The sequence below is a fragment of the Rhodococcus sp. NPDC077669 genome, from assembly GCF_040686915.1.
Lineage (GTDB): Bacteria > Actinomycetota > Actinomycetes > Mycobacteriales > Mycobacteriaceae > Rhodococcoides > Rhodococcoides fascians.
The window spans coordinates 1-57,671 of record NZ_JBFBMD010000020.1 but is presented as its reverse complement, the minus strand read 5'-3'; the positions used below and the strand labels follow the sequence as shown (position 1 = coordinate 57,671).

Here is a 57,671-nt window from a genome sequence, read left to right as displayed (position 1 = left end):
GAGAGCGGGGGCAGTGGGCTCGGCCTGTCCATAGTCGCAGCCCTGGTCGCCGCCCACAACGGGACCGTGGACGTGCGAAGTACTCCAGGCGCGGGTGCCACGTTCCGGGTCGAACTATCCAGGGCTGCAGACTGATCCGCTCACCCGGCCATGGACCGATCCTTCTTGCGTTCGGCGATCTTGGTGTACGCGGCAGCAGCGAGGGGCGCGGCCACGAGCATCGACACCAGCCGGATCACCTGAACGCAGGCGACGAACGTGACGTCAGATCCCGTCGTCGCGGACACGGCGAGCACTGCGGCCAGTCCGCCGGGCGTCGTCGCGAGATAACCGGTCAACATGCTGACTCCGGTGACGGCGGACAGTGCCCAGCCCAGGAGTGCGCAGATCAGACCGATCGTGAGTACGAGCAGCGCGGCCCACGGGAAGATGCGTCCGATGGCCCGCAGGCTGGCGACGGTGAAGGCAAGTCCTGCTTGCCATCCGATGACGATGAACGCCAGCGGCAGCAGTACTTCCGGGACGGAGATGTCTACGGGCCAGCCGAGTAGCTCGCAGGCTCCGGCGACGATCAGCGGTCCGAGCGTGGCGGGGGCGGGGAGTCGGATCGTCTTCGCGAGCAGGATTCCGACGACGACGGCACCGATCAGAAAGGCCGTGCCGATGTACCACGGTGTCGTCGACGCCTCGTCGCTACCGGACGTGCCACCGGTGTCGGTGTGAAAAGCGAAGGTGACGATCAACGGCATCGTGACGACCACCAACGCCACGCGTAGATACTGGACCACGGCGACGATGCGCTCGTCGCCGCCGAGCTCGCGGGCGACCGACACCAGACCTGTTGCGCCACCGGCAATCAGAGACAGTGCTCCGGTCACCGGATCGACGTCGCGGTGCAGTGCCAGCAGGGCGCCGCAGCCGGCACTGACGATCAGGGTCGCCAACCCGACGGTGACCGCGGGAAGCCAGTTCTCTCCCAGCGCAGCGAGAGTGTCGGTGTCGAGCATGAGTCCGATCGTCACCGCCAGCGTGCCCTGCGCTGCCATGGACGCGGGACGGGGGACCGCGGCCGGACCCAACCCGGTCAATGCGAACACCACGGCGACGACGAGTGCGGCGAACAGCGACGGCGCGGTGAGGCCCAGACTCGCGAAAAGGGCCCAGCCCCCGACGGATACGGCCGCGAGGCCGATCCATCGGAGGCTGTGCCGCACTACGGTCGTCACCTTGCCGGCAACGATCACGCTCCGGACTTGACCAGTAGAACCGGAACCGGAATTTCGAGCAGCAGGCGCTGAATCGTCTGTCCCATCAGGAACTTGCCGACTGCCGAGCGGTGCCGGGAGCCGACGACGAGGATCTCGGACTTCTGCTCCTCCACCAGAGTCAGCAGAGTGTTCACGGCGTCGGGATCGGGGCGACCCACCGCCACGGTCCAGGCCACGGCCTCGGCGTTGTCGATGTCGGCCAAGGCGGTCTCTACTGAGGTGGAGACCGCAGCGGTTTCGCCTGCCTCGGCGGACGGCTCGGCCGATCCCGACAGTGCGTGCAGGACGACCAGATCGGTCTCTCTGATCCGAGCTTCTCGAACGGCGGCCGCGAGTGCTGCGCGGCCCTCGGGTGAGTTGTTGTGCAGTACGCCAACAGTCATGACGGTGTCTCTTTCAGGAAGGTGGGGGTGAGGGATCAGCCGAACGGAATCTGACCGAGGACGATGCCGACCGCCAGCATTGCGAGGGAGACGACCACCGCTCGCCACAACACCTTCTTGTGGTGATCGGCCAGCGAGACTCCGGCCAGGGTCACCAGGAGCAGGATGGCCGGAACCAGCGGGCTCTGCAGGTGGACGGGCTGACCGGTGATCGAGGCACGGGCCATCTCGACCGGGTCGATGCCGTACTTCTCGGCGGTCTCGGTGAGCACCGGCAGGATGCCGAAGTAGAACGCGTCGTTGGTCATGAAGAACGTCAGCGGGATGCTCAGGATGCCGGTGATGACGGCCAGGTACGGGCCCATTCCCGGCGGGATGACGTTGAGCAGCCACTCGGCCATGGCCTCGACCATGCCGGTGCCCTGGAAGACGCCCGTCAGGATTGCTGCGGCGAGCACCATGGCGACGACGGAGACGATGGAGGACGAGTGCCGAGCGATCGCGTCGCCCTGCTCCTTGACCTTCGGGAAGTTGACCGTCAGCGCGATCGAGGCAGCGATCATGAACAGCACCGGGATGGGAAGAATGTCCATGACCAGGATGACGAGGAGAACGACCGTCAGAGCAGCGTTGAACCAGAGCAACTTCGGGCGCAGCGTGTCGCGATTGGGGTCGAGACCGTCGAAGAATTGACCCGATTCGCCGGAGCCGTCCGATCCGCCGGTTCCCGCTCCGCCGGTTCCCTTGCCGCCCTTGCGGATGCTTCCGCCGCCGCCCGAGGAAACAAGTTCGGGTTCGTAGATCAGCTTGCCGATGCGTCGACGCTCCATGATGCCGAGGTGAACGGCGAAGAGCAGCACGATGATCAGGCCGACGATCATCGACGGAACCATCGGAACGAACACGTCGGACGGGGAGATTCCCAGAGCGGATGCAGCGCGAACCGTCGGGCCGCCCCACGGGATGATGTTCATCGTGCCGTTGGCGAGTCCGGCGACGACCGTCAGAATGACCGGGCTGACACCGAGTTTCAGGTAGAGCGGCAGCAGTGCGGACGTGACGATGATGAAGGTGGTCGAGCCGTCGCCGTCGAGCGAGACGACCATGGCCAGAATGGCCGTTCCGACAACAAGTTTCATCGGGTCGTTGCGTACGACACGCAGGATGCCGCGCACCAGTGGGTCGAACAGTCCGACGTCGATCATGATTCCGAAGAAGATGATGGCGAAGAACAGCAGGGCCGCGGTGGGGGCCAGGGACTTGATGCCGTCGGTGATCATGTCACCGATGCCGAGTCCCGCGCCGGCCAGCAGACCGAAGATGACGGGGACGAGGGTGAGTGCGACGACGGGCGTGGCTCTCTTGGTCAAGATCAAGAACATGAAGGCGGCTACCATGAGGAAGCCGAGTATCACCAACATCGTGCACTCCTTCTCGAAATGTGTGAGGTGGGTCCGGTTGGACTACGTGTTGTGACTGAAGTTACGTAACCGGCATCACATGTTCGCCGTTGTGCGCACTACCCGCGCAAGCAACGTAAAGAGTCTTTTGCGCATTGTGCTCGAGCAGCTCTCGCTCTAGCCTTGGCTGGTGCGATTGAGGACTCAAGTGCTGCTGCTGCAGGCCGCGTTGGTTGCGGTGGCGCTGGCAGTGGCGTTCGGAGTATTCGCGATCAGCAGTGGCGAACAGGCCAGCGAGGAGTACGGCGAGCGGGCACTCGCGGTCGCGCGGACCGTGGCCTCCGACCCCGAGGTGCGTTCGCTCGTGGGGCAGTTCTCGGCCGCGGACACCGCGGGCACCGATGCTGCGCCGGCCGGAGTGCTGGCAGGCGGTGCGCTGCAACGGACGGGCGAAAGCGCCCGGGAGCGCACCGATGCTCTGTTCGTCGTCATCACCGACGACCGGGGACTGCGCCTGGCACATCCGGATCCGACCGTCCTGGGACAACGGGTGAGCACCGATCCGTCCGGGGCGTTGGCCGGCAACGAGGTCGTCGAATCCCAACGCGGCACACTGGGCGACTCCGTCCGTGCCAAAGTGCCCATCCTGGCTCTCGGCTCGGCGAACGTCGTGATCGGCGAAGTGAGCGTCGGAATCTCCACGACGGCAGTGCGAACCGAGCTGGTGAAGGATCTGATCAACGGCGCACTGGTCACCGGCGCAGTGCTGCTGTTGGGTGTGCTGGGCTCGATCCTGCTGGCGCGCAGGTGGAAGCGGCTGACCCTGGGCCTCGAACCCGAGGAACTCGCCGAGCTCGTGCGCGAGCAGGAGGCGGTGCTGCACGGCATCGGCGAAGGCGTGGTGGCCGTCGATCCGGACGGCATCGTCACCGTCGTCAACGACGAGGCGCGCACCTTGCTCTCGATCGAGGGGAAGCCGGGAATGCGCGTGGAGGACATCGGTCTGACGCCCAGATTGCTCGAGGTCATCGAGATCCCTACGGGCGAGCCGGTACTCGCGGCCGTCGACGAGGTCGTCGTCATCGCGGCTGCGCGAAAGGTGCTGCGTGACAATCGAGATCTGGGAACGGTACTCACCGTGCGAGATCGAACGGACGTGGAGGCACTGACGCGTCAACTCGACGCGGTGCAGTCGATGTCCGCGGTGCTGCGCGCCCAGCGACACGAGTTCGCGAACCGGATGCATCTGGTCAGTGGGCTGCTGCACGAGGGCCACCCCGATCGGGCGTCGGAGTACATCGACGAGATTCTCGGTGTCGGACCGAGATCGGAGGCGGTCGAGGGCATCGATGCGGTCTCCGACGCCTACCTACGTTCCTTCCTCACGGCCAAGGCGGCACACGCGCGCGAGAGTGGCGTGCGACTGGTGTTGGGGGAGAACACCTGGGTCGGTGGAGAACTGGTCGGACCGGTGGATGTCACTACCGTGCTGGGCAACCTGATCGACAACGCGATCGATGCGGCACGGCTCGGTGCACGTCGACCTGCCGAAGTGGAAGTGGAATTGGTGCAGGAGGATTCGACCCTGCATATCGTCGTCGTCGATTCGGGCGACGGCGTTGCGTTGGCGCCCGAGCAGGTGTTCGTCGAGGGAGTCTCGACCAAATCGACGGCGGACACGCCGGGTGGCCGAGGCGTGGGACTGGCACTGAGCCGACAGATCGCGCGAACCCGTGGCGGAGAGGTGACGTTGGCCGATGCCGGCGGGCAGATCACGGCCGACAACGATCGCGGGGGCGCAGTGTTCATCGCCTCGATTCCCGACGCACTACTGATCGAAGAGGTGACGCAATGAAAGTTCTCGTCGTCGACGACGACTTCCGGGTCGCAGATCTGCATGCCGCACTGGTGAATTCGCTCGACCAGTACGAAGTGGCCGCAGTGGCGACGAGTATCGCCCAGGCGCGCGAGCTGCTGACGACACAGTCGTTCGACCTGGCACTGGTGGACGTGTATCTGCCGGACGGGTCCGGTATCGACCTGGTGAGAGAACTACCGTGTGACGCGGTGGTGCTCTCCGCTGCTGCGGATCAGGCCACGGTGCGCTCGGCGATGACTGCGGGCGCATGGACGTATCTGATCAAGCCGTTTCCACGCTCGGCGCTGGTCGATCGCCTCACCGGGTACCTCGGCTACCGCGGCGCGCTCGATCGTTCGGACGAACTGACTCAGGCGGACATCGACGGTGGGCTCGACGCCCTCCGCCCGCGCGCTGCGGCTCCGTTACCGGCCTCGCAGTCGGTCACCCGCGACCTGGTGCTCGACGCGGTGCGCGGAACGGCGGAGCCGATGTCGGCCGGAGAAGTTGCTGCGGCCATCGGCATTTCGCGAGCGACGGCCCAGCGGTATCTGGCCATCCTGGTGTCCAAGGGGCGGTTGCGAATGCAGCTGCGGTACGGATCGACCGGGCGTCCCGAGCAGGAGTACTCGCTACCGCCGGGTGCGTGACATCGCCACGACCGCAGCTCCGACGAGCGAAATGGCCGCGGTGATCAGGGCTGCAGTGTTCCAGCCCGTGACCAGAGCGGACGCGGGATGATCGCCGGCAGGCACGGCGACCACAGCAACCACGGTGACCCCGATCGCAGACCCGACGTAGCGCGCGGTGTTGTTGGCCCCGCTGCCCATTCCGCCGCGTCCGGGCGGGACGCTGGCCACAGCCTCGCGTCCCAGCGCGGCGTTGAGGACGCCACTGGCGACGCCTGCCACGAGCAGCCCCGGCAGCAGCCGTGGCCAGGAGGCGTCCGCGGCGAGGCCCGTCAACATCACCATGCCCACTGCCACTCCGATCAGGCCGGCGGCGAGCTGGGTGCGGCCGCTGACGGCGGCCGGGATGCGCCGAGCCAGCAGGGCGGTGACGACCGAGGTCGCAGACCACGCGAACAGCAGAATCGCTGCCCCGAGCGCATCGATGCCGAGCGCGGTGCCCACGAACCCGGCCAGGTACGACATCAGAGCGATGATCCCGCCGCCCGTGGCCAGGGCGGCGACCGTGGCGGCGAGAAACGGTGGATGCCGAAACAACATGAGATCGAGCATCGGGCTCGCACTGCGCAATTCGAGCGCGACGAAGGCCAGCAGCAGTAGCGCGGCGAGAACGAACAACACGATAGGAGTCACGGCGGTCCACCCCTGCCGCCCCTCGACCAGCGCGGCCAGTAGTGCGCCGATGCCCGTGGCCAACAGCACCGCGCCGACCGGATCGAGGCCGCGCGGGGCGTCGGACATGGATTCTTCGACGCGCAGCTGCGCGACGACGGCGAGCACGAGAGTGGCGATCGCGAGGACCACGTACGCCTCACGCCAGCTGGCCCACCGGTCGAGGAGCGCGGCGAGTAGCGGTCCGAGCGCGATACCGGCCCCGACGCTGGCACCCCAGACTCCGCTGGCCTTGGCGCGCACCGGCCCCGCGGGGTGAGTGTGCGCGATGATGCCGAGGCTCGACGCGACGACCGCCGCGCCGCCGAGGCCTTGCAGGATGCGGGCCAGCACGAAGATGAGGGTGTTGGGAGAGACGGCGCAGACGATTGCGCCGACGGCCAGAACGACTGCTCCCAGTACGAAGGTGCGGCGACGGCCGAAGTCGTCTGCGACGGTCCCGGTGGTGAGCAACGCGGCGGCGAGACCGATGCTCATCGAGCTCAGAATCCAGGTCCGTCCCGCTGCGTCCGACATCAGGTCCAGCGCGGTGCTGTTGATCGTCGCGAGCGGAGCGGTGAACGCCATCAGCGTCAACAAGGTGCCCGATGCGGCGACGGCCAGTGCGCGGGTGCCGTTCGTGGTGCCGGCGGGCGTGGGTGCAGTGTCGGTCATCGTCGTCTCTCTGGTCTGGTGATCGAACTGTAAACGGCCAACTTGGTTCGGTCAACAGACTGTACGATCGGCGCATGGCACTCGGAACCGACTACGCCCGCCAGGACTGCCCCTTGGCCCGCGCGCTCGAACTCGTCGGCGAGCGCTGGACCATGCTCATCGTGCGCGACAGCTTCTTCGGGGTCCGACGCTTCGGCGACTTCCAGGTCCACCTCGACATTTCCAAGGCAGTTCTGGCTCAACGGCTCGGCACCCTGGTCGACGCCGGATTACTCGACCGGCAAGCCCGAGCCCTTGGCGGCGGCCACGACGACTACGTCCCGACGCATGCCCTCGAAGGACTGTGGCCGGCCGTCTACGCCCTGAGCTATTGGGGCGAGGAACAGAACCCGAAGCCCACAGGCACACGTCGCCGGTTTCTACATGCGACCTGCGGGACAGATCTGGGACCGCTCGGACTGTGCCCCGAGTGTGGCGTCGCACCCGGCCCACGCGACATCGATACCGACATCGGACCGGGTTACGACCCGGACAACCGATCCGACGCGGTATCGACGCAGCTACGAACGCGTCGACGGCTGCTGACGCCCCTGCGCTGAGCAAGCCGCATCAGTTAGGGACGTGAGCCTCGTGCCCGAGGTGGCGTAGCGCTGCTCGAAGCTTGTCGGCAGCCTCGTCCTGTGACTCCGCGGACGGGTTCGGATCCGCACCGGAGATGTCGAAATTGCCCATGTCGTACGCCGGAAACACGTGCAGATGCAGGTGCGGCACCTCGAGACCGGCGATCAACAGCCCGGCCCTGGGCGCGTCGAACGCCGTCCTGACAGCCTGACCGATGATCTGCGCGACGGCAGTGATCTTGGCGAACACGGCACCGTCGACGTCCTGCCACTGATCGATCTCCGCACGCGGAACCACCAACGTGTGTCCCTGAGTAACGGGGGCAATCGTCAGAAACGCCACGACGTCGTCGTCTTGCCAGACGAACCGTCCGGGAATCTCACCTGCGATGATCTTGCTGAAAATAGAAGCCATGGGGACAGAATGCCTTATTGGGGCGTCTCCCAGGTGATTGCCAGGTTCGTCGCAGCGTGGGTCCAGCTGCACACACGAGTGTTGCCTCATGACAACGAACTACCTCGCCCGAGCAGCAGGCCACCGGCCCGGCTCGAACGCAACGGCCACGCTCGAGGTGGTCATCCCGGTGTACAACGAAGAGGAGGATCTCGAGCAGTGCATTCGTCGACTGCACGAGCATCTCGAGGAAAGGATCCCGTTTCGGTCGCGGATCACCATCGCCGACAACGCAAGTACCGACGGCACCCTCGCGGTGGCGCATCGGCTCGCCGACGAGATCGACGGAGTTCGGGTTCATCATCTCGACGAGAAGGGACGCGGGCGGGCGCTCAAAGCGGTGTGGCTCGTGTCCGACGCCGACGTCGTTGCCTACATGGATGTCGATCTGTCCACCGACCTCAACGCCCTCATGCCGCTCGTCGCTCCATTGCTGTCGGGTCACTCGGACCTCGCCATCGGTTCTCGGCTGAACCGGTCGTCCCGGGTCGTTCGCGGAGTGAAACGTGAATTGATCTCGCGCAGTTACAATCTCATCCTGCGCACCTCGCTGCGCGCCCGCTTCTCCGACGCTCAGTGCGGGTTCAAGGCGATGCGCACCGATGTTGCTCGACAACTGCTTCCACTCGTCGAAGACACCGGATGGTTCTTCGACACCGAACTGCTCGTCATCGCCGAGAAGGTCGGCCTACGGATTCACGAGGTGCCGGTCGATTGGGTCGACGACCCCGACAGCAGCGTCCACCTCCTCGATACCGCCGTCAAGGATCTGCAGGGATGCTGGCGCGTCGGTCGTGCCCTTGCGACCGGAATGCTCCCTGTCGCCGAACTGCGTCGAAGCCTGGGACGGGAGCCGCTCGTGGCCGGTGTACCGCACGGAATGATCGGCCAGCTGGTGCGATTCGGCATCATCGGTGTCGCGAGCACCGTGGCCTACGCACTGCTGTATCTGGTGCTGCATCCCATGATCGGGGCACAGGCCGCGAACTTCGCCGGACTGCTCATCACCGCGATACTGAACACAGCGGCCAACCGTGCCTTCACTTTCGGCGTCCGAGGGCCCGCGAGCGCGGGCAAGCACCAGCTGCAGGGTCTGGCGATCTTCGGCTTCGCGCTGCTGATGACGAGCGGCTCGCTAGCGATACTGCACGCCTGGTCTCCGGACGTGTCGCGGCACATCGAACTGGCCGTTCTCGTCGTCGCCAATCTCGTTGCCACCGTGTGCCGATTCGTCGCACTGCGGTGGGTCTTCCGTAGTTCGGAGTCCGATCTTTTAGGAGAGAACCGATGACCACGACGATCGAACGGCCGTCCGCGGCCGCGCCGACCGAGCCGGCGACCTCCCGGCGGTGGGAACTTCTCGGGTTGATCGCTCTGCTGATCGGCACCGGCGTGGCATACATCTGGGGACTCGGTGCCTCGGGTTGGGCCAACTCCTTCTATTCCGCAGCGATACAGGCAGGTTCGGTGTCGTGGAAGGCCTTCTTCTTCGGATCCTCCGATGCCGCCAACTCGATCACCGTCGACAAGCCGCCGATGTCGCTGTGGTTGATGTCGTTGTCGGTGCGGGTGTTCGGGCTCAACACCTGGGCGATGCTGGTGCCGCAGGCGCTGCTCGGAGTCGCTTCCGTTGCGTTGCTGCGAGCCGTCGTCGTCCGCCGATTCGGTGCGGCCGCCGGGTTGCTCGCCGGACTGGTGCTGGCGCTGACTCCCGTTGCCGCACTGATGTTTCGGTTCAACAACCCCGACGCGTTGCTGGTGCTGCTGATGATCGCCGCCGTCTGGGCCATGTTGCGAGGCGTCGAATCGGGAAAGATCAAGTGGCTGTTGATCACCGGTATGTTCGTCGGATTCGGCTTTCTCACCAAGCAGCTCCAGGTGATGCTCGTCGTACCGCCGCTGGCCTTGACGTACCTGATCGCCGGGCAGCCCAAACTCGGCACTCGAGTGCTGCAACTGTTCGCCGCGCTCGGAGCCATGATCGTCTCGGCCGGTTGGTGGTTGCTGATCGTCGAGTTCTGGCCGGCATCCTCGCGGCCGTGGGTCGGTGGCTCGCAGAACAATTCGATTCTGGAACTGACTCTCGGCTACAACGGGTTGGGTCGACTCAGCGGCAACGAGACCGGCAGCGTCACCCCGGGCGGTGTCGGTGGCGGCGGCGGGTCGATGTGGGGCGAGACCGGCATCCTCCGCATGTTCGACGCCTCCCAGGGCGGCCAGATCGCCTGGCTCATACCTGCCGCATTGTTGCTGCTGGTGACGGGACTGGTGTTGCGAGGCAAAGCCCCTCGCACCGATGCGCAACGCGCGTCGTTGATCGTCTGGGGCGCATGGCTGCTCGTCACCGGTCTGACGTTCAGCTTCATGGCCGGCATCTTCCACTCGTATTACACGGTCGCACTCTCGCCTGCCGTCGCTGCGCTCGTGGGTATCGGCAGTGTGATGCTGTGGCGCGAACGACAGCGGTTGTGGGTCCGGATCGCGATGGCGCTCGCGGTGGCGTCGACCGTCGCACTGGCGTGGGTGCTGCTCGGCCGTAGCGCGAGCTTCGTGCCGTGGCTGAAGTGGGCGATCCTGGTCGTCGGTGTGGTGGCGGTGGTGGCTCTGCTGATTCCGGCCCTCACTCGCGGCAGGCTCGCCGCGGTCGCGATTCTCGCGGTGATGTTCGCCGGACTGGCCGGGCCGACGGCGTACGCGGTGGACACGATCGGCACCCCGCACACCGGATCGATCGTGTCCGCCGGGCCGAGCACCGGTATGCGCGGATTCGGCGGCATGGGTGAGGGCCAGCGCGGGCAGGGTGGTCTGCCGGGTGGAATGCAGCTGCCTCCCGGTGCACAGATGCCGGCCGGAATGCAGCCACCGGCGGGACTCCCGGGTCAGGCCGGCCAGCTGCCGGGCGGAGCCGAGATGGGCATGGGCGGCGGTATGGGTGGACTGCTCGAAGGCAGCACCCCGACCGCCGAGGTCACCGCAATGCTCGAACAGGACGCAGGTTCGTACACCTGGGTGGCGGCGGCCATCGGTGCCAACACCGCGGCGGGTTATCAACTGGCCACCGAGGATCCCGTCATGCCCGTGGGCGGCTTCAACGGAACCGACCCGTCGCCGACGCTGGCCGAGTTCCAGCAGTACGTGGCCGACGGCCGAATCCACTACTTCATCGGAGGCGGCGGTATGGGTGGCAGGGAGTCGGGTTCCTCGGCCGAAATCTCGGCATGGGTGACCGAGAACTTCACCGCGACCACCGTCGACAACGTCACGCTGTACGACCTGACACAGTAATCTCGCCATCCCCGACGGGCCCCGCATCACGACAGGTGCGGGGCCCGTCGGCGTCGAGCAGATAGTCTGATGCACTGTGCGCGTACTCGTCATAGGTTCCGGTGCTCGTGAGCACGCCCTTCTACTTGCGTTGAAGGCCGACCCGTCGGTCGACAAACTGTTCGTCGCTCCCGGCAATGCGGGCACAGCCACGCTCGCCGAACAGCACGCCGTCGACGTGGCATCCGGTGAGGCGGTGACAGCACTGGCCACGAAGCTCGAGGTGGATCTCGTCGTCATCGGGCCCGAAGTGCCCCTGGTTCTCGGAGTGGCCGATTCTCTGCGCGAGGCCGGCATCGCCACGTTCGGCCCGTCGGCCGACGCCGCACGCATCGAAGGATCCAAGGCGTTCGCCAAAGACGTCATGGCAAAGGCCGGCGTGCGAACCGCACACAGCGAAATAGTCGACTCGCCCGCACTGCTCGATGCCGCCCTCGACCGATTCGGCCCCAACTGGGTCGTCAAGGACGACGGACTCGCCGCAGGCAAAGGCGTCGTCGTCACCACCGACCGCCTCGTCGCTCGCGACCACGCCGCCGAACTCCTCGAAAACGGTCACCCGGTACTGCTCGAGTCGTTCCTCGACGGCCCCGAGGTGTCCCTGTTCTGCCTCGTCGACGGCGAGACCGTGGTTCCGCTGCTGCCCGCGCAGGACCACAAACGCGTCGGCGACGGAGATACCGGCCCCAACACCGGGGGCATGGGCGCGTACACCCCACTCCCATGGTTGCCCGAAGGTGCCGTCGACGAGATCGTCCGTGACGTGGTGAAACCCGTTGCCGCCGAGCTGGTGAAGCGTGGAGTGCCGTTCTCGGGTCTGCTGTACGCCGGTCTCGCGATGGGTGCCGACGGCCCGGCCGTCGTCGAATTCAACTGTCGCTTCGGCGATCCCGAGACACAGGCGGTGCTGGCCTTGCTGGAGTCGCCGCTCGGCGAGGCGCTGAATGCGACGGCCACCGGCACGCTGGCATCACTGCCGCCTCTGCGCTGGAAGGACGGCGCGGCGGTCACCGTCGTCATCGCCGCCGAGAACTACCCCGGTCGCCCCCGCACCGGTGACGAGATCCTCGGCTCCGAGGGCGAAGGCGTCCTGCATGCCGGCACCGCTGTGAAGGACGGCGCCGTCGTCTCCGCGGGTGGACGCGTGCTGAGCGTCGTCGGCACAGGATTCGACCTCACCGCCGCCCGAGATGACGCCTACTCCCGGATCGCCGGAATCCGATTGCCGGGCAGCCACTTCCGCACCGACATCGGCCTCGCTGCCGTGGAGGGTCGCATCTCGCTGTAGGTGACCTCAGCGCCCACTATTCGTGCTGAAACACCTTTTCCCGATTTTGGGAGCGAATTGTGGGCGCTCAGGTCAGTGCCTTCCGGCGTCGACGCACCGTATCGATGATCTGGTCCACCACGTAAGCGAGGTTGCTCATCACCATCGCTGCCGAATAACGCAGAACCAACCAACCGTCGAGTTGCAGAGAGTTCTGCCGAACTCGATCGCTGGTGAACACCTTGGACTCTACGTGGAACTCACGGCCGTCTATCTCCACGATCACCCGTGACCTCCGGTCCATCAGGTCGGCAAAGTACCGGCCCACCTCGGCGTTGATTTCCAAGTGGTAGCCCCGCGCCGTGAGTGCGCGCGCCACTATTCGCTCCGGCTCGGACAAGGTGCGTGGACAACACACGCGTAGTTGTTTTCTCACCGCTGCAATCCCGGCCATCCCCGCAGACTCCTCACACTGCAGCGCAACCGCCCGCCAGCTGACCTTGTGCGTGAGTGCGGCGTCGAAGAATTGCTCCAGTGCAGTCGTGGGCAACATGGCTGCAACGTCGATGATGCACTGTTCGATCGTGACAACGGGAAGCAGATCGACGTAGCTGGACTCGATCAGGGTTCGGCGGTATTGGCGAACCCACGGCGGGCCTGCCCGTTTTGTAGAGCGAGCGATCGTGAGGTGAACCTGCTCCGGTTCGTGGTCGAGCAGGGTCCACCACCACGCAGCCGTCAGGTGACTGAGCACGGCTTTCGGTTGCCACAACGTGACCGCGGCGCACCGGTCGCGGAAATCGGGCTCGCCGGTGCAGTAGATGCCAGGCAGTATCCGCGTCAACTTTCCGGTCTTGGTGCGGTAGGTGATAGCTCCTCTGGTCATTCCCGAATCGAGTAGTTGTTGTTGCGTGTACACCGTCATTCGCACAGCCTTGCGTCGAAATAGTCGTCGCGGGAGAGAGATTCGCGAATTGTGGATAGCCTTGATTCCTGTGGATAACTGACCTCAGGTCACACTTTGCGAGGGCTCCGACGGTATGCCGTGTGGTAGTGCGAATAGTGGGCGATGAGGTCAGTAGTGTCGATGGAATGCACAGTGAATCGCAGCGATCGAAGGTCGAGCCGTTCCACGTGATGGATGTGTTCGCCGCGGCGGCCGAGCGGGCGCGTACTCACGGTGATGTGCTGTCGCTTGCCGCAGGTCAGCCGTCGACCAGGGCACCCGAGCCGGTGTTGCGCGCCACCCGAGACGCTCTGGATTCGCATCTGCTCGGGTACACCGAGACGCTGGGCATTCTGCCGCTACGGCAAGCGATCGCGGAGTATCACAGCACGCGGTACGGCATCACCGTCGAGGCCGACGACGTGGTGATCACCACCGGGTCGTCGGGCGCATTCACGTTGCTGTTCCTCGCTGCGTTCGACGCGGGGGATACCGTCGTCATGGCCAGGCCCGGGTACCCGGCATATCGAAACACGTTGGCGGCGTTGGGCTGTCGCGTCGTCGAACTGGATTGTGTGGAGGAGACACGGTTCCAGCCCACCGTCGCGATGCTCGACGAACTACCGGAGCCGCCTGCCGGGCTCATCGTCGCCAGTCCGGCCAATCCCACCGGCACGATCATCGACCCCGACGAGCTGGCCGCCATCGCACGCTGGTGCGACGAGCACGGAACCTTGTTGGTCTCCGACGAGATCTATCACGGCATCTCCTACGGCGACGCGCACACGTCGAGCGCCTGGGAGGCGTCGAAGGAATCCGTGGCCATCGGGTCGGTGTCCAAGTACTTCTCGATGACGGGGTGGCGCATGGGCTGGATGCTGCTGCCGGCTCGATTGCGCAGGGCCGTCGAAAGATTGGCGTCGAACATGACGGTCTGCCCGCCGGCGATCTCGCAGGTGGCGGCTATTGCGGCGTTCACCGAAGAGTCGCGCCGCGAGCTGGATTCGCATGTCGAGCGGTACGCCGTCAACCGCAGGATCCTGCTCGACGGTTTGCCCGCGTTGGGTATCACCGATCTGGCTCCGGCCGACGGTGCCTTCTACGTCTACGCGGATATCGCGCATCTCACCGACGACTCGCGGAGTTGGTGCGCCCGAGTGCTGGCCGAGACCGGGGTCGCGTTGGCACCCGGCGTCGACTTCGACACCGTCCGTGGGAACCACACGGTGCGATTCTCGTTCGCGGGCACGACCGCCGATGTCGAAGAAGCCTTGGAGCGACTACGTCGCATGTGAGTGTTTCCTCGTAGCAGGCTACGAGGCAGGAGTGGAGCCTGCGGAACGACAGGAAAGCGCTGCGCTCACATGGGGCGCAGCCGCTCCAGCACCTCGGAGATATCGGCTGCATCGACGTCACGGTGGGTGACGAAGCGCACCTTGCCCGCGACGGTGACGGCAGCGATGCCCAGATCGGCCAGCTCGGTCACTGTCCGTACAGGATCGGCGACGGCGGCGAGCACGATGTTCGTCTGGGGTTCTGCGACCTCCCAGCCCCGTTCACGAAGGCCGCGTGCCAGCGTCGAGGCATTTGCGTGATCCTTGGCGAGATCGCCGATTCGATCCAGGGCGACGAGCCCCGCCGCAGCGAGCACGCCACCCTGACGCACGCCGCCGCCCAACATCTTTCGCACACGCCGGGCCTCATGGATTCGCGCCGCATCGGAGACGAGCATCGAGCCGACGGGTGCGCCGAGCCCCTTGCTCAGGCATACCTGCACCGTGTCTGCGCCGGTGGTCAACGACGCGATCGGAACATCGAGTGCCACAGCGGCATTCCACAGCCGAGCCCCGTCGAGGTGAATTCTCAATCCCGAGTCACGTCCGGCCGCAACGAGTTCCGCCCACTCGTCCGGTCTCAACACGGCACCGCCGGCGAAATTGTGTGTGTTCTCGAGCGAGAGCAATGTGGTCCGCAGGGCGAAGTACGGCCCGACGCCGCCGGCTGCCGCACGCACCGTCGACGCAAGGGGGCGTCCGGGGCCACCGTCGTGGGGAAGTGCCTCGGGCATTCCGCCCGCCAACCAGGCTGCGGTGCCGAGCTCGGAGCCCAGGACGTGCGCGTGCTCCGGGGCCAGGAATCGATCGCCGCGCTGCAGATGGAGCATTAGCGCGATGATGTTGCCCATCGAACCGGACGGCACCCACAGCGCCGCCTCGAAGCCGAGCAGATCCGCCACTCTTTCCTCGAGCGCCGCCATCGTCGGATCGTGGTCGAGGACGTCGTCACCCACTTCGGCGTCGGCCATTGCTTGTCGCATGATCGAATCTGGTCGGGTGATGGTGTCGGAGCGAAGGTCGATAGGTCGATGAGCCACGAACACTGACAATTCCATAGCGCGAAAGCAGTCCGACGAACGGCTGCGAGCTGGCACGATGACTGGAATGTCCGCAGGTCCGACCGAGTCGCAGCACAAGGTGTCGGGTGCGACTCCGAAGGGAGTGCGCCGCCGCCACGCTCTGGCGTCGGCGGCTGCAGACCTGCTGGTCGAGGGTGGATTCGACGCGGTTCGGCACCGGTCGGTGGCCGCTCGCGCCGGACTGCCGTTGGCGTCGACCACCTACTATTTCGAGTCGCTCGGCGACTTGGTGGCCGCGGCGGTCGACGTCGTCGGGACCCGCGAGATCGACGTCATGCGCGGACGTATCGACGACGAGGGCAAGTGCTCAAAGAAGATGGAGTCGACGGTCGATCTCATCGTCGACCTGCTGATCGGGCCGCAGGGCGGTCACGAGCAACTGGTCGCCAGATACGAGCGGTTCATCGCGTCGGCTCGGCATCCGGAACTTCGTGAGGTGCAGCTGAGGCTGCGTGCCCAGATCGACGACCTGCTGACCGATGTGCTGCGGCGATCGGGGCGAACCGTGCAGGAAGAGCAGCTACGACGACTCGTGGCAGTGGTCGACGGTGCAGTGGTGGGCGCGCTCAGCGAGGTGGATCCCGATCCGCGCGAAATGGCGCGGAGCATGCTGTTGGCGGTCATCGACATCGTGGCACCGGCGGAACAGGTGTCGGCCGATTGACTCAGGCCCCCTCAGGCCGGCGTGTTCAACCCGAAGTCGTTCTCGCCCGAGTCTGCGTCTCGGATCGGCGGCACCTCGCACACACCGTCCTCGCAGACGGGGCCGCGGTCGTCGCCGACCATCTCCAAGTCGCCGACCATCTCCAACGGGCCGCTCATGCGCCGGCCGCGGCCTTCTGCAGGACTTCGGCGAACACCGACGGTTCCTGTGCGCCCGACACACCGAGGCGACCGTCGATCACGAAGAACGGCACACCACTGATTCCGTAGGCGATGGCCTGCTCCTTGTCCGCGCGCACGGCGGGCAGGTATTCCTCGGACTTCAGCGCCTCGACCACCTCGTCACGATCGAGGCCGATCTCCGCGGCCAGGTCGGCGAGGTCGTCGACGCGTCCGACGTGGCGGCCCTCCTCGAAGTAGGCCGCCAGCAGCCGTTCCTTCATCTCGACCTGCTTGCCCTTCGACTTGGCGAAGTGCAGGAGTTCGTGCGCCTTGACGGTGTTGGTGTGCTGCAAGGCGTCGAAGTCGTACGCGAGCCCCTCGCCTGCGGCCAGCTCGGTCATCTGCCCCAACATCTGCGTGACCTGGGCGGCCGGCATGCCTTTGTGGGAGACAAGGAAGTCGACTTCGGTCCCGTCGAAGTCGACCGGTGTGTCGGGTGCCAGCTCGAACGAGTGGAACTCCACCTCGAGCGTCCCGCCATCGGCGATGAACTCCGCAGCACCTGCCTCGAAACGGCGCTTACCGACGAAGCACCACGGGCACGCGATGTCGGACCAGATGTCGACCTTCACTGTTCGGCTCACGGCGGCTGCAACATCGGAATGCGGTGCGGTTATTCCACGCTGCGGCGATGCTCGGTCCGACGGCCGAATTCGAGTCCGACCTCATCCGAGACCGACAACTGGGCCACGTAAGCTGGATGCTCGTGAGCATCCCGAATGTCCTGGCCACCCGTTACGCAAGCCCCGAACTGGTGGAGCTGTGGTCTCCGGAATACAAGATCACGCTCGAACGGCAATTGTGGATTGCCGTGCTGCGCGCACAGTCCTCGCTCGGAGTCGACGTGCCCAACGCGGCCATCGCCGATTACGAAGCTGTCGCCGACCAGGTCGACCTGGCGTCGATCGCCGAGCGGGAACGCGTCACCAGGCACGACGTGAAGGCCCGCATCGAGGAGTTCAACGCCCTCGCCGGTCACGAGCACATCCACAAGGGACTCACCAGCCGCGACCTGACCGAGAACGTCGAGCAGCTGCAGATTCTGCGTTCGCTCGAACACGTCCACACGCACGGTGTCGCCGTGGCGAAGCGGTTGGCCGAACGCGCCGCCGAATACTCCTCCCTCGTCATGGCCGGCCGTAGCCACAACGTCGCCGCTCAGGCCACCACGCTGGGCAAACGCTTCGCGTCGGCCGCCGACGAGCTGCTGCTCGCGCTGTCCCGGCTGCAGGAACTGATCGCGCGTTACCCACTGCGCGGCATCAAGGGCCCGATGGGCACCTCGCAGGACATGCTCGACCTGTTCGGCGGAGACTCCGCGAAGCTCGTCGCACTCGAACGCATCGTCGCCGATCATCTCGGCTTCCGGCACACGCTCACCAGCGTCGGCCAGGTGTATCCCCGCTCGCTCGATCACGAGGTCGTGTCCGCGTTGGTCCAGGTGGGTGCCGGGCCGTCGTCGTTCGCGCACACTGTCCGCCTGATGGCGGGCCACGAGCTGGTCACCGAGGGCTTCCAGCCCGGCCAGGTCGGTTCTTCGGCGATGCCGCACAAGATGAACACCCGCTCGTGCGAACGCGTCAACGGCTTGCAGGTGGTGCTTCGCGGCTACGGATCGATGGCCGCCGAGCTCGCCGGAGCGCAGTGGAACGAGGGCGACGTCTTCTGTTCCGTCGTGCGTCGCGTCGCGCTGCCCGACGCGTTCTTCGCCATCGACGGTCTCATCGAGACCTTCCTGACCGTGCTCGACGAGTTCGGTGCGTACCCCGCCGTCATCGCCAAGGAACTGGACCGCTACCTGCCGTTCCTCGCGACGACGAAGGTGCTGATGGCGGCTGTGCGCGCAGGCGTCGGCCGCGAGACCGCGCACGAGGCGATCAAGGAACACGCAGTCGCCGTCGCGTTGGCCATGCGCGAGCAGGGACTCGAGCCCGACATGCTGGATCGGCTGGCTGCCGACGGCCGACTGCCGCTCGACCGCGCTGCACTCGATGCGGCGCTGGCCGACAAGACGGCCTTCGTCGGTGCAGCGGACGCACAGGTCAGTGCGGTCGTCTCGGCCGTGGAGCGGCTGATCGCGAAGTTCCCGGCCGGTGCGGCCTACATCCCGTCGCCGATTCTCTGAGTTCTCTGTTGTGAGTGGAAACTCGTAGTGGGCTACGAGTTTCCACTCACATCAGGACGTCCGGCAGGTCTGCGACGGAGTCGATCACGTGATCGGGTTCCATCGCGAATTCGTCGGTGATGCGTCGATCGAGCACGTCCTGACGGAACTTTCCGGTGCGCACCAGAACACCGGTCATGCCGACGACCTGGGCGGCGAGGACGTCGTTGTCGAGGTCGTCGCCGACCATGACGACGTCGTCCGGATCGACGCCCATCCGCTCGGACGCCGTGCGGAAGCCCAGGGGAGCGGGCTTGCCGATGGCTTTCGCGGCGTGTCCGGACGCTTGCTCCATCCCGGCGAGGTACATGCCGGTGTCGATGCGCAACCCGCCACCGGTACTCCACATCAACGATCGATGCATCGCGACGACGGGAATGCCGCGACACAGCCAGTCGTAGACGCGACTGAGACGCTCGTGCGTGAACTCCGGGCCGGCACCGCCGACGACCACGACATCCGGATCCCCGGAAGACTCCTCGACGAATTCGATGCCCGGCATATCGGCCGCGATCTCGCCGTTGTTGATCATGACCACCCGAGCATCCGGGTAGTTCTCGCGTAGATGATCCGCGGTGAGCGACGCGGCGGTGACGATCTCGTCGGAATGGACGTCGAGTCCGACGTCGCGCAATGCCGCCGCTATCTGCTCGCGCGTCTTCGAGGTCGTGTTGGTCAGGAACGCGCGTGCAATGTCGTTGTTGTCCAGGTACTTCAGCGTCGCGGCTGCCCCGGGTACCGCCTGCCACGACGTGACGAGTACGCCGTCGATGTCGAAGAGAACCCCGCCGATGCTCATCGGCAAACAGTAGTCGGGTCGAGTCAGTCGTGCAGTTTCAGCAGTCGCGGTGTCGTTCGTGCGGTCTGCGCTCACGCCTAGGCTCGATGCCGTGAACCCCTACACGATTTTCTCCGAGATCATTGCCGGGACCGCCGAGGCGTCGCGCGTCCACGAGGACGACACCGCGATCGCGTTCATGGACATCAGGCCTCTCACCACCGGGCACGTGCTCGTGGTGCCCAAGCAGCAGTATCGGACGCTGGCCGAGTTGCCGCCCGAGATCGGTGCGCATCTGTTCGTCGTCGGGCAGAAGGTGGCTGCCGCTGTGCGAGCGAGCAATCCGCGCGTCGCCGGGGTGAACCTGTTCCTCGCCGACGGCACGGTGGCAGGTCAGGAAATCTTCCACGTGCATCTGCACGTCATCCCGCGCATGATCGGCGACGGATTCGGTCTGCGGGCTCGGCCGTCGTCGCCGCATCGATCCGAACTCGACCGACTGGCGGCGGAGATCGCGGCCGCGCTTACTCGGCAGTGACCTTCTGCGCCTTGGACAGTGCATCGGCGTAGACGTCGATGGTGTTGGTGTAGCGGCTGTAGCTCTTGTTGGCGCCGTAGTCCCACAGCACCATCTGTTGCTTCTCGACGGCGGAGATGGTGTCGAAGCCGGGGTAACGGCTCGGGATGTCGGCAAGCTTCACGTCGGATGCGTTGGCAACGTCGTGGTAGACGAACGCGACATCGGCATCGACGCTCGACACATTCTCCCAGGACACCTTCTTCCAGTAACCGTCGTCGGTGCCGTCGGGGGTGTACATCTTCAGGCCCCAGCTTTCGTAGTCGCTGAAGTCGGGATCCGCCGACGGATCGAGTACGTAGGCGACGTCGAGGGGCCAGACTCCCACTCCGGTGAGGTCCTGACGTTCGGACGCAACCTTCTTGAAGTTGGTGACAGCAGCGTCGTAGTCGGACTTGATGTCTGCCAGTTGTGGGGTGTCGAGGTCGACGCCGAGCGACGACGCCAACCCGGCGTAGTTCTCGATGGTCTTCGCGGTCGACGTCGTGTCCAAGGTGACCCCCAGGGTGGGAGCGATCCGATCGATCGTGTCGGCCTTGGACGAATCGGCCGTCGTGGTCAACTTGCCGAACTGGCCGAATCTCGGGTTGAACTCACCGATGACGAGATCCGGGTCCAGGCTGGCGGCTTTCTCGAAATCGAAGGTGCCCCAGGTCTCGCCGACCGATTCGATGCCCGTCAGATCGGAGCAACTCAGAATCGGGCTGGTCCCCATCGGCGTCGTCGACCAGATGGCGATCGGCTTGATTCCGTACGACATCAGCGCAGCGGCGGATTCCTCGTCGGCGATGATTCTGGTCGGTTGTGCATCGAGGGAAACGGTCCGTCCGCGGCCGTCGGTGTACGTGAACGGTCCGGACGCTCGGTCGACCGAATCGACGCGGTCGTTCGCACTGCACGCGGCGGGGTTCGCGTTCAGGTCGACGGTCTGGGTGCCGGCGTCGTCGCTGCCGGTGGTGCCACTGCTGCACGCGGCAGCAGCGAGAAGCACGAGAACCGCTATGCCTCCGGTGAGGGCGCGGGGTGCGGAGCCGAATCTGCTCGAAGTCGGTGTCACGTGTCTGCTTTCGTCGAGGCCGAGATGGCCGATGTCGAGTGGAGCGCCGTACTTCCTGGTGTCGAGGTAGGGGCCGAGGGCACCCTCTTCGCGGTGGCCCACAGATGCTAGCCTCCTCAGGGTCGGCTAAGCGAGGGTAGCCTTTCCTTATGGACGGGCTCTGGATATCGCCTGGTCGCGCGCATACGCAACACAGTCGATCGAAGGGGACTCACCGGATGGATCAGCGGGGAATCGGACGGGACGAACTGCGGGCGGTGGTTGCAGAACTGATCGGTGCGGAACCCGGGGCTGTGGCGATGGACGCGGATCTGTTCGAGCTGGGTCTCGAATCGATCGTTCTGATGCGGTTGGTCGGGAGATTCCGCAAGCAGGGGTCGACGGTGACGTTTGCCGAGCTCGCTGCGCAGCCGAACATTTCTGCCTGGTCCGAACTGATCGGTGGTTCGGCCGAATCGAGTTCCCGAAACTCCGAGCGGCAATCGACGCTGGTCGAACCGGACACGTCGGAGTTCGATCTCGCACTGTTGCAGCACGCCTACTGGATCGGGCGCAGTGCCGAGCAGCGGTTCGGCGGGGTCGCACCGCATCTCTACACCGAATTCGACGGCGAGGCAGTGGATCCCGATCGACTACGTGCGGCGCTCGATGCCGTCGCACAACGGCACGAGATGTTGCGGGCCCGGATTTCGGACAACGGACAGCAGCGCATCGAACCGACCTCGGGGTGGCGCGGGTTGACGGTCCACGACCTACGATCCGAGTCCGACCCGACCGACCGCCTCGAAGAAACGCGGCTCCGTCTGACCCACCAGATGCTCGATATCGAAGCGGGCGAGATGTTCTCGGCCGATCTGTCGCTCCTGCCGAACGGTCGCACGCGTCTGCACCTGGACATCGACATGATCGCCGGCGATGCAGTGAGTTTTCGTATTCTGGTTGCAGACCTGGCGCGGGCCTACGACGGCGATCCCCTCCGGGCAATCGCGTACAGCTATTCGCGGTACCTCGCCGATCGCCCGCTCGACCGACGCAGCGCCCGTGCTCAGGCCGAACGCTACTGGTCCGAGCGCCTCGACTCACTGCCCGGAGCGCCGACTCTTCCGTTGCTGGAACATGATTCGGGTGCCCCGGTAGCATTGCGTCGGGCATTTCATCTCGACTCCGCGGCATACGGCGATCTCCAGACGCACGCCAGAGCCCACGGAGTCACCCCGGCGGTGGCAGTGGCCACGGCGTTCGCCGAGGTGATCGGTGCCTGGTCCCGCGAACAACGGTTTCTGCTCAACGTGCCCATGTTCGATCGCGCTCCGACGCATCCCGACGTCGAGAATCTCATCGGTGACTTCTCGTCGTCGGTCATGCTGGAAGTCGATCTGAACGAGCCGCTCTCGTTCGTCGAACGTTCCCGTCGGATCCGGTCCCGTCTGCACGAAGACGCCTCGCACGCCGACTATTCCGGGGTCGAGGTGCTGCGCGACCTCGGCCGCCGTCGAGGAGAGCCGGTGCTGGCTCCCGTCGTCTTCACGAGCGCGCTCGGTTTGGGCGAGTTGTTCGACGCTCGCGCGCGGCAGGTCTTCGGTGATCCGGTGTGGATCATGTCGCAGGGGCCGCAGGTGGTTCTCGACGCGCAGATCACCGAACTCGACGGTGGCGTGTTGGTCAACTGGGACATACGCGAGAACGAGTTCCTCCCAGGAGTTCCCGACGCGATGTTCGACGCGTTCGAGACGCTGGTTCGCGCACTCGTGGTCGACGGTGACTCCGTGTGGGCGGAGCCTGTGGGTCAGCTGGTTCCACCGCGTCAGCTGATGTCGCGAACTCCGTCAGCCGATGTACCCCGAACGGACGCGTCGCAGTCGGCCGGGAACGAGACTCTGCACCGCGCCTTCTTCGATCGCGCGTCGCAGCATCCCGACGCGGTGGCGCTCGAGTGGGGCGAGAACGAGTCGATGACGTACGGCGATCTGTGTGACCGGGCACTGAGAGTTGCTGGGGCACTGAGGGACCGAGATATGACAGTGGGCGACACGGTGGGGGTGACGCTGCCGAAGGGTCCCGATCAAGTGGTCGCAGTTCTCGGTGTGCTCGCCGCGGGCGGGGTGTACGTACCGATCGGCGTCGACCAACCGTCGAGCCGTGCTGCGCTGATCGCCCGAAAAGCGGGGTTCACGGTGACGATCGGCGGATCGGGCGACGACGGTCTCGCGGTGTCCCACGCGATCCTGAGTGAGCCTCGGCCCGCCCCGCACCTCGGCCCCGACACCGCGCCCGCGTACATGATCTTCACCTCCGGCTCCACGGGTGAACCGAAAGGTGTTGTGGTCTCGCATCGCGCCGCGATGAACACGATCATGGATCTGGTCGAACGTTTCGACCTGAACGAGGGCTACCGTCCATTGTGCCTGTCCGAGTTGGACTTCGACCTGTGCACGTTCGACCTGTTCTCGGTGTTCGCGGCCGGCGGTACGGCCGTGCTAATCCAGGAACACGAGCGCAAGGATCCGCAGCGCTGGGCCGCTCTGATTCGTGCGCACCGCGTCACGGTGATCAGCTGCGTGCCCCCGCTGCTGGACATGATCCTGTCCACCGGTGACGATGTGGGCGGTTCGCTCGAGGTCGTCATGCTCGGCGGCGACAAGGTGGGTATCGACCTTTACCGGCGGCTGACGGCGGCGGTTCCCGGATGTCGGTTCGCCGGACTCGGTGGCGCTACGGAAACCGCGATCCACAACAGCATCTGTGAGGTCGTGGACGTCGATCCGAACTGGCGCACGGTCCCGTTCGGGGTGCCGCTCGCGTCGATGGCGCTTCGGGTGGTCGATGCGCGTGGGAACCAGGTGCCGGACTGGGTGCCCGGTGAGTTGTGGGTCGCGGGCGTCGGTCTCGCCGACGGCTATCTGGGCGATCCCGAGCGTACGAACGAGCGCTTCGTCGAGGCCGACGGCTACCGCTGGTACCGCACCGGAGACCTGGTTCGGTACTGCCCCGGCTCGACGGCCGAGACCGGCTCCATGGTCGAATTCGTGGGCCGTGTGGACAACCAGATCAAGATCAACGGATTTCGGATCGAACTCGGAGAGATCGAAGCGGCACTCACCGCGGATCACGAGGTGGCCACTGCCGCAGCCGTTGTCGACCGCACCGCAGCTCCGATCCTGCTGGCCGCCGTGGTGCCGACCGATCGAGACGCGGATGCCCGTGAGACGGTTGGGTCCGTGAGGGCCAGGGCCGCCGAGCGTCTCCCAGCGCACATGGTGCCGGAGCAGATCGTGACGGTCTCCGCGCTGCCGCTGACCGTCAACGGCAAGATCGACTCCGCTGCCGTCGTCCGGCTGTGTCGCGCCGCGGGAGAAAGCGAACGGGTCGATGCCCGGATTGCGCCCAGAACTCACCTCGAAAGCGCCCTCGCCCTGATCTGGCAGAAGGTACTCGGGGTCGACGGCATCGGTGTGACGGACACGCTCTTCGCGCTCGGCGGCGATTCCGTCCTGGCGACGACCATCGTCGCCCGCATTCGCGAGTCCTTCGACATCACGTCGGTCACCGTGCGCATGATGTTCGCGGCACCCACCGTGGCCGGGCTCGCGGACCGGATGATCGGCGCAGAAGGTGACGCAGAATTCCTCGAGGCCACCGCCGAGATCTTCCTGTCGGTCGAAGCGATGTCGGAGGACGAACTGTCGGCCGCGCTCGAACACCATTCCTGACCCGCTTCGCATTCCCGGAGGACGAGAATCCATGGTGCAGAACATGACCGAACTTGCCGAGCCGGAAACCGACGTCGACGGTTTCGTGCCGTTCGACGACGAGCGTGCCCGCAGGTACCTCGACGCCGGGTTGTGGCGAGGTGAAACCCTTCCGGAGGTGTTCGCAACGTGGGCGACGCAGTTCGGCCCTTCGAGTGCCGTCGTCGACGATCGCACGGAGCTGAGGTACGACGAGCTGCTTCGACGAGTGCGGAGCGTCGCAGCCGGATTCGCCGATCGCGGCATCGAACCGGGCGACCGGGTGGTCGTGCAATTGCCGAACTCCGTGAACTTTGCGGTCGTGCTGTTCGCCTTGCTCGAATGCGGAGCAGTTCCGGTGCTGACGCTGCCTGCACATCGCCGACGTGAGATCACCCATCTCGCCGCCACCGCATCGGCGGTGGCGTACGTGATCTCCGATCGGGACGGCGACTTCGACTATTGCGAACTCGCCGATGAGGTCCTCGCGTCGGTGACGAGTGTTCGGCACGTCTTCGTCGACAGTTCCGGACCCGAATCGAACGGCGGCGGGTCCCATACCTCTCTGTCCGCGGTGGCCGGGGTGCCCCGACAGTTTCCGCGCGCCCGGCCGACCGATCCTGCCTTACTGCTGGTCTCCGGTGGCACGACGGGATTGCCCAAGCTGATTGCCCGTACGCACAACGATTACGAATACAACGCCAGGGCCAGTGCGGAGGTCTGCGCTCTCGGTCCCGAGGACGTGTATCTCGCCGTTCTCCCTGCCGCACACAACTTTCCGCTCGCATGCCCCGGGCTGCTCGGTGCCCTCGGGGTAGGGGCAACGGTGGTGTTCTCCGGCAGTGCCAGCCCGGACCACGCGTTCGCGCTGATCGAGAGATATCGCGTGACGATCACGGCGCTGGTTCCGACGTTGACTCATCTGTGGTGCGAGGCAACGGAATGGGAGGATGCCAACCTGTCCAGCTTGCGGTTGTTGCAGGTCGGGGGAGCGAAGCTGGCACCGGAGGTCGCCAAGCTGGTCGAGCCCGCGCTCGGATGCCGGCTGCAGCAGGTGTTCGGCATGGCCGAAGGACTACTGAACTACACCCGAGCCGAGGACAGCCCGGAAGTGGTGATCGGAACGCAAGGCAGGCCGTTGTCCCATCTGGACGAGGTGCGCGTCGTCGATGCGGACGGAAACGATGTATCGCCCGGGGAAGTCGGTGAATTGCTGACGCGGGGCCCCTACACCATCAATGGCTATTATTCTGCGGCAGAACATAATACGACTGCCATCACCCCTGATGGGTTCTATCGCAGTGGGGATCAGGTGCGCGAGCTCGAGTCCGGCCATCTCGTCGTCACCGGTCGCATCAAGGACGTGATCACCCGAAACGGCGAGAACGTCGCGGCCGACGAGCTCGAAGACCTGCTGCTCACCCATCCTGCAGTAGCGCGGGTCGCGGTGATCGGGGTGCCCGATGCCGCTGTGGGCGAAAGTGTCTGCGCAGTCGTGGTGCCGAACGGAAGTGGTCCGACCGTCGCCGACGTGCGGGCCTTCCTGACGGCGGCCGGCTGCGCCGGATTCAAACTGCCCGATCGCGTGGTGACACGAACATCGCTGCCCGTCACCGCCATCGGCAAAGTGGACAAGTCCTTGCTCGTCACACAGTGCACGCAACAGCAGCCGACTCGATGAAGGAACCCATGGATCTCGACGACGTCAGACGTAGGTTGGTGCAGGAGCGGTTGCGGCGTGCCCGAGGCGACGAGGCCGCACCCGAGGCGAGCCGCGGCCCACTCGCAGACGTCGAATCCGCCGAATTCGATTCGTTGAGGGAGCAATTCGGATCCATCGACGACGTCTGGCCACTGTCACCACTGCAGCTCGGGCTCGTCTTCCAGGTAGGTGTCGACGCCGATGCCACCGAGCTGTACACCGTCCGCACCGTCGTCGAGGTCGACCGCGTCCTCGACGACGACAGGATCAGGCGAGCTCTGCAATCGGTCGTCGATACCACCGCGGCGATGCGGACGGCCTTCGTGACGCCGGACGACACCGCGCCGGCCCAGGTCGTGCTCTCTGCGGTGCAGGCACCGTTGACGGTGGTGGATCTCCGTGCGTGCCCGGCGAGCGAGGTGGACGATCGATGGAGCCGGATTCTCGCGGACGACCGGGCGCTCTCGTTCGACATCGCTGCGCCGCCACTGTTTCGGGTCACCCTGGTGCACCTTCCCGGAGGGGTCGACCGACTGTTGACCACCTACTGGTTCGGGTGCTTCGACGGCGGATCCTCGGCAATGCTCGTGGCTCGAGTCCTGGAGCAGCACGACGAGAACGGCACGCCCGTTCCGCCGGACCACGGCTACCGTGAGTATCTGCGTTGGCTGGCTTCTCGCGACCGTGCCGAGTCCGAGCAGGCGTGGCAGCGGTACTTCGGCGATATCGACAGCCCGACCTCGGTGGCCGCGGAGGCCACCCGCGGGGACGGTTCACCCCGCAGGATCGAACGCAGAGTGACGGCAGCGGTGTCCGACGCGCTGGATCTGCACGCACGTCGATCCGGTTCGACTCTGTTCACGGTTCTCGCAGCGGCCTGGGCGAGTGTGTTGATGCGTGTGGTGGGGCGGTCCGATGTGGTGTTCGGTACCGCCGTCGCCGGTCGGCCCATGGATGTGGCCGGTTCCGACACCGCGATCGGCGCGTTCATCAGCACGGTGCCGATCCGGGTGACGGCAGGTGGATTCGATTCGGTCACCGATGTGGCTGCGCGCGTGCAGGATCAGCGTCTCGACCTGATGCCGCACGACACCCTCGGTCTCGGTGGAATTCAGCAGGCCATCGGTGCGGGGGCTCTGTTCGACACCCTGCTCGTCCTGCGTAACGCTGCCGGGCCTGCGGGACGACAAGAATCGACGTCGGCGGGGAACGAGCGCCGCGTGCGACACATCTCGACCGTCGATGGGTCCGAGTTCCCGGTGTCCATCGCAGTGGATCCCGGCGATGAACTGAACCTGTCGGTGACGTATCTACCCGATTCTGTGGACGACGAGCGTGCCCGATCGCTGCTCGACTCGTTCGCATCGGCACTCTATACCGTTGCAGCGCAGCCCGATCTGCCGATCTCGCGCTGGCCGTCTGCCCCGGGCGACATGCCGAGTGTCGTCGAGAACGAGTTCGACGGCCGATCGGAGCGACTGCAGGACAACACGATCGCCGAATTGCTCGCCGCACGCGCCGCGGCCGTTCCCGACGGCATCGCGTTGGTGTTCGGAGACCGGCGGCTGACCTTCGGCGACCTAGACCGGCGGGTGAACGCCTGCGCACTGGCGCTGCTTCGCCGGGGTGCCGCTCCCGAACGCATCGTGGCCCTCGCTCTGCCGAGATCGGTGGAGATGGTGGTGGCCCTGTTTGCGGTGCTGCGTACCGGTGCCGCGTACCTGCCCCTCGAACTCGACCATCCGACAGAGCGTCTCGACGTCATGTTGGCCGACGCGCAACCGGCCGTTCTGGTGTCGACGGTGGACACGGAGAGCCGGGGATTGGCCACCACCGCCACACGGATGGTCGTCGACTCCCCTGAGGTCGCAACAGAGTTGGCGTACGACATCGACGCGTCGGAAGTCGAGGCGGCCACCGCGTCGGTCGGTTTCGCGTCCGGCACCGTCGGCCGACTCGAGCACCCCGCCTACGTCATCTACACCTCCGGCTCGACCGGAACACCGAAGGGCGTCGTCACTCCGTATCGCGGTCTGACGAACATGCAGATCAATCACCGGAACGAGATCTTCGCTCCCACCGTCGCCGTGGCAGGAGACCGCACCCTGCGGATCGCACACACGGTGTCGTTCTCCTTCGACATGTCGTGGGAGGAGTTGCTGTGGCTCGTCGAAGGTCACGAGGTACACATCTGCGACGAGGAATTACGCCGCGACGGTGAGGCATTGGCTCACTACTGCGAGCAGAACAGAATCGACGTGGTCAACGTGACGCCCACGTATGCCGGACATCTGCTCGATCTCGGACTGTTGGACGAACGCGACGGACATCGAATTCCCCTGGTCTTGCTGGGTGGTGAGGCGGTACCGGATGCACTGTGGAGTCGGCTCGACGGCATCGGCTACAACCTGTACGGGCCTACCGAGTACACGATCAACGCGCTCGGTACCGGAACAAGGGACAGCGTCGGGCCGTCCATCGGTTCGCCGATCCTGGGCACACGTGCGTCCGTCCTGGACCAGTGGCTACGGCCGGTCCCGATCGGTTCGGTGGGGGAGTTGTACCTCTCCGGTGTCGGTCTTGCGCGGGGCTATGTGAACCGATTCGGCGACACGGCAACGAGATTCGTGGCCGACCCCTTGACTCCGGGCGCACGGATGTACCGCACCGGTGATCTGGTTCGCATTCGAGCCGACGGTCTGTTCGACTACCTCGGTCGCGCGGACGACCAGGTGAAGATTCGCGGCTATCGAGTGGAGACCGCAGAGGTCGAACGCGCCGTGGCCGCATGCGAGGGTGTGGTGGGCGCGGTGGTGCGTACGGTGCAGATCGGGAGTGGTACTCGCGCCCTGGCCGCATACATCGTTCCTCGCGACGGCGGTACGACCGACACGTCCGTGCTGTTCGGTTCCATTCGAGACCGGCTGGCAGCGACGTTGCCCGAGTACATGGTGCCGACGTTGTTCGCTGCCCTGGAACGCATTCCGATGACGATCAACGGCAAGCTCGATGTGCGGGCTCTTCCGACCGTCGACGCCGTGGGCGGAGGCACGTTCGTACCGGCCCGAACGCCGGTGGAAACGATGTTGTGCGAGATCGTCGCGGCGGTTCTGGGTGTCGGACGCGTGGGGATCGACGACGACTTCTTCGCGCTCGGCGGCGACAGCATCACCTGCCTGGCCGTGGCATCGCGGGCGCGAAAGGCCTCGATTCCGCTGGCACCGCGTGAGGTGATGCGCAAGCGGACGGTGCGAATGTTCGGGGCGGAGCTCACACCGGACGCCGACGCACGCCCCGCTGTCCACGCCGCCGCCACGGTGGAACTGTCCCAGGACGAGCTCGACGAATTCGAAAGCAGTATGTGAGCAGACATGACGACCGATACCGCGGCCACGTCGCAGTCCAAGATCGCCGCCGTACTCCCACTCACCGCACTGCAGGTCGGGATGTACCTGCAATCGACGCTCGCCGAGCGAGCGCAGGATCCGTACCTGTCACAGACGGTGCTCGACCTGTCCGCCGCGGTGGAACGCGGCCGGCTCGATCGTGCCCTCGAACTGCTGTTGGATCGCTACCCGAACATCAGAGCGCTGCTGCGGCAACGCCGTAACGGTGATCTGGTCTGGGTGGTACCGCGCGCGTCGACGCCGGTCGTCACGGCCGTCGACGACGAGTGGGATGATCATCTCCGACGAGACCGCTCGGTCGGGTTCGCGTTCTTCGAGCAGCCGCTGATTCGCTTCTCCTACTCCACTTCTGCGCGCGCCCCGCGAGTTCTGATCACCTACCATCACGCGCTGATGGACGGGTGGTCCGAGGCCATCTTCGTCAGGGAGCTGATCGCTCTCTACGAATCGGGCGAGGGGGCGCGGTTGCCGCCTGCACCCGACTTCGGCGATTATCTCGCGTGGACAGCGTTGCAGGACAACGTCACTGCGCGTCAGCGGTGGGCCGACTACCTCGACGGGTTCGAGTCCGCGACTCTCGTTGCCGGGGACCGAGCGAATGGGTCCAGCGCGGGCACGCGCTCGCGCCTGGACGTCGATATCGACGATGCGTTGGCCCAGCGGGTGTCCGAATACGCGCGTCGTACCGGCGTGACCACGAACGTCGTCGTGCAGACAGCCTGGGCGGCGATGCTGTCGGCGAGAACCGGTTCCGACGATGTGGCCTTCGGGATGGCGACGTCGCTGAGGCCGTTCGATCTCGATGGTGCCGAGGCGATGGTGGGTTTGCTGCTCAACACCGTGCCTGTCCGCCTGCGGTGGAACTCGGCTGCAACGGCGACCGAGATGCTCGCACGCGTGCAGGCAGACCACCTCGACCTGGACGAGTATCGGTTCCTCGGGCTGTCCGACATCGCCGGAACAGTCGGCGGCGGAGAGCTGTTCGACACCATAGTCGTGTACCAGAACTATCCCGCACCGATACCCGAGACGAGCGGGACCGTCGACGAGATCACGGTGCTGGGTGCGCACATGAGCTTCCCGATGGCGTTGATCGTGGGCCCCGATCCTGCTCTGTGGGCGTTCGTACTGCACGACGAGGCCGCTGTCGGCCGGCGGCAGGCCGCCATGTACGCCGAGACGTTCGTCGAGATGCTCGATCGGATGACGACAGTGTCGGACATCGACGTCACTCGACTGGTGGCCGCCCCGCATGGCCAGGGGCGCAGCGTCGGACCGGACCGAACCGTGGTGCCGATCGAGACCGCTCTGGCAGCGCGTTTCGAGCAGTCCCGCGATGACGTGGCACTGCTGATCGGCGGCGAGCACATCACGTTCGGGCAGTTGTCCACGCGGGTCGGACAGGTGTCCGCACTGCTGCGTGTGCACCACATCGGTGTCGAAAGCCGCGTCGCTGTTGCGGTGAGCAGAGGTCTCGACATGGTGGCGGCGCTGTTGGCGACCATCGACGTCGGCGCAGCGTTCGTACCCGTCGACATTCGCTACCCGCGTGAGCGGATCGAACTGATTCTGTCCGATTCCGGGCACGACCTGCTGTTGATCGACGATGCGACCCCCGCGGCACTGACGGATATGGAGACTGCGGTCCGCGTCGATACCGTTGTACGACAACAGGACTGGACGCCGCCGTTCGGTCGCAGCGTCCCGGGTGAGTGCGCGGCCTATCTCGTGTACACGTCGGGTTCGACCGGAACGCCCAAGGGTGTGGTCGGCACCAGGAACGCGTTGGCCAACCGGCTGCAGTGGGCGGTGACGCGGTGGGGCAGACCGGGCAGCCGAGTTGCCAAGAGTTCGCTGGCGTTCATCGACGGCGCGACGGAGTTGCTCACCGGCATTCTCGCGGGCCAACGTGTGGTACTCGCGCAGGATCACCAGTACGGCGATTCGGGTGCCGTGGCCTCGCTCATCGGACGGTCCGGTGCCGAACAGGTCACCGCCATCGGTTCTCTGGCTGCCGCGCTGGCCGCTGCGGCGCCGTCGGCCTGCGCTTCGGTGACCGGTTGGATACTCAGCGGAGAACCGTTGACCGACCACATGATCGACGTGATCCGAGCGGTGACGCCGGACGCCACGATCGACAATTCCTACGGATCCTCCGAAGTCGCAGGCGACGTCGCCGTCCAGCGGGTCGACGGCGACCCTGCGGTCATCGGAACCTCGGTGGACAACACCACACTGCGGCTGCTCGACTCTCGGCTACGCCCGGTTCGGAACGCCGTTCCTGGCGACCTGTACGTGTCGGGCGTGCAGCTCGCCCGCGGATACTCCGGGAAACCGGCCGAGACCGCGACTCGCTTCGTCGCAGATCCCGGCGGCGATGGCGCGCGAATGTACCGCACCGGGGACCGTGCCCGTCTCGTCGACGGCGTCCTGGTATTTCTGGGTCGAGACGATCGTCAGGTCAAGATCAGAGGCCATCGCGTCGAACTGGGTGAGGTCGAAAGTTGGACGGCCAGTGAACCTTCGGTCGACGAGTGCGCCGTGGTCGCTGTGTCCGACGGTGACGGCGTCGGTGTGCTGGTGGCCTACGTGACTCCCGACTCGGTCGACACCGCGTCGGTGCGGGAGGCGCTTCGTGGCCGGGTTCCCGACTATCTGGTGCCCGCATTCTGGGTGGCCGTCGACAGTATTCCCAGAACCCCCAACGGCAAGGCCGATCGAAAAGTTCTGCAGGAGTGCGGAATACCCGACGGTGGTCCCAGCCGATCGCGACCGGCTGCATCCGAGGACGAGCGAGCGCTCGCGGCGCTGTTCGCAGACACCACCCGTGCGGAGAGCGCCCAGTCCATCGGCGTCGACGACGACTTCTTCTCGCTCGGCGGCGACAGCATCACCGCCATCACCCTCGTCCATCACGCGCGCACCGCCGGACTTCCGATCACCACCGCAGACGTCTTCGAGTGTCGGACGGTCGCAGGGCTGGTGGAGCGGGGCCGAAGCGCCCGGGCCGTTGCGATCGTCGACCGGCCCGACAGTTCGGTAGCGCTGCTGACCGATGCCGATGTAGCCGAATTGCGCTCTCATGGAATCGATCCAGAGGCAGCTCGCCCGGCCACTCCGCTGCAGCGGGGTTTGGCATTCCAGTCCGTAGCCTCGGGCGACGGAGTGGAGGAAATCTACGTCATCGCCACCGAATTCGAGGTGCACGGGCTGCTGGATCCGCGACGTCTCGAGGGCGCACTCGACGCGCTCCTCGACCGTCATCCAGCGCTGCGCTCGCGCTTTCTGACGTTGAGCACCGGGGCGACCGTCGCGATCCGCGATACGGGTCGAGTCGTACTCCGCCGTCATGTCGTCGACGATCCGACATCGCCTACCACCCGTGACCTGATCGACCAGGACAGGCGTGCGTTCGACATAGAGCAGGACTCGCTCGTCCGAATTCTGCTGCTGGACTGCGGGAACGATCGTCACCGGGTGGTGCTGACCGTCCACCATCTTCTCGTGGACGGGTGGTCCATGGGCACTGTGGGTACCGAGCTGTTCAAGCTCTACCGAGGCCTGGCACTGCCGGAACCTGCGCGGTTCGACGACTACCTGCGGTGGCTCGCGGGCCGCGACGACTCGTCCGTCGACGCGTGGCGTCGCGCGCTCGGCGCGGACGTGGCACCGACGATGGTGGCAGCGTCGGCATCGGCATCGGCATCGTCGTCGGTACGTTCCGAGGCGCACGAGATCGACCTCGAGTGGAGTGCGCAGGATACCGCTCGGCTCATCGAGTCGGCGCGTCGTCGATCGTCGACGCTGAGCGAACTGGTCGATGCAGCATGGGCCGTGGTGCTCTCGGCATTCACGGATTCCCCGTCGGTCGTGTTCGGCTCGACGGTCTCGGGGCGTCCCACCGACCTCGATCGCGTCGCAGACATGGTCGGACTGTTCATCAACACCGTTCCCGTCCGTGTCGACGTCGGACCCGATGCACGTCTGTCGACCGTGCTCGCTGGTCTGCGGGACTTCTCGATCGCCGTGGCTCCACATCATCACGTGGGCCTGGCAGACATTCAGAAGGCCGTCGGGCGGGGAACGCTGTTCGACACACTCGTGGTGTTCGAGAACTTCGCTGCTGCAGACACTTCGGGTGTCGATGCCGAGAACTTCTCGGTGTCGGTCGCCGGATTCCACACAGTGACGCACTACCCGCTCGTGTTGACGGTCCATCCGGGCGAACGGATGCGGCTGGTGGTCGAATACCGCAGCGACTCGGTGCCCGTGGCTCGCGCCCGCGCAGTGGCGTCCGCACTGACCTCGGTGTTGGGTGCGTTCGCCGACGAAGGCGACCCGCCGATCGCCGCACTGTCTCTCGTCGACGAGACGACGACTCGGATTCTCCGCACCGAGTACGCCGGCTCGCAGCGTCGGTATCCGGACGGGACGATGGTGGACCTGTTCGCCGACCGCGTCGCGTTGCAACCGGACACCGTTGCTGTTGCAGACGCCGCCACGGCTCTGACGTTCGCCGAGCTCGATCGCGTCTCCAATCGAATTGCGCGATGGCTCCTCGGTTTCGGTGTCGGCGCGGAAGATATCGTGGCCGTCGAGGCCCCACGAACCGTGACGACGATGGCGACGATCCTCGGGGTCATGAAGTCCGGGGCCGCCTACCTCCCGATCGACCCGAACTGGCCCACCGAACGCGCGCGGCAGATTCTCGACGATGCGCAGCCGGTGATCACGGTGACGGCGTCGGCGGTCGAGGCCCTGACGCCGTCGTCGACGGACGGGATTGCCGTCACCGATTCCGAGCGTCGGTCCGCATTGCATCCCGACCACCCGGTGTACTTCATCTACACCTCCGGTACGACCGGTGTGCCCAAGGGAGTCTCGGTACCGCACCGAGGACTGGCGAATCTCTATCACTCCCATCGCGAGAGCGTGCATCTGCCGACGGCGGCGCGCGCGGGCACGGACACTCTGAACGTGGCGCATGCCTGGTCGATGGCCTTCGACGCATCCTGGCAACCGCAGTTGTGGATGTTCGGCGGGCACACAGTACATCTCATCGATCCCGAGGTCGTTCTCGACCCGAGAGAACTCACCGAGCGACTGCGAACGCTGTCGGTGGATTTCATCGAGGTCGTACCCTCGTTGCTCGAACAGATGATGCGGTCGGGATCGATCGACACACTCACGTCGGTCGGGGTCGGCGGCGAGGCGGTATCGGTCGACTTGTGGAACAGGTTGCGCGCGAACGAATCTGTGGTCGCCTACAACTTCTACGGACCCACCGAGGCCACCGTCGATGCGGTGTTCACATCGACGGATCTGTCGCCCGAGCCCGTGATCGGTAGGCCGGTGACCAACCTGAAGGCATACGTGTTGGACGCCTGTCTTCGGCTCGCGCCTCCCGGGGCGCTCGGCGAGCTCTATTTGGCCGGGCCGGGCGTGGTGCGCGGGTATCGCAACGCGCCGGGGCGCACCGCGCACCGCTTCGTTGCCGATCCCTTCGCCGCGGACGGTACTCGGCTCTATCGGACCGGGGATCTCGTGTCGTGGACCGAATCCGGCACATTGAGGTATGCCGGTCGCGCGGACGACCAGGTCAAGATCCGCGGGCACCGCGTCGAAGTGGGGGAAGTCGAAAGTCGATTGCGAGAGATCGATGCCGTCGCAGACGCGCGGGTGCTGGTGCATACGTCGGGTATCGCTACCGGGCAGGCGACCCTCGCTGGGTACGTCGTTGCTGCGCCGGGACGGACGATCGACGTGAGCGCCGTGCGCGCGGGTCTGGGCGAACTCCTTCCGTCGTACATGGTTCCATCGTCGGTGACCGTGCTCGATGCGTTCCCTGTGCTGCCGAACGGAAAGCTCGATGCGGCCGCGTTACCCGACCCCGTCCCGACCCTCGGTTCCGGGCGCGCGCCGCGCACCGACGTCGAGCGGGAGATATGCCGCGCAGTAGCCGCTGTGCTGCATGTGCCGGAGGTCTCCGCGGACGACGACTTCTTCGATCTCGGGGGCGACAGCATCATGGCCATGGAGTTGTCGGCGCGGCTGCGGACGGTGGGCATGGCGGTCTCGCCCCGTCACATCGTCGCTCGGCGCACGCCGGAAGCACTTGCTCAGCAAGCGGAGTCGGCGCAACCGATGGCCTGCGGCGTCGAGGAACTGTCGCCGTACGGAGAAGTCCCGTTGACACCGATCCTCCGCTGGATGGACAGCCTCGATGGGTCCGTCGACGAGATCTCGCAGGCGGTGTTGCTGGAGGCTCCCGCCGATCTGACCGAGAACTCGCTGATCGAGCTCCTCGATCTCGTGGTGGCCAGGCACCCCATCCTGCATTCGAGTTTCGAGCGTCGTCCCGGCTCCGAGGCCGTGTTCACCGTGTTGCCGGACGGTACTGCCGACGTGGCCGAGTGGGTCCGTACCGAGTATGTGGACGGGCTCACCGAATCGCTGCTCGCAGAACGTGTTGCCGCCCAGTCACGCGCGGCACGTGGTCGGCTCGATCCCCGGATCGGCCGGATGGTCGATGTGGTGTGGCTGCGCCACCACGGTGACACCGACTCCTCGGGCGAGCTCCTGATCACGCTGCATCACCTCGTGGTCGACGGGGTCAGCTGGCGAATACTGCTGCCGGACATCACGACTGCGTGGCAGCAGCGGTTGTCGACGGATCGCGGCCCGATCGGACCCTCCATGCGGCAGTGGGCGCACGAGATCCACCGCCTCGCCGGCTCTGCCGAGGTGCTCGCCGATCTGGAGTACTGGACACGCGTCGGCGACGGGGCGGGACGGGTTCCGATGGTGCGTTCGGTCGATCCGTCGATCGATACCGGTGCAGGCGTACGCACCACCACGTTCGCGCTCTCCCCTCAGGAAAGCGCGCGGATTCTCGCCGCAGCCCGCCCGCGGCTCGGGGTGTCCGTCGAACATCTGTTGTTGGGAACGTTCGCGGCCGCGACAGTCGAGTGGATGGACAGCGGTGCGGCGGGTCCGCAGTCGTTCGTCGTCGACGTGGAGGGGCACGGGCGGTCGGGAATCGCGTCCGATCGGGTGGACGGCTCTTCCGTGGTCGGATGGCTCACGGCTGTGTTCCCGCTCCGCCTGACCGCTGACGCGACCGACCATCGCGCCCTGATGTCGCACCGGTCCGATCCTGTTGCCGCAGAATCGGTTCTGCGTACGATCGCGACGGACGCGGCTCGGTCGAGGGATTCGGTGCCGGGAGACGGGTCGACGTACGGCATGCTGCGGTGGTGCAGCGGTGAGGCGGGTGCGGTGCTGCGGCACATGCCCACGGCCGACATCGAATTCAATTATCTGGGCCGTTTCGACACCGCGACAGGCGGTCCGTTCGGGGCCAGCCGATTGCGTAGCAGTCTCGACACCACGCCCGGCACCGAGACGCCCTGCGGCTATGCGTTGGTCGTCGACAGCTACGTGCACGAACAGGACGGGTCGTCGGTACTCGGTGTGACGTACACGTGGCCGGCAGGAGTGCTCGACGGTGTGGAGGAACTGGCCGGGCTCTGGCGGGAGGCCCTGTCGGCCGCGTGTCGAATCGTGGAGGACAGGGAGTCCGAGAACGGCCTAATGAGGCAAGGGTAACCTCATTAGTGCTACCTTGTCAGTCGCCTCGCCCGGTCGGGTGTGGACGCAGTCAGTGCGTGGTCGAGTCGAGAGGTTCCGAGGAACGATGAAGGTTCGTACGAAGTGGATGAGGAGCGCCGCGTCGATCGCGCTCGCCGGAGGGCTGACCATCGCCCTCGCCGCCGGATGCAGCAGCGACACCGAGGAGACGCCTGCCGCCGACTCCACGACGTCTGCGCAGGAGTCCGCATTTCCGGTCACGATCGACTCGGCACTCGGATCCGCGACGATCCCCGAGGCACCGAAGCGGATCGCGACCTGGGGTTGGTCGAACCAGGACGCGATTCTCGCCCTCGGAGTCGTACCCGTTGCGATGCCTACATTCGACGGTGCCCAGTACGGTGCGGACGAACGCGGCGTTCTGCCGTGGGACGCGAAGGCTCTCGCCGACCTGGGCGGCGACGCGCCGACGCTGCTCTCCGGTGACGGCACCGGAGCGGTTCCGGTCGAGCAGTTCGCTGCCGCCGCACCGGATCTGATCTTCGCGCCGTACTCGGGGTTGAGCCAGGAGGAGTTCGACAAGCTCTCCGACATCGCGCCCGTCGTCGCGTACCCGGACAAGCAGTGGACCACGTCGTGGGAGGACCAGCTGACCATCGCGGGCAAGGCGCTGGGCAAGGAGAAGGAGGCCGCCGACCTGGTTTCCGGAGTCGAGGGCTCGATTGCCGATGCCGCGACGAAGTACTCTGCGCTGCAGGGCAAGACGGTCACCGTCGCGCTGCCCAACGCACCCGGCACTTTCGCCGTCAGCAAGGACAACGACGTACGAGTCGAGTTCCTCGAGCAGCTCGGTCTCGTCAACGAGCCCACCATCCAACAGGCCGACCCGGCCAAGGATCCCGACGCCGTGTACTTCGAGCTCAGCCTCGAACAGGCGTCGTTGCTGAAGTCCGACGTGCTGTTCGTCGTGGCGTACGACAAGGAATCTCTCGCCGGGTTCCTGGCCGAACCCGCAGTGGCCTCGCAGCCCGTACTTTCGCAGGGGCGTACCGCCTCCACCGAGGCCCTCAGTGCCGACAAGAACTTCGCGTTCGGTGGCCTGACGGTGCTGACGATCCCGTACATCCTCGACGACGTGGCCTCGGCGCTGAACACTGCCGCCGAGAACGTTCAGGGCTGACAACACTCGGGCGGCCCGCTCGACGCGAGCACAGGCGTATTCACTTTCGACGACAGGAGCGTGTTCCACCGTGGCAAGGTCCCATCGACTTCAGGTCGTCTTTCCCGAAGTCCTGCGCACGGCAACGGTGATCGAAACACGTCAGCTGGGTTCGGGTATGCGCCGAATCGTGTTGGGTGGGCCGCAGCTGCGCGAGTTCTCGCGCGGCGACTACCGGTTCCCGGCGTTGCGCAGCGAAGGATTCGACGACTTCGTTCGGTTGTTCTTCCCGGCGGAGACCGACGGCACGGTGGTGCTTCCGACCCAGCACGAGCGCACCGTCGAATGGCCGCGTGATCCGCGTCCGGTGACCCGCAACTACACCGTGCGCAGCGTCGATCCCGAGACCGCGCAGGTGACTCTCGACTTCGTCACCCACGACACCGGCATCGCGTCGACGTGGGGTCGGCGTTGCCGCGTCGGCGATTCCATCACCCTGCTCGGTCCGGTGCGGTCGGGCCATGCCCCTGCCGGTGTCGACTGGGTGTTGCTCGTCGGCGACGAGACCGCGTTACCTGCCATCGCTCGGTATCTCGAAGAGGCATTGCCGGGCCGGCGAATTCGGGTGTTCGTCGAGGTCGCCGACGTCGAGCGAGAGTTGCCGTTGCCGACGGCCGCCGACGCCGAGATCACGTGGGTCCACCGTGACGGCGTCACCGCCGGCACCGGCGACTTGCTCGACAGTGCGGTGCGGGCGGCACCCTGGTGGGACGGAACGGTGTTCGCCTGGGTGGCAGGGGAAGCGACCGCTCTCAAGGGAATCCGTCGGTATCTGCGCGAGGACCGCGGCCTGCCGCCGGAGATGGTCGACGTCACCGGGTACTGGCGTCGCGCCGAGGTTCTGACCCGCGCCGACGATCCCGAGGTGCCCGACCTCAGCGGCGGTGAGTCCGAGCCGTTCGACAGGCTCGCCGAACGTGCGGAAATACTGTCGCCCTTCGCTTTCAGGGCGGCCAACACGTTACGTATCCCGTTGCACGTGTCCCGAGGGGCGTGCTCCGTCGAATCGCTGGCGGAAGCCACCGAGACGGACGCGCGCGCCCTCGCGAAATTCGTGCGCTATCTGCGTGCCGTCGACGTCCTCGCCGAGAACTCCACCGGTGATCTGATTCTCGGCGATATCGGTGAGGCGATGCTCGGCGACGACTGGATCTCGCACTGGCTGGACCTGGACGGGATCGAGGCACGGGTGGAACTGTCGATCACAGGTCTGGTGGACAGCCTGCGGACCGGTACCGCCAGCGCGAGCCTGCTGACCGGCAACACGTTGACCGAAGACCTCGAGGCGTCCCCGCGGCTCGCCGAACTGCATCACAACCACATCGCCGACGAGGCCGCGTTCCTGGGTCCTGCTCTGGTGCAAGACTATTCGTTCGACGGGGTCTCGACCCTGTTGGTGGCGGGGGCAGGATCCGGAGTGGTGCTCGGTTCCGTTCTCTCCCGGTACGACGGAGTATCGGCGGGTGTGCTCGGGTTGCCCAGCGAACTCGACCTGATTCGACGCGACCTCGGGAAATGGCCCGAACTCGAAGGGCGAGTGGTGAATCACCCGCAGAGCGTGATGTCCGAGCCGCATGTGGAGCACGGGAACGGATTCGACGCGTATCTGTTGCTCGAGGTCACCGGACACTATCGAGACGACGATCTCGCACTGCTGTTGCGCAACGCGGCAACAGGATTGGCCGACAACGGAAAATTGGTGGTCGTCGAGCGACTGTCCAACGACGGGTCGTTCAACGAGGACCAGTCGGAATTCGATCTGCTGATGCTCTGCATGCACGGCAGCGGTGTACGAACGAAAGCCGAATTTGCCTGCGTAGCAGCCGATGCCGGCCTCGAGGTCGCGGCGTCGACGCTGGTCGGCTGGGGTATCTCGGTGCTCGATCTACGCCGTGTTCGCTGACACCGAGGAAGCCGTTGTGCTGCCGAGTCGGTTAGGTTAGCGTTCCCTATCGAAGGCGCGCGCCGATGCCGACCGCAGACGTTGCGCGCAATGCGCGGTCACGGACCGATTCACCGTCAGGAGTGCACACACAATGACCGTTGTCGAAGAAACGACGATGGACACGGCCGAGGGGACCGAACTGCAGCGGGGACTGCGTACGGTCGTCGCGTTGGCGGAGTCCGGATTGTTCGACGAGTACGTCGTGTACGAGGACCGGGGACGCTGGGTGTTCGCGGGCGGCGTGGTCGCTCGCATCGTGCTTCGGCCCCACCTCGTGACCACCACCTGGGGGGCCGGAGAACCGACCGAGCGGAGCTGGTCCGGTAACCCGGCAGCGGCCCTGAGCGAGGCGTGCACGGGCCTGACCCGAGAACAGTGGAACGCTTACGGATTCGTCGGTTTCGGGTTCGCGGAGCACCTGCACGACGTCGATCGGTCCACTGCCGCCGGGCGCGACGCCGACGACATCCTCGCGCACCTGGTGGTGCCCCGCGTCGAGGTCCGCTTCGGCCGCGAACACGATGCCGTCGAGGTGACCGGCAGCGACGAGGACCGCGCCTCGGTACTGGCCGCGCTCGACGCGATCGGCGGCGACGAGCTGCCGACCGTGCACGCTCTCGACGTCGGCGGAGATCTCGACGACTACCGCGGCCGCGTCGAACAGGCCGTAACGGAAATCCGACGGGGCGACTACGCCAAGGTCATTCTGTCCCGGAGCGTGCGTATCCCATTCGATCTCGACATGCCGGGCACCTACCGCGCCGGGCGTACGGCGAACACTCCGGCCCGCTCTTTTCTGCTGCATCTCGGCGATCTGCGTGCCGCAGGCTTCAGCCCGGAATTGGTCGCCTCCGTCGACGCACACGGGATCGTCACCACCGAGCCGCTCGCGGGAACGAGAGCGTTCGGACTCGGTTCCGATGCCGACTCGGCAGCGAAGTCCGATCTCGAACAGGATCCGAAAGAGATCACCGAACACGCTGTGTCCGTGCGTACCTCGTTCGAGGAACTCGAATCGATCGCCAGCCCGGGGTCGACGGCCGTCTCGGACTTCATGAGCGTGCGCGAACGGGGAAGTGTCCAACATCTCGCGTCCACCGTGCGCGCACGCCTGCGCGAGGACCTGTCCTGCTGGGATGCCTTCGGTGCCCTGTTTCCGGCCGTCACGGCGTCGGGGATCCCGAAGAAGGAGGCCATCGACGCCATCGGTCGGCTCGACGAGTCACCGCGCGGCCTGTACTCCGGTGCCGTCGTGAAGGCATCGTCGACGGGAGAATTCGAGGCAGCACTCGTGCTGCGCGCCGTCTACGAGCAGCAGGGTTCCGCATGGCTGCGTGCCGGAGCCGGCATCGTCGGCCAGTCCAAGCCCGAACGTGAATTCGACGAGACCTGCGAGAAGCTCGCCAGCGTTGCCCCATATCTCGTCCGCAAGAAGGAGAACGACGCCTGATGCACCGCACCATGCTGGGTGGAAAGATCCACCGTGCCACTGTCACTCACGCCGATCTGCACTACGTCGGGTCCATCACGATCGATTCGACTCTGATGCAGGCGGCCGATCTGATCGAGGGCGAACAGGTCCACGTCGTCGACATCACCAACGGCGCTCGCTTGGTCACCTACGTGATCGAAGGCCATCCGGGATCCGGCGTGATCGGAATAAACGGTGCCGCGGCCCATCTGGTGTCTCCGGGTGATCTGGTGATCATCATGTCGTTCCGTCAGGTCGAGAACGCCGAGCTGTCGACGCACAGTCCCTCCGTGGTGCACGTCGACTCGGACAACAGCATCGTCGCCCTCGGAGTGGACCCTGCCGAACCGGTCCCCGGTGCGCTCGATCAGATGTCGGGGGCGAGCATCCGATGAGCCCGAGCGACGACTACAGCGGCGACCTCGACGGCGAATACGACATCGTCGGGGTCGGCTTCGGGCCCTCCAATCTGGGGCTGGCCATCGCGATCGAGGAACACAATCGACAGTGTGCTCCGGCCGAGCGCCTGACGTCGTGCTTCCTCGAGTCGAAGGACGAGTTCGCTTGGCACCCCGGAATGTTGCTGCCGGGAACCACGATGCAGATCTCCTTCCTCAAAGACCTTGCCACCCAGCGCAATGCGAGCAGCGAGTACACGTTTCTGTCGTATCTCGCCGAACGGGGCCGGCTCAACCACTTCATCAATCTGCAGACGTTCTTCCCCAGCCGGCTCGAGTTCCACGACTACCTGTCCTGGGCCGCAGGCAAAGTCGACGCCGCGGTGCACTACGGCACGCGGGCGTCCGCGGTCGTCGACACCGGTGACGGTTACGGCGTCCGCACCGAGGGGCGACGCACCGGGACCGTCCGCGGCCGCAACATCGTGCTCGCCGGCGGCCTGACCGCGGCCCTGCCGGACGGAGTCAGCGCGTCGGCGCGGCAATTCCACAATCACGACCTGCTCGGCCACCTCGACCGGCTGCCGTCGCGCACTCACCGCACGTTCGTCGTCGTCGGTGCCGGGCAGAGCGCAGCCGAAGTGGTCGACTACCTGCATTCGACCTACCCGGACGCGTCCGTGCATGCGGTACTGCGCAAGTACGGGTACAGCCCGGCCGACGACAGCCCCTACGCCAACCGCATCTTCGATCCGACCGCCGTCGACGACTTCTACTCGTCCTCGCATTCTCTGCGCGATCAGCTGCTGCACTATCACCGCGGAACCAACTACTCCGCCGTCGACCTGCCCCTGATCGAGGAGCTGTACGCGCGCGAGTACGCCGAGCGGGTCAGCGGACAGCGCCGGCTGTTCGTGCACGGAGCCTCCCGACTGGCCGATGTCACGGAGGAGGCGTCGGGCGTGCGGGCATCGGTGGAACACGGGCCGACAGGACTGGCCGAGGACGTGCTGTGCGACGCTGTCGTCTATGCCACCGGCTTCACGTCCCTCGATCTGCCCGACATCCTCGGGCCGTTGTTCGACGCCGTCGAATTCGATGCGCACGGTCCGCGCGTGACGCGGGACTACCGGCTCGTCACGCGTGGATCGACAGTGGGTTCGATCTACCTGCAGGGCGGCACCGAGCACACCCACGGTTTGACGTCCTCTCTGCTGTCCAACATCGCTGTGCGCAGCGGTGAGATCGTCAAGTCCGCGGTGGGTGCGAGGGTGCGTTCGGTGGTGTGAAACGGCGGGGTATCACTGCGGGCGACGAGCCGGAACAGAGCGATGTTCCGGCTCTCGTCGGTGGTCTGGCCCGAACCGACGCCGGCAGGACCGCCGGTCTGATTCTCGTCGTCGCCGTCCTCGCGATTCTGTGCCTGGTGAGTATCGCTGTGGGAGCCGAGAACATCGCTGTCGGTGACGTGTGGCACGCACTGTGGTCTTCGAACGGTTCCACCGACGCGGTGATCGTCCGCGAGCTCCGAGTTCCACGGACCGTGCTCGGTGTGCTCGTCGGTACCGCGCTCGGCGTCGCGGGCGCGCTGATCCAGGCGATGACGCGCAACCCGTTGGCCGACCCGGGCATTCTGGGCGTCAATGCCGGAGCGGCACTCTTCGTCGCCTTCGCAGTCGGGGTGTTGGGCGTGACCGACGTTCGCTTCTATGTGTGGTTCGCGTTCGTCGGTGCCGTTCTCGCCACCGTCGCGGTGTACGCGCTGGGTTCGGTGGGACGAGTGGGTGCCACTCCGATTCGCTTGACGCTCTCCGGTATTGCCCTCGGTGCGGTGCTCGGCGGCGTTACTTCCGGGATGCTGCTGCTGGACCCGGACGCCTTCGCCAGGATGCGGTTCTGGGGCGCAGGCTCGTTGGCGGGTCGAGGGCTCGACATCGCGGCGGCCACCGGCCCGTTCGTCGTACTCGGACTGTGTCTGGCTGCGCTCGTCGCGCGTCCGCTCAATGCGATCGCACTGGGCGACGAGTTGGCCCGGTCGTTGGGAGCCGATGCGCTTCGGACGCGGACCGTCGGGGTCGTTGCGGTGACGCTGTTGGCCGGAGCGGCGACAGCGGCGGCGGGACCGGTCGGGTTCGTGGGGCTGATGGTGCCGCACATGGTGCGCTGGTTCGTCGGGCCGGACCAGCGTTGGATTCTGATCCACACCGTGTTCGCGGCACCGGCACTGCTGTTGTTCGCCGACGTCGTCGGCCGAATCGTCATCGAGCCGGGGGAGTTGCAGGTCGGTATCGTCACCGCCTTCGTCGGGGCTCCCGTCCTGATCCTGTTGGTCCGCCGAAAGAAGGCGAGCGGACTGTGATCCGGGCACCGCGCGCCGGGAACATCGACTTCGGCAGAAGGGTGTGGATCGTTCGCACAGTGCTGGGCGCACGAATCGACGTTTGTACGGTCCTCGTCTGCGCGGCCCTGCTGTTGCTGACAGCGGTTGTCGCCGTCCTCGCGATCGGCACTGGCGATTACCACGTTCCACCGGGCCAGGTGCTCGCGGCGGTGTTCGGCGACGCCCCGCGCATCACCGAGATCGTCGTCATGCAGTCGCGGTTCCCCCGGGTTGCGCTGGCATTCCTGTTCGGAGCTGCCCTGGGGGTGTCGGGTGCGATCTTTCAGTCGTTGACGCGAAATCCGTTGGGCAGCCCGGACATCATCGGCTTCTCGACCGGCGCGTACACCGGCGCTCTCGTCGTCATCCTGACGCTCGGCGGCGGTTACTACCGGACCGGAGCGGGCGCGCTCGTCGGCGGACTGGTGGCCGCCGCCGTGGTGTACGTGCTCGCCTACAAGCGCGGCGTGCAGGGCTTTCGATTGATCATCGTCGGTATCGCGGTCAGTGCCGTCCTGGCGTCCGTCAATACCTGGCTCGTGGTGAAAGCCGATGTCTCCGAGGCAATCGCAGCCGCCGTCTGGGGCGCGGGCACACTCAACGGGTTGGGGTGGCCGCAGGTGGTTCCCGTTCTCGTGGCCCTGGCTGTCGTCACCCCCGTGGCGGCGGCGCTGTCGACACGGCTACCGGTACTCGAGATGGGTGACGACGCGGCGAGAGCGCTCGGAATCCGCGTCGAGCCGACGCGTCTGATGCTGGTGATTCTCGGGGTCGCCCTCACGGCACTGGTCACGGCCGCAGCGGGGCCCATTTCGTTCGTCGCGCTCGCCGCGCCGCAGTTGGCTCGGCGGCTCACCGGTACCTCGTCGGTGGCGATGGTGCCGGCAGCATGCATGGGTGCTCTGCTCCTGATCGTCAGTGACGTTGCAGCGCAACGAGTTTTCGCGCCCACTCAGCTTCCGGTCGGCGTGGTGACGGTCTGTGTGGGCGGCGCGTACTTCGTCTGGTTGTTGGCACGAGAAGGGCGGAAGCAATGACGACGAGGCCACGCCTGTACGCGGACGGCATCACCGTCGGATACGACAAACGAATCATCAGCGAGAAGCTGACCGTCGAGATTCCCGACGGCAAGTTCACCGTGATCGTCGGGCCGAACGCCTGCGGCAAATCGACACTGTTGCGCGCGTTGTCGCGGCTGCTGAAGCCGACCGGCGGGGCGGTCTTGCTCGACGGCAAGTCCATCTCGTCGTACCCGGCGAAGGAGGTCGCCCGCCGACTCGGGCTCCTGCCGCAAACCTCCATCGCACCGGACGGCATCTCGGTGGCCGATCTCGTTGCGCGAGGCCGCTATCCGCATCAGAAGTTGATCCGGCAATGGTCCGTCGCGGACGAGGCCGCGGTGGTGGAGGCCATGACTGCGACCGGAGTGACGTCGCTGTCGGCCCGTCCGGTCGACGAGCTGTCCGGTGGACAGCGGCAAAGAGTGTGGGTGGCAATGGTTCTCGCGCAACAGACACCGCTGTTGCTCTTGGACGAGCCGACGACGTTTCTCGACATCGCGCACCAGATCGAACTTCTCGACCTGCTGGCCACGTTGAATCGGGACAACGGCAACACTCTCGTCGCGGTGTTGCACGATCTCAACCACGCCTGTCGATACGCCGACCACATCATCGCGATGAAGGACGGCGCGGTGGTCACCGAGGGCCCACCGGCGGAGATCGTCACGGCCGACTTGGTCGAGGCGGTGTTCGGACTGCCGTGCCGCATCATCGACGATCCCGAATCGCACACTCCGTTGGTGATACCCAAGGTGGCCGCTGGCAGGCTAGGCAAGGCTTAGTTTAGAATCGAACAGAATTGCCGCCGAGTTAGCCTGAGGGTTCTCGCACAGTCGGACGAGAGATGTATCGAGGACGAAGATGACCGATCAGCAGCGTGGTTTCCACTACGCCGACGTCGTTGCGGTGGAGCAGCTCACCGTGCACATGGTGCGCGTCACCTTCGGCGGCGAGCACGTCGCCGGTTACCGCACGCTCGGGGCACCCGACGAGTGCGTCGGGGTCTACTTTCCGCGCGAAGGCGAGTCGGCACCGCCGCCGATGACCGAGGTCGACGGCCTGTGGTGGTTCCACGGCCTCGAGAACGCGCCGGAGGGCCGGAACTACACGATCCGACGCGTCGATCCCGACCGCGGCCAGTTGACCATCGACTTCTTCGCACACGAGGGCGGCGTCGCGGCCACCTGGGCCCAGCAGGCCGCCCCCGGCCAGACGGTGCTCTTCACCCGTCCGCGGTCGTGGTACTCACCGCCCGCCGACGTCGATTGGCTGCTGCTGGTGGCCGATATGACCGGAGTTCCTGCGCTGGGGCGACTGATCGAACAGTTGCCCGCAGGCACCCGCGCACACGCGATCGTCGAGGTACTCGAGCGCGGTGACATCCAGACGTTCGAGACAGCCGCCGACGTGACGTTCGATTGGCGTATCGGATCCGGAAACGGAGACAGCGCCAGCGTGCTCGACGACGCGGTGCTCGCATACCCGCTACCCGAGGGTCGCGGCTACGTGTGGTTCGCCGCCGAGGCGTCGTCCTCGCGTCGGGTACGCAAGTACTTCCGCAAGGACTTGGGTTACGACAACAAGTATTTCGACATCATCGGCTACTGGCGCGCTGACTCGGAGAAGTGGCTCGAAAAGTACAAGCAGTACCAGGAGGAGGCGCTTGCGGTGTACAACGGCGTCATCGAATCCGGCCGCACCGAGCAGGAAGCCAGCGAGGCGTTCGACGCGCTGCTCGAGCGGGTCGGGCTCTAACGCCGAAATTCGTAGTCGGGCAATTCCAGCGTCGCCGCGTCGGGACCGAGGAATCTGCTCGTGACCGCCTGGACCGGCTTCGATCCGGCCAGGCGCAGCACGGTGCGAAAAGCAGCTACTCCCACAGTCGTTTTCGGATGCGCGACGCGAGGCACGCCGGGCGGCAGCTTCTGAGCCTGATTCACGAACGGACGCATGCGCGCCTCGAAGGCCTCGAACCCGGCGCGATGATCGCGCGCTCGGGCGAGTTCCCCGGCGAGCACGTAGGCCCCGGTGACCGACAACGTGGTGCCCATCCCGCTCAATAGTGTTGCGCACCAAGCAGCGTCGCCCAGCATGCCGATTCTGCCGTTCGACCATCGCGGAGCCTGCACCTGGGCCAGATAGTCGACGTAGAGCTCCGAATCAGGTCCGAGCGAATTCAGGATTCTGGGCACTTCCCAGCCGACGTCGGCGAACGTCGCTCGCAAGGCGGCAATCACCTGCTCGGTGGACGCGCCTTCGTACCCGCCGTCGTCGGACACCCAGGACAGGCTGAAACGCGTCGTGCCGAGGTTGTCCGGGCGCAGATTGGCGACCCTGGATCCGGGGGCGTTGTACCAGCGCCACCAGCCGTCGTCGCTCGGTCCCTTCGGGAGTTTGCCGTAAGCGGTGTACAGGCCGACGGGTGTGGTCTCGGCCTCCCCAGCGAACGCCAGTTCTCTACTGCTGGAGCGGATGCCGTCGGCGAAGAGGACGAGATCGAACCTCTCCGCTGCGTTCGACGCGAACGTGACATCGACGCCGTCGGCATCCTGAACCACGTCGACGACGCGATCGCCGTACCGGTACTCGGTTCGCGGACCAGCTGATTCGACGAGAATCCGAGCGAACTCGCCGCGCAGAATCTCCATCTCCGCCGTCGGGCCGTCGTGTGATCCGTCTCCGGCCGGAAAGGCCGCGATGGTGGCGTCGGAATCGTCGACGAATCTGGTGCCCTTCTCGGTGGTGCCGTTGACCAGCAGGGTCTGCTCCAGGCCCATGCGTCGCAGCACCTCGCGTCCACTACCGCGGACGTCGATGTTCTGGCCGCCCAGACGCAGCTGCGGACTGCGCTCGACGACGACGACGTCGTATCCCGCTCTGTCGAGCCAGTAGGCGACGGTGGGGCCGGCGATGCTGGCACCGGTGACGAGCACGCGTTCGGTCATCGGGCGGGAATGCCCGGGCGGCCGGTCGTTCAATCCGGGGGGGAAAGTAGCTGAGCCTCACCTTGGTGGTGTACTTTCTCGAATTGTCCGTTTGACCCGTTTTCGTCAGGAGAACCGTGTTCACCGTTCGCCGTCTGGCGCTGCTCTCGTGCAGTGCAACCCTTGCCCTCGGTTTGGTCGCCTGCAGCTCTTCGGACTCCGGTGACACCACCTCCACCTCCGAGTCCGCCACCGCAGAGTCCGCCCTGGTGGTGTACTCCGGCCGCGGTGAAGAACTCGTCGACCCCCTGATCGAACGCATCGGCGGCGGCATCGAGGTCGACTATTCGGGCAACACCAACGCCCAGGCCGCGAAGATCCTCGAAGAGGGCGACGCGACGCCGGCCGACGTCTTCTACGGCCAGGATGCAGGTGCACTGGGGGCCCTCGACGAAGCAGGGGCGCTCGCACCGCTGCCCGAGGACATCCTCGCGCTCGTTCCCGAGCAGTACCGCGGCACCGACGGCACCTGGGTCGCCACGTCCGCACGGGCCCGCGTGCTGGCCTACAACTCCGATTCGGTGCAGGCAGCAGACCTGCCCACCGGTATCGACGGACTGCTCGACCCACGCTGGCGCGGACAGATCGGCTACGCACCGACCAACGCATCGTTCCAGGCGTTCGTCACCGCATTGCGCGTGCAGCGCGGCGAGGAGGGTGCTCGCACCTGGCTCGAAGGATTCGTCGCCAACGAGCCGGTCGCGTTCGAGGGCAACGGTCCGCTGCTGACCGCCGTCAACGACGGGCAGGTCGCCACGGGACTGCTCAACCACTACTACTGGTACCCGTTCAAAGACGAGAACGGTGCCGACGCTCCCGTCGAGCTGCACTACTTCGAGCCCGGCGACCCCGGCGCATTGATCAACGTCGCCGGTGCCGGTGTGCTGGCGGCGTCGGACAACCAGGAAGCGGCATTCGATTTCGTGCGCGAGCTGCTCTCGACCGAATCGCAGACGTACTTCGCCAACGAGACCGCCGAATACCCCGTCATCGACGGCGTCACGTCCGACTACGACCTGCCGCCGCTGTCGGACCTGGGCTCGACCGACCTCGACCTGGGCCGGCTCTCGTCCCTCGAAGCCACGCAAACCCTGCTCACCGACGTCGGAATCATCTAGTCGGTGTTCGTGTCCGCACTCCAGCCGCTTCTGCGGCGCCACTTCGGCGGTCGTCCCGTTCTCGGGACGGCCGCGTTGTGCGTGGGAGCGCTGACGCTGACACCCTTGGTGTACCTGTTCGTTCGAGCGTTCGACGGCGGAACCGAGAAGGTACTGCGGCTGCTCCTGCGGCAACGCACCCTCGACCTCGTTGTCCGGACGGCCACGCTCGCTCTCACCGTCGTGGTCGCCTCCGTCGTGGTGGGCACGCTGCTCGCCTGGTTGACCGTCCGAACCGATCTACCGGGTCGACGCATCTTCGCGATGATCCTCGCAGCCCCACTCGCCATCCCGTCCTACGTGTCCGGTTATCTGTGGATCGCTGAATTTCCCTCCCTTGCAGGATTTTCCGGTGCTGCGCTGGTGCTCACGTTGTCGTGCTTCCCGCTGGTGATGTTGCCGGTGTCCGCGGCGTTCGCCACCGCGGACCCGTCGTTGGCCGAAGTGTCCCGCACCCTCGGCCGCGGGGCGGTACGCACCGCACTGACCGTCGAGTGCCGTCGCGTCGTTCCGGCTGCGGCAGCAGGCGCGTTGTTGGTGGCGCTGTACACCATCAGTGACTTCGGGGCGGTGGCACTGATGCGGTACGACGCCTTCACTCTGGGCATCTACAGCGCCTACCGCGGCGGGCTCGATCGCACCGCGGCCGCTGTTCTCGGGTTGGTCCTCGTGGTGGGCGCGTTGGTGTTGACCCTCCTCGAACGGCGTGCTCGACGCGGGGCCACGGCGCGCGTGGGATCGGGTACCGACCGGATGGCCGAGCCTGTGGTTCTCGGCCGGTGGCGCGTGCCTGCTCTGGCCGTTATCGTTGCAGCCCTCGGTGTTTCGGTGCTGGTACCGATTCTGGCCCTGGCGCGATGGCTCACTCGATCGCTGCGCTTCACCGTCGACTGGGCGGACGTGCTGGCTGTCAGCGCCAAGACAGTTCAGTACTCGGCGACTGCTGCTCTGGTGGTAGCCGTGCTTGCGTTGCCGGTGGCGTTGTTCGCCGCCCGGTCCACGTCCCGCAGTGCGCGCACCGCCGAGTTGTCCACGTACATTGCGCACGGTCTCCCGGGTATCACCGTGGGACTGGCGACGGTGTTTCTCGGAATCAGATTTCTGCCGTCGTTCTATCAGACCGCGGTGCTGCTGGTGCTTGCGTACGTGGTGCTGTTCCTGCCGTTGGCCGTCGGCAGCACCCGATCGGTCGTCGACGCCACTCCGGTTGTGCTCGAGGATGTTTCACGGACCCTCGGTGCCGGGCGAGTGCGCACCGACCTGCGGGTGACGATTCCTGTCGCCGCGCCCGGCATCGCGGCCGGAGCCGCCCTGGTGTTCCTGACCGTCGCCAAGGAATTACCGGCGACGTTGATGCTGCGCCCCCGCGGTGTGGACACGCTCGCGACCACGCTGTGGTCCACCACCGAGGCATTCCGCTACGGCGAGGCAGCCCCCTACGCCCTCGCATTGATCCTGATCTCCGTGGTCCCGACGATCGTCCTGACCCGGGCGCTGCGGCGTACGACGCGAAAGCGAGTGACACTGTCATGAGCATGGTGATGTCCGATCTCGTTGCCTCGTACGGCAGTACGACGGTGCTGCACGGAATCGATCTCGACCTCGGCGACGGTGAGATGCTCGCCGTTCTCGGACCCTCAGGCTGCGGCAAGACGACTCTGCTGCGATCGATCGCAGGCCTGCACCGTATCGACGCGGGCCGCATCACCGCCGACGGGCGCGACCTCTCCGTCGCCGGGCGTGTTCAGGTGCCACCGGAGAAGCGGGGAGTAGGCCTGATGCCGCAGGAAGGTGGACTGTTTCCACATCTGACGGTGCGCCGAAACATCGAATTCGGTTTGCGCACAGGGTTCGTGCGGCCGTACCTGTCCGGCCGAGCCGAACGGGCCCGACGCGTCGACGAGATGCTCGAGCTCGTCGGACTGCCCGACGCCGGTGCGGTTCGACCCAGCGAACTCTCGGGCGGGCAGCAGCAGCGGATCGCGTTGGCGCGCGCGTTGGCCCCGGCTCCCTCGGTGGTGTTGATGGACGAGCCGTTCGCTGCTCTCGATGCAGGTCTGCGGACCTCGATTCGGCAGGACGTGCGAGAGTTGTTGCTCACCAGCAAGACCGCGTCGATTCTCGTCACCCACGATCGGGCCGAGGCTCTGGGCACCGCGGATCGGGTTGCGGTCCTGCTGGGCGGGCGCTGTGCGCAGGTCGATACGCCGCGTGCACTGTACGAGCGGCCCACCACGCCGGCTGTGGCGAGCTTCGTCGGCGACGCCTATTACGTCGACGCTGCCGCGCGCGACGGTTGGGTCGACACCGTTCTCGGTCGTCTCGAATCCACCACCAGGGCAACGGGTATGGGGCAGGTCTTGCTCCGGCCCGAACAGTTGGTGGTCTCGGAGCGCGAGGACGGCGAATTTCTCGTCGAACACGAGGATTTCACCGGCCCCGAATGCTCGGTCACTGTGCGACACCGCGATACCGGGCTCCGGCTGCGTGTCGTCGCTCGGGCCTGCGACCGATTCGCTCCCGGTACAGCCGTGAACGTCTCGGTGACCTCACCGGTGCACTGGTTTCCGCGTTCGGTGCGTTGATGCCGTGACGCAGGGTTCCGGTTGCGGTACGCGGCGGAACCCTGCGCAGTGGGCGAGTTATCGGGCCGTGCGCTTGGGCATGAACACCGCAGCGACAGTCATCAGGACGGCGGCGACCAGCACTCCGATGAAGACCAGATGGATGGCGTCGGACAGTTGTTCGGGTTCTGGATCTCCGGACACACGGGCGTTGACGATGGCACCGAACACCGCGACGCCGACGGCGCTACCGAGTGAACGGGCGAACATGTTGGTGGAGGTGACGACGCCGCGTTCGGCCCACTCGACGCTCGACTGTGCGGCGATCAATGTGGGGCTCGCGATCAACCCCATGCCGAGGCCGATGACGAAGCACATCGCCGCGACGTGCCAGATCTGCGAATCGGCGTCGAGCAGAGTCGTCAGTGCCGTACCCACGATCCCGATCGAACCGCCGACCACTGCCGTCGTGCGGAAGCCGAAGCGCAGGTACACCCGCCCGGACTGGGATGCCGCGATCGGCCAGCCGAGGGTCAGCGTGGACAGCGAGAAGCCGGCGATGATGGCTCCGGTGCCGAACACGCCCTGTACGAAGGTCGGGACGTAGGACGTCAGTCCCAGGATCAATGCGCCGACGAGCAACGAGATGAAGCTGCTGACCACCAGCACCCGCCGGGTGAACACCCACAGCGGCAGGATCGGCTCCTCGGCGCGGGACTCGACCCACGCGAACACCGCCAGCAGTAGGAAGCCCACGACGAAGATCGCGATGCTGATCGGCGAACCCCAGGCCCAGGACTGGCCGCCTTCGAGCAGGCCGAGGAGCACCATCGTCGCGCCGACCGTGAGCAGAGCGGCACCGAGGTAATCGATCTTCGGCTTGGTGCGTTCGACTGCGCCTTCCTCGAACTTGCGCAGCAACATGAACGCCGCCACCGCGCACAGCGGAATGTTGATGAAAAAGATCCACCGCCACGACAGGTACTCGGAGAAGACGCCACCGAGGGCGGGGCCGAGCACCGAGGAGATCGCCCACACGCTGGCCAGGTAGCCCTGCACCTTGGCGCGCTCGGGCAGCGTGTAGATGTCGCCTGCGATGGTGATGGACATCGGCTGGACGGCACCCGCGCCGAGTCCCTGAATCGCGCGGAAAGCAATCAGAGCAGGCATGCTCCACGCCAGGCCGCACAGAATCGAGCCCAGGCAGAACACCGCGATGCCGAACACCATGATCTTCTTGCGCCCGAACAGATCGGACAATTTGCCGTAGAGCGGCACCGAGACAGCCTGTGCCAGCAGGTAGATCGAGAACAACCACGGGAACTGCGCAAACCCGCCGAGGTCGCCGACGATGGTGAGCACCGCAGTGGCGATGATCGTCGCGTCCAGCGCAACCAGCGACGAGCTGAGCATCAGCGCGATCAGGATGGGACCGCGTTCGGAGCGGAATCCGATGTCCGGGGTCGATTCGGTCGTTGCCATTGCTACTCATTGTGATCCCTGCCCGCCGACGTGGCGGCACCGGCCCAGATAGTGTTGAGCCTCGTGCGACCATCACTGAGTAGCTACGAGCATCTGGCCGGCGGCAAGGTCCGCGATCTGTACACGATCGACGACGCGCATCTGCTGCTCGTCGCGAGCGATCGAATCTCGGCCTACGACCACATCCTCGACACCCCGATCCCGGACAAGGGACGGGTGTTGACGGCGATGAGCGTGTTCTTCTTCGAGGAGCTCGGCGGCGTCAACCACCTGGCCGGTGATCCGCTCGACGAACGCATCCCCGCCGAACTGCTCGGCCGCGCCCTGGTGGTGAAGAAGCTGAACATGGTGCCGATCGAGTGCGTTGCTCGCGGCTATCTCACCGGATCCGGGTTGGCGGATTACAACGCGACCGGTGCCGTGTGTGGCGTCGAACTGCCGCCCGGCCTGATCGAATCGAGCAAACTCGACGAGGTCATCTTCACTCCTGCCGCCAAGGCCGAACTGGGTGAGCACGACGAGAACATCACCTTCGACCAGGCCGTCGAACTGGTCGGTGCCGAGCTGGCCTTCAAGCTCCGCGAAGACACCATCGAGATCTATTCGCGTGCAGCCAACTTCGCTCTGGAACGCGGAATCATTCTCGCGGACACCAAGTTCGAGTTCGGGACCGATGCCGACGGCAACCTCGTTCTCGCCGACGAGGTGCTCACCCCCGATTCCTCACGCTACTGGCCTGCTGACTCGTACGAAGAAGGTCGCGTTCAGCCCAGTTTCGACAAGCAGTTCGTTCGCGACTGGCTGACCGGCGAATCCGGCTGGGACCGAGCGTCCGACACCCCACCGCCACCGTTGCCCGACGACGTCGTCGCCGCAACGCGCAGCCGCTACATCGAGGCCTACGAGCGCATCTCGGGCCTGAACTTCGACGATTGGGTCACGCCATGACGATCACCCCTCCCATTGCCAAGAAGGTGCCGCAGGGGCGCACCCATCACGGCGACACGTTCATCGACAACTACGAGTGGTTGCGCGCCAAGGAAGACCCCGAGGTGATCGCCTACCTCGAAGCCGAGAACGCGTACACCGAGCAGCAGACGGCCGGACTGGAAGCACTCCGCGGCACGATCTTCGACGAGATCAAATCGCGCACCCAGGAGACCGACCTGTCCGTGCCGACGCGCATGGGCCAGTGGTGGTATTACTCGCGCACCGTCGAGGGTAAGTCGTACGGCCTCCAATGCCGTTGCCCCGTCGACTCTCCCGACGACTGGACACCGCCGACGCTGTCTTCCGACGTGGACGTACCCGGTGAGCAAATCCTGCTCGACGCGAACGTCGAAGCCGAGGGTCACGACTTCTTCTCGCTCGGTGCATTCTCGATCAGCCTCGACGGCACGTTGCTGGCGTACTCGACCGACACAGAGGGCGACGAGCGGTACACACTGCGCTTCAAGAACCTCGAAACCGGAGAACTGCTGGCCGACACCATCGAGAACGTCGCGCCGGGAGCCACCTGGACCGCCGACGCCACCCACGTCTTCTACCTGACGGTCGACGAATCCTGGCGTCCCGACACCGTCTGGCGACACACCCTCGGTAAGGCCGAGGACGTCAAGGTCTTTCACGAGCCCGACGAAAGCTACTGGGTCGGCTTCGGTTCCACCCGTAGCGAGAAGTACCTGATGATCTGGGTCGGTTCCAAGATCACCTCCGAGTGCCTCGTCCTGGAATCCACCGATCCCGAGGGCGAGTTCCGCGTCGTACTGCCGCGCACGGACGGCATCGAGTACAGCATCGAACACGCCGTCGTGGCCGGTGAGGATCGCTTCCTCATCACCCACAACGGCTCGGTCAACGGCTGGGGTACCGAGGGGGAGAAGGCCGAGAACTTCCTGCTCGCCGAGGCCCCGGTGAGCGATCCACTCGATCAGCGCATTCTGGTTCCACACCGCGACGACGTCCGAGTCGAGGACATCGACGCCTTCGCCGGACACCTGATCTTCACCTACCGCCGAGAAGCGTTGACCCGCATGGCGATCTGGCCGCTGACCGACGAGGGATACGGCGAATACCGCGAGCTCGAGTTCGACGAGGAGCTCTATTCGGTCGGAGCCGGCTCGAACCCGGAGTGGGACCAGCCCCTGCTGAGGATGGTCTACACCTCCTTCATCACCCCCGGTCAGGTGTACGACCTGGATATCGCGAGCGGGGAATTGCTGCTCCGCAAATCGCAGCCGGTTCTCGGTGAGTTCGACGCCGGCGACTATGTGCAGCACCGAGAGTGGGCGACCGCGCCGGACGGAACACAGATTCCGCTGTCGGTCATCGCTCGCAAGGACGTCCCCGAGGGTCCTGCTCCCACGCTGCTGTACGGCTACGGATCGTACGAGGCATCGATGGACCCGTCGTTCTCGGTGGCGCGGTTGTCTCTGCTCGACCGCGGCATCGTCTTCGTCGTCGCACACGTGCGCGGCGGCGGTGAGATGGGTAGGCACTGGTACGACCAGGGCAAGACGCTGCAGAAGAAGAACACGTTCACCGACTTCATCGCTGCCGCACAGCATCTGATCGACACCGGCCGTACCTCACCGAAGCATCTGGTTGCTGACGGCGGCAGCGCAGGCGGTCTGCTGATGGGTGCGGTGGCCAACCTTGCACCCGAGCTGTTCAACGGCATCCTGGCCAACGTGCCGTTCGTCGACCCGCTCACCTCCATCCTCGACCCGTCGCTGCCGCTGACGGTCATCGAATGGGACGAGTGGGGAAACCCGTTGGCGGACAAGGAAGTGTACGAATACATGAAGTCGTACAGCCCCTACGAGAACGTCGAGGCCAAGGACTACCCGTCGATCCTCGCGATCACGTCCATCAACGACACCCGCGTCTTGTACGTCGAACCGGCCAAATGGGTTGCGGCCCTGCGTGCCACGAAGACGGGTGACTCGGACCTGCTCCTCAAGACCGAAATGAGCGCCGGACACGGCGGAGTCAGCGGGCGCTACGAGAAATGGAAAGAAGCGGCTTTCGAGTATGCCTGGATCGTCGAGAAGACCGGTGCCCATGTGAGTGGAAATTCGTAGCCTGCTACGTGTTCAGTCTGGGGACATATGAGACACGAGATGTCCACGGACATGTGACACACGGGCTGTGATGATGCTGCGGGGCACT

At 65.8% G+C, this 57,671-nt stretch carries 42 protein-coding genes (1 of these 42 running past the window's edge); 29 read left to right on the top strand and 13 right to left on the bottom strand.

The genetic code is table 11. The features are described from left to right. Positions 1-135: the 3' end of a HAMP domain-containing sensor histidine kinase gene (locus tag AB0P23_RS19610; RefSeq protein WP_363798909.1), read on the top strand. The gene continues 1,248 nt to the left of window position 1, outside the view; only the last 135 of its 1,383 coding nucleotides appear in the window; its start codon lies off the left edge, out of view; it ends in the stop codon at positions 133-135. Positions 136-140: 5 nt separating this feature from the next. On the opposite strand, the gene AB0P23_RS19605 is transcribed toward AB0P23_RS19610, so the two are convergent. The 3 genes from AB0P23_RS19605 to AB0P23_RS19595 are packed head-to-tail and all read right to left on the bottom strand — an operon-like array spanning position 141 to position 3,072. Further along, positions 141-1,244, bottom strand: a complete 1,104-nt coding sequence (locus tag AB0P23_RS19605) for an AbrB family transcriptional regulator (protein ID WP_363798891.1) — start codon at positions 1,242-1,244, stop codon at positions 141-143. Beyond that, entirely contained in the window at positions 1,241-1,651 is a 411-nt protein-coding gene (locus AB0P23_RS19600; RefSeq protein ID WP_027495792.1) for a universal stress protein, read from the bottom strand. The genes AB0P23_RS19605 and AB0P23_RS19600 overlap by 4 nt, the downstream gene beginning before the upstream one ends. 35 nt (positions 1,652-1,686) lie before the next feature. Beyond that, complete coding sequence (locus tag AB0P23_RS19595; RefSeq protein ID WP_032374219.1) at positions 1,687-3,072, bottom strand: citrate:proton symporter; 1,386 nt, start codon at positions 3,070-3,072, stop codon at positions 1,687-1,689. A 169-nt stretch (positions 3,073-3,241) separates the two neighbouring features. Here AB0P23_RS19595 and AB0P23_RS19590 point away from each other — a divergent pair, with 169 nt between their 5' ends. Both AB0P23_RS19590 and AB0P23_RS19585 read left to right on the top strand, forming a co-directional pair. After that, complete coding sequence (locus AB0P23_RS19590; RefSeq protein ID WP_032374220.1) at positions 3,242-4,906, top strand: sensor histidine kinase; 1,665 nt, start codon at positions 3,242-3,244, stop codon at positions 4,904-4,906. Further along, on the top strand, positions 4,903-5,559 hold the full coding sequence (locus AB0P23_RS19585) for a response regulator (protein ID WP_032374221.1): 657 nt from the start codon (positions 4,903-4,905) through the stop codon (positions 5,557-5,559). Before AB0P23_RS19590 ends, AB0P23_RS19585 begins: the two co-directional genes overlap by 4 nt. Here AB0P23_RS19585 and AB0P23_RS19580 read toward each other — a convergent pair. Then, on the bottom strand, positions 5,542-6,924 hold the full coding sequence (locus AB0P23_RS19580; protein ID WP_032374222.1) for an MFS transporter: 1,383 nt from the start codon (positions 6,922-6,924) through the stop codon (positions 5,542-5,544). The genes AB0P23_RS19585 and AB0P23_RS19580 overlap by 18 nt on opposite strands. A gap of 74 nt (positions 6,925-6,998) precedes the next feature. Here AB0P23_RS19580 and AB0P23_RS19575 point away from each other — a divergent pair, with 74 nt between their 5' ends. Further along, positions 6,999-7,523: a helix-turn-helix domain-containing protein gene (locus AB0P23_RS19575; protein WP_363798887.1), complete on the top strand. Its 525-nt coding sequence runs from the start codon at positions 6,999-7,001 to the stop codon at positions 7,521-7,523. A 10-nt stretch (positions 7,524-7,533) separates the two neighbouring features. Here the strand turns inward: AB0P23_RS19575 and AB0P23_RS19570 are convergent, their stop codons facing one another. After that, entirely contained in the window at positions 7,534-7,959 is a 426-nt protein-coding gene (locus AB0P23_RS19570) for an HIT family protein (RefSeq protein WP_027495798.1), read from the bottom strand. An 88-nt stretch (positions 7,960-8,047) separates the two neighbouring features. On the opposite strand from AB0P23_RS19570, the gene AB0P23_RS19565 reads away from it, so the two are divergent. From AB0P23_RS19565 to purD, 3 genes are all read left to right on the top strand, one after another. Then, a complete protein-coding gene (locus tag AB0P23_RS19565) occupies positions 8,048-9,289 on the top strand; it encodes a bifunctional glycosyltransferase family 2/GtrA family protein (protein WP_206497852.1) in 1,242 nt (413 codons plus the stop codon). Next, positions 9,286-11,283, top strand: coding sequence for a glycosyltransferase family 39 protein (locus AB0P23_RS19560; RefSeq protein WP_206497851.1), 1,998 nt, complete (start codon positions 9,286-9,288; stop codon positions 11,281-11,283). The genes AB0P23_RS19565 and AB0P23_RS19560 overlap by 4 nt, the downstream gene beginning before the upstream one ends. Before the next feature lie 76 nt (positions 11,284-11,359). Then, positions 11,360-12,610, top strand: a complete 1,251-nt coding sequence (gene purD, locus AB0P23_RS19555) for a phosphoribosylamine--glycine ligase (RefSeq protein WP_032386389.1) — start codon at positions 11,360-11,362, stop codon at positions 12,608-12,610. A 67-nt stretch (positions 12,611-12,677) separates the two neighbouring features. Here purD and AB0P23_RS19550 read toward each other — a convergent pair whose 3' ends face one another. After that, positions 12,678-13,514 carry a DUF559 domain-containing protein gene (locus AB0P23_RS19550; RefSeq protein ID WP_287454847.1) on the bottom strand — a complete coding sequence of 279 codons (837 nt, stop codon included), beginning with the start codon at positions 13,512-13,514 and terminating at the stop codon, positions 12,678-12,680. Positions 13,515-13,681: 167 nt separating this feature from the next. Between AB0P23_RS19550 and AB0P23_RS19545 the strand changes: the two genes are divergently transcribed. After that, positions 13,682-14,830 carry a pyridoxal phosphate-dependent aminotransferase gene (locus AB0P23_RS19545; RefSeq protein WP_206497850.1) on the top strand — a complete coding sequence of 383 codons (1,149 nt, stop codon included), beginning with the start codon at positions 13,682-13,684 and terminating at the stop codon, positions 14,828-14,830. 65 nt (positions 14,831-14,895) lie between these two features. Here the strand turns inward: AB0P23_RS19545 and AB0P23_RS19540 are convergent, their stop codons facing one another. Beyond that, complete coding sequence (locus AB0P23_RS19540) at positions 14,896-15,927, bottom strand: GntG family PLP-dependent aldolase (protein WP_206497849.1); 1,032 nt, start codon at positions 15,925-15,927, stop codon at positions 14,896-14,898. Positions 15,928-15,967: 40 nt separating this feature from the next. Between AB0P23_RS19540 and AB0P23_RS19535 the strand changes: the two genes are divergently transcribed. Continuing rightward, a complete protein-coding gene (locus AB0P23_RS19535) occupies positions 15,968-16,615 on the top strand; it encodes a TetR family transcriptional regulator C-terminal domain-containing protein (RefSeq protein ID WP_032374229.1) in 648 nt (215 codons plus the stop codon). Between the two features lie 11 nt (positions 16,616-16,626). On the opposite strand, the gene AB0P23_RS19530 is transcribed toward AB0P23_RS19535, so the two are convergent. Together AB0P23_RS19530 and AB0P23_RS19525 are read right to left on the bottom strand one after the other, a co-directional pair. Next, positions 16,627-16,773, bottom strand: a complete 147-nt coding sequence (locus AB0P23_RS19530) for a hypothetical protein (RefSeq protein ID WP_155289570.1) — start codon at positions 16,771-16,773, stop codon at positions 16,627-16,629. After that, positions 16,770-17,420, bottom strand: a complete 651-nt coding sequence (locus tag AB0P23_RS19525) for a DsbA family oxidoreductase (protein ID WP_032374230.1) — start codon at positions 17,418-17,420, stop codon at positions 16,770-16,772. Before AB0P23_RS19525 ends, AB0P23_RS19530 begins: the two co-directional genes overlap by 4 nt. 116 nt (positions 17,421-17,536) lie before the next feature. Here AB0P23_RS19525 and purB point away from each other — a divergent pair, with 116 nt between their 5' ends. Continuing rightward, the gene (gene purB, locus AB0P23_RS19520) at positions 17,537-18,961 is read left to right on the top strand and encodes an adenylosuccinate lyase (RefSeq protein ID WP_032374311.1); all 1,425 of its coding nucleotides are present in this window, start codon (positions 17,537-17,539) and stop codon (positions 18,959-18,961) included. Between the two features lie 46 nt (positions 18,962-19,007). Here purB and AB0P23_RS19515 read toward each other — a convergent pair whose 3' ends face one another. Beyond that, complete coding sequence (locus AB0P23_RS19515) at positions 19,008-19,799, bottom strand: HAD-IIA family hydrolase (RefSeq protein WP_135042887.1); 792 nt, start codon at positions 19,797-19,799, stop codon at positions 19,008-19,010. A gap of 91 nt (positions 19,800-19,890) precedes the next feature. Between AB0P23_RS19515 and AB0P23_RS19510 the strand changes: the two genes are divergently transcribed. Then, positions 19,891-20,316 (top strand): HIT domain-containing protein, encoded by a 426-nt coding sequence (locus AB0P23_RS19510; RefSeq protein ID WP_027495809.1) that lies wholly within the window; start codon positions 19,891-19,893, stop codon positions 20,314-20,316. Here the strand turns inward: AB0P23_RS19510 and AB0P23_RS19505 are convergent. After that, the gene (locus AB0P23_RS19505; protein WP_206497848.1) at positions 20,303-21,514 is read right to left on the bottom strand and encodes an ABC transporter substrate-binding protein; all 1,212 of its coding nucleotides are present in this window, start codon (positions 21,512-21,514) and stop codon (positions 20,303-20,305) included. The genes AB0P23_RS19510 and AB0P23_RS19505 overlap by 14 nt on opposite strands. 116 nt (positions 21,515-21,630) lie before the next feature. On the opposite strand from AB0P23_RS19505, the gene AB0P23_RS19500 reads away from it, so the two are divergent. The 13 genes from AB0P23_RS19500 (at position 21,631) to AB0P23_RS19440 (ending at position 48,068) form a co-directional block, all read left to right on the top strand. Then, on the top strand, positions 21,631-25,122 hold the full coding sequence (locus AB0P23_RS19500; protein ID WP_363798880.1) for an amino acid adenylation domain-containing protein: 3,492 nt from the start codon (positions 21,631-21,633) through the stop codon (positions 25,120-25,122). A gap of 43 nt (positions 25,123-25,165) precedes the next feature. Then, the gene (locus AB0P23_RS19495; RefSeq protein ID WP_032374039.1) at positions 25,166-26,821 is read left to right on the top strand and encodes an AMP-binding protein; all 1,656 of its coding nucleotides are present in this window, start codon (positions 25,166-25,168) and stop codon (positions 26,819-26,821) included. After that, on the top strand, positions 26,818-30,207 hold the full coding sequence (locus tag AB0P23_RS19490) for an amino acid adenylation domain-containing protein (RefSeq protein WP_287452885.1): 3,390 nt from the start codon (positions 26,818-26,820) through the stop codon (positions 30,205-30,207). Before AB0P23_RS19495 ends, AB0P23_RS19490 begins: the two co-directional genes overlap by 4 nt. A 6-nt stretch (positions 30,208-30,213) precedes the next feature. After that, on the top strand, positions 30,214-37,857 hold the full coding sequence (locus AB0P23_RS19485; protein WP_363798876.1) for an amino acid adenylation domain-containing protein: 7,644 nt from the start codon (positions 30,214-30,216) through the stop codon (positions 37,855-37,857). A gap of 88 nt (positions 37,858-37,945) precedes the next feature. Then, positions 37,946-39,019: an ABC transporter substrate-binding protein gene (locus tag AB0P23_RS19480; RefSeq protein ID WP_027495815.1), complete on the top strand. Its 1,074-nt coding sequence runs from the start codon at positions 37,946-37,948 to the stop codon at positions 39,017-39,019. A gap of 70 nt (positions 39,020-39,089) precedes the next feature. Then, the gene (locus AB0P23_RS19475; protein ID WP_032374027.1) at positions 39,090-40,961 is read left to right on the top strand and encodes a siderophore-interacting protein; all 1,872 of its coding nucleotides are present in this window, start codon (positions 39,090-39,092) and stop codon (positions 40,959-40,961) included. 133 nt (positions 40,962-41,094) lie between these two features. After that, positions 41,095-42,453, top strand: a complete 1,359-nt coding sequence (locus tag AB0P23_RS19470; RefSeq protein WP_032374026.1) for a salicylate synthase — start codon at positions 41,095-41,097, stop codon at positions 42,451-42,453. Beyond that, positions 42,453-42,869: an aspartate 1-decarboxylase gene (gene panD / locus AB0P23_RS19465; RefSeq protein WP_032374025.1), complete on the top strand. Its 417-nt coding sequence runs from the start codon at positions 42,453-42,455 to the stop codon at positions 42,867-42,869. The genes AB0P23_RS19470 and panD overlap by 1 nt, the downstream gene beginning before the upstream one ends. Next, on the top strand, positions 42,866-44,161 hold the full coding sequence (locus AB0P23_RS19460) for a SidA/IucD/PvdA family monooxygenase (RefSeq protein WP_310177707.1): 1,296 nt from the start codon (positions 42,866-42,868) through the stop codon (positions 44,159-44,161). The genes panD and AB0P23_RS19460 overlap by 4 nt, the downstream gene beginning before the upstream one ends. Before the next feature lie 11 nt (positions 44,162-44,172). Beyond that, entirely contained in the window at positions 44,173-45,231 is a 1,059-nt protein-coding gene (locus tag AB0P23_RS19455) for an iron chelate uptake ABC transporter family permease subunit (RefSeq protein WP_219520426.1), read from the top strand. Then, entirely contained in the window at positions 45,231-46,289 is a 1,059-nt protein-coding gene (locus AB0P23_RS19450; protein WP_094621726.1) for an iron chelate uptake ABC transporter family permease subunit, read from the top strand. Before AB0P23_RS19455 ends, AB0P23_RS19450 begins: the two co-directional genes overlap by 1 nt. Next, positions 46,286-47,095 (top strand): ABC transporter ATP-binding protein, encoded by an 810-nt coding sequence (locus tag AB0P23_RS19445; RefSeq protein ID WP_032374023.1) that lies wholly within the window; start codon positions 46,286-46,288, stop codon positions 47,093-47,095. The genes AB0P23_RS19450 and AB0P23_RS19445 overlap by 4 nt, the downstream gene beginning before the upstream one ends. A 79-nt stretch (positions 47,096-47,174) precedes the next feature. Continuing rightward, complete coding sequence (locus AB0P23_RS19440) at positions 47,175-48,068, top strand: siderophore-interacting protein (RefSeq protein ID WP_032374022.1); 894 nt, start codon at positions 47,175-47,177, stop codon at positions 48,066-48,068. Here the strand turns inward: AB0P23_RS19440 and AB0P23_RS19435 are convergent. Continuing rightward, positions 48,065-49,258 (bottom strand): FAD-dependent monooxygenase, encoded by a 1,194-nt coding sequence (locus AB0P23_RS19435; protein WP_219520424.1) that lies wholly within the window; start codon positions 49,256-49,258, stop codon positions 48,065-48,067. The two genes, AB0P23_RS19440 and AB0P23_RS19435, sit on opposite strands and share 4 nt — an antisense overlap. A gap of 116 nt (positions 49,259-49,374) precedes the next feature. Between AB0P23_RS19435 and AB0P23_RS19430 the strand changes: the two genes are divergently transcribed. The 3 genes from AB0P23_RS19430 to AB0P23_RS19420 are packed head-to-tail and all read left to right on the top strand — an operon-like array spanning position 49,375 to position 53,039. Continuing rightward, positions 49,375-50,415: an iron ABC transporter substrate-binding protein gene (locus AB0P23_RS19430; RefSeq protein WP_052053255.1), complete on the top strand. Its 1,041-nt coding sequence runs from the start codon at positions 49,375-49,377 to the stop codon at positions 50,413-50,415. 9 nt (positions 50,416-50,424) lie between these two features. Further along, positions 50,425-51,987 carry an ABC transporter permease subunit gene (locus AB0P23_RS19425; protein WP_283348569.1) on the top strand — a complete coding sequence of 521 codons (1,563 nt, stop codon included), beginning with the start codon at positions 50,425-50,427 and terminating at the stop codon, positions 51,985-51,987. A gap of 2 nt (positions 51,988-51,989) precedes the next feature. Next, positions 51,990-53,039, top strand: a complete 1,050-nt coding sequence (locus AB0P23_RS19420) for an ABC transporter ATP-binding protein (RefSeq protein WP_230593429.1) — start codon at positions 51,990-51,992, stop codon at positions 53,037-53,039. Positions 53,040-53,096: 57 nt separating this feature from the next. Here AB0P23_RS19420 and AB0P23_RS19415 read toward each other — a convergent pair whose 3' ends face one another. Continuing rightward, complete coding sequence (locus tag AB0P23_RS19415) at positions 53,097-54,500, bottom strand: MDR family MFS transporter (protein WP_032400075.1); 1,404 nt, start codon at positions 54,498-54,500, stop codon at positions 53,097-53,099. Positions 54,501-54,563: 63 nt separating this feature from the next. Between AB0P23_RS19415 and AB0P23_RS19410 the strand changes: the two genes are divergently transcribed. Next, entirely contained in the window at positions 54,564-55,448 is an 885-nt protein-coding gene (locus tag AB0P23_RS19410) for a phosphoribosylaminoimidazolesuccinocarboxamide synthase (RefSeq protein WP_032374034.1), read from the top strand. Beyond that, complete coding sequence (locus tag AB0P23_RS19405; protein ID WP_206497844.1) at positions 55,445-57,583, top strand: S9 family peptidase; 2,139 nt, start codon at positions 55,445-55,447, stop codon at positions 57,581-57,583. The genes AB0P23_RS19410 and AB0P23_RS19405 overlap by 4 nt, the downstream gene beginning before the upstream one ends. The last annotated feature ends 88 nt before the right edge of the window (positions 57,584-57,671 follow it).

What these genes read in the sequence shown, in the direction of transcription:
- AB0P23_RS19495 (WP_032374039.1), top strand. Translation starts at nt 25,166, where the DNA reads ATGACCGAACTTGCCGAGCCGGAAACCGACGTCGACGGTTTCGTGCCG.
- AB0P23_RS19600 (WP_027495792.1), bottom strand. Translation starts at nt 1,651, where the DNA reads ATGACTGTTGGCGTACTGCACAACAACTCACCCGAGGGCCGCGCAGCA.
- AB0P23_RS19575 (WP_363798887.1), top strand. Translation starts at nt 6,999, where the DNA reads ATGGCACTCGGAACCGACTACGCCCGCCAGGACTGCCCCTTGGCCCGC.
- AB0P23_RS19535 (WP_032374229.1), top strand. Translation starts at nt 15,968, where the DNA reads ATGACTGGAATGTCCGCAGGTCCGACCGAGTCGCAGCACAAGGTGTCG.
- AB0P23_RS19460 (WP_310177707.1), top strand. Translation starts at nt 42,866, where the DNA reads ATGAGCCCGAGCGACGACTACAGCGGCGACCTCGACGGCGAATACGAC.
- AB0P23_RS19550 (WP_287454847.1), bottom strand. Translation starts at nt 13,514, where the DNA reads ATGACGGTGTACACGCAACAACAACTACTCGATTCGGGAATGACCAGA.
- AB0P23_RS19445 (WP_032374023.1), top strand. Translation starts at nt 46,286, where the DNA reads ATGACGACGAGGCCACGCCTGTACGCGGACGGCATCACCGTCGGATAC.
- purB (WP_032374311.1), top strand. Translation starts at nt 17,537, where the DNA reads ATGCTCGTGAGCATCCCGAATGTCCTGGCCACCCGTTACGCAAGCCCC.
- AB0P23_RS19405 (WP_206497844.1), top strand. Translation starts at nt 55,445, where the DNA reads ATGACGATCACCCCTCCCATTGCCAAGAAGGTGCCGCAGGGGCGCACC.
- AB0P23_RS19420 (WP_230593429.1), top strand. Translation starts at nt 51,990, where the DNA reads ATGGTGATGTCCGATCTCGTTGCCTCGTACGGCAGTACGACGGTGCTG.
- AB0P23_RS19580 (WP_032374222.1), bottom strand. Translation starts at nt 6,924, where the DNA reads ATGACCGACACTGCACCCACGCCCGCCGGCACCACGAACGGCACCCGC.
- AB0P23_RS19435 (WP_219520424.1), bottom strand. Translation starts at nt 49,258, where the DNA reads ATGACCGAACGCGTGCTCGTCACCGGTGCCAGCATCGCCGGCCCCACC.
- AB0P23_RS19565 (WP_206497852.1), top strand. Translation starts at nt 8,048, where the DNA reads ATGACAACGAACTACCTCGCCCGAGCAGCAGGCCACCGGCCCGGCTCG.
- AB0P23_RS19585 (WP_032374221.1), top strand. Translation starts at nt 4,903, where the DNA reads ATGAAAGTTCTCGTCGTCGACGACGACTTCCGGGTCGCAGATCTGCAT.
- AB0P23_RS19470 (WP_032374026.1), top strand. Translation starts at nt 41,095, where the DNA reads ATGACCGTTGTCGAAGAAACGACGATGGACACGGCCGAGGGGACCGAA.
- AB0P23_RS19560 (WP_206497851.1), top strand. Translation starts at nt 9,286, where the DNA reads ATGACCACGACGATCGAACGGCCGTCCGCGGCCGCGCCGACCGAGCCG.
- AB0P23_RS19440 (WP_032374022.1), top strand. Translation starts at nt 47,175, where the DNA reads ATGACCGATCAGCAGCGTGGTTTCCACTACGCCGACGTCGTTGCGGTG.
- AB0P23_RS19570 (WP_027495798.1), bottom strand. Translation starts at nt 7,959, where the DNA reads ATGGCTTCTATTTTCAGCAAGATCATCGCAGGTGAGATTCCCGGACGG.
- AB0P23_RS19545 (WP_206497850.1), top strand. Translation starts at nt 13,682, where the DNA reads ATGCACAGTGAATCGCAGCGATCGAAGGTCGAGCCGTTCCACGTGATG.
- AB0P23_RS19485 (WP_363798876.1), top strand. Translation starts at nt 30,214, where the DNA reads ATGACGACCGATACCGCGGCCACGTCGCAGTCCAAGATCGCCGCCGTA.
- AB0P23_RS19530 (WP_155289570.1), bottom strand. Translation starts at nt 16,773, where the DNA reads ATGAGCGGCCCGTTGGAGATGGTCGGCGACTTGGAGATGGTCGGCGAC.
- panD (WP_032374025.1), top strand. Translation starts at nt 42,453, where the DNA reads ATGCACCGCACCATGCTGGGTGGAAAGATCCACCGTGCCACTGTCACT.
- AB0P23_RS19415 (WP_032400075.1), bottom strand. Translation starts at nt 54,500, where the DNA reads ATGGCAACGACCGAATCGACCCCGGACATCGGATTCCGCTCCGAACGC.
- AB0P23_RS19490 (WP_287452885.1), top strand. Translation starts at nt 26,818, where the DNA reads ATGAAGGAACCCATGGATCTCGACGACGTCAGACGTAGGTTGGTGCAG.
- AB0P23_RS19595 (WP_032374219.1), bottom strand. Translation starts at nt 3,072, where the DNA reads ATGTTGGTGATACTCGGCTTCCTCATGGTAGCCGCCTTCATGTTCTTG.
- AB0P23_RS19500 (WP_363798880.1), top strand. Translation starts at nt 21,631, where the DNA reads ATGGATCAGCGGGGAATCGGACGGGACGAACTGCGGGCGGTGGTTGCA.
- AB0P23_RS19540 (WP_206497849.1), bottom strand. Translation starts at nt 15,927, where the DNA reads ATGGAATTGTCAGTGTTCGTGGCTCATCGACCTATCGACCTTCGCTCC.
- AB0P23_RS19515 (WP_135042887.1), bottom strand. Translation starts at nt 19,799, where the DNA reads ATGAGCATCGGCGGGGTTCTCTTCGACATCGACGGCGTACTCGTCACG.
- AB0P23_RS19480 (WP_027495815.1), top strand. Translation starts at nt 37,946, where the DNA reads ATGAAGGTTCGTACGAAGTGGATGAGGAGCGCCGCGTCGATCGCGCTC.